This is a genomic window from Duganella callida (assembly GCF_004614165.1).
GTDB classification, from domain to species: domain Bacteria; phylum Pseudomonadota; class Gammaproteobacteria; order Burkholderiales; family Burkholderiaceae_D; genus Rugamonas; species Rugamonas callida.
Map to the genome: position 1 here is coordinate 1 of NZ_SPVG01000233.1, position 56,104 is coordinate 56,104.

Sequence of the window (56,104 nt, forward strand, 5' to 3'; positions counted from 1 at the left end):
ATTGCGTCACGGGCTCTACCGTAGCGACCGCTACGGTAGAGCCCGTGACGCAATGGAAGACCTGACCCCGGGTTTGCCCCCGGGTTAGTGGGCGGGGGCGACCAGTTCGGCGTATTCGTAGAGGTCGGCGAGGATTTGCTCGGCGCGCTCGTCGGCGTGCTGCTGCAGGTCGTCGATCCGGGCGAAGTAGTCGTCGATGGTGCGGGCGCCGCCGGCGCCTTCGTAGAAGCGCGCCGCGCGGTGCTGTTCCCAGTGTTCGTGCTCGGTTTCCGACAGCGTGTCCGGGAAGTTGCGCGCACGGTAGCGGAACAGCAATTCGTCCAGACGCGCGTCGGCAAACGCCGGCGAGGCCGCGGCCAGCCGCGCCGGCGATTCCTTGCGCAGCGTGTCCAGCAGGCGCCGGTCTTCCTTGCTGACGAAGCCGTTGTACAGGTCTTCGTCGACGTCCAGCGGTTCGCCCGGCGGACGGTAAAACACTTGCTGCCATAGGTCGCTCAGGTCACGGCCGGCGGCGGCGATCGCGGCGTGGGCCTTGCCCTGTTCCAGGTCCAGACCCCAGCGCTTCGCCATTCCGGGCGACAGGGTTTTCAGGTTGGCGACCAGCATCGGCGATTTGTTCAGGTGGATGCTTTTGATCGGCAGCCGCGTCATGCCTTCTGGCAGTGCGTCGCTGCGGGTGAAGATGCGGGTGCGGATGGTGTCGGCGTCCAGCGTGTACAGTTCGCTCGGGTCGTAACCGCAGTCCCAGACGATCACTTCGTTCTTGTTGGTCGGGTGCGTGCCCAGCGGATAGACCAGGGCGATGCAGCCGCGCTCGGCCGGGAACATGCCGGACACGTGCAGGAAGGGCGCGCGCAGGTTGGCGGCCAGGTGCATGCCGATCTCGTCGGCCACGCGGTCTTTCTTGTGCAGCGCGAAGCAGAAGTCGAACAGGCGCGGCTGTTTTTGTTTGATCAGCCGCGCCAGCGCGATGGTGGCACGCACGTCGGACAGCGCGTCGTGCGCCGCTTCGTGTACCAGGCCGTTGGCGCGCGCCAGGTCTTCCAGCTTGAACGAGGGCTTGCCGTCTTCCTTCACCGGCCACTGGATGCCTTCCGGCCGCAGCGCATAGGTCATGCGCACCACGTCCAGCAGATCCCAGCGGCCACACTGGTTTTGCCATTCGCGCGCGTACGGGTCGATCAGGTTGCGCCAGAACATGAAGCGGGTGATCTCGTCGTCGAAGCGGATGGTGTTGTAGCCCACGCCGATGGTGCCCGGCTGCGAAAACGCCTGTTCGATGGTGGCGGCAAACTGGTGCTCGGGCACGCCCCATTCCAGGCACTGCTGCGGCGTGATGCCGGTGATCAGGCAGGACTGCGGATCCGGCAGGAAATCATTTGCCGGTTTGCAGTAAATCATGATCGGCTCGCCGATTTCGTTCAGGTCGGCATCGGTGCGGATCGCGGCAAACTGCGCCGGGCGGTCGCGGCGCGCCACTGCGCCGAAGGTTTCGTAATCGTGCCAGAGAAAAGTCTGTGTGGTCATAGGGTGCTACAGTTATTTAAAAAACTGCCGATAATTCCAGAGTCTTCAATGAGGAGCACATATCATGGCTACTCCAGTATCGGTTACCTCAGGCAATACTAATTCGGCAGCGCAAGTTCAGTCTACGGACGGCAAGACCATGTCGCCGGTGGCCAAGGCCAAGGCGGAGTTTAACGCGTCCGTGGTGCAGGCTTCCCTGTCGGTGTCCATCAAGTCGTCGAACGAGCCGATGTCGATGGTGCTGAAAACGGCGCTGACCGGCATCAACGAGGCGCTCAAGGGCGATTTCGGCGACGACGCGATCCAGAACGCCACCTCGCAAGATAACACGCCGGAAGGTACCGCAGGCCGCATTGTATCGCTCTCGACCGCATTTTACGAAGCCTACAAGCAGCAGCATCCGGGCCAGGATGAATCCCAGACCTTGAACGATTTCGTCAATACGCTGAAAAAAGGCGTGGACCAGGGATTCAAGGAAGCGCGCGAGGTGCTGCAGGGCTTGAACGTGCTGAACGGCGATATCTCCAGCAACATCGACAAGACCTACGATCTGGTGCAGAAGGGCTTCGACGATTTCCTGGCCGCCCACCAGCCGCAGCAGACCACGCCGTCCACCGACGCCAGGAACGACAGCAACCGCGCCAAGGCGGCTTAAGCGGCCGCCACCCGGTCGCGGCCGCTTTCCTTGGCGCGGTACAGCGCCGCGTCGGCGGCGGCGATCAGGTCCTGCTCGTTCTGCTGCGGCTGCAGCACGGCCACGCCCAGCGAGGCGGTGATGTGCGGCAGCGGCTGGCGCATGTCGGCGAACACGCTGGCCTGGCGCATGCGTTCGCACAGCCGTTCGGCCACCGCCGCCGCCACCTTGTCGCTGGTCTGCGGCAGCAGCACCATCATTTCCTCGCCGCCGTAGCGCACCGCGAAATCGGTGGGCCGCAGCGCGCCGCTGAGCACCTGCGCCGCCGCGCGCAGCGCCTGGTCGCCGGCCAGGTGGCCGTGGGTGTCGTTGAATTTCTTGAAGTGGTCGAGGTCGATCATGATCAGCGCCAGCGGCGCGTTCGAGCTGTGCGCGGTGGTGACCATGGTCGGCAGCAGGTCATTCAGCCAGGCCCGGTTGTACAGGCCGGTCAGGCCATCGATCATCGACAGCTGGCGGTAGAACTCGCCCAGTTTCTGGCGCCGGCGCAGCTGCGCGTTGGCGGCGCGGATGCGGAACGACAGCAGTCGCAGCAGGTTGCGCGCGAGGATGTTCGATTCGTCGATCAGTTGCCATACCAGGTCGGCCTCGATCATCAGCACTTCGCTCTGTTCCAGCGCGGTGATGCTGGACAGGTTGGCTTCCTCGTCCAGCACCGATTGTTCGCCCACGCTTTCGCCCGGCAGTATCTTGCTGACGGTGCCGTCGGCCATGCCGGTGCGGGTGTCGGTGGCGACCGACAGTGCGCCGCGCAGCAGGATGTACAGGCGGGCGCGGCCGGCGTCGCCGAGTTCCTCGCCGGTTTCCAGCAGGACGATCGGGCAGTTGGCCAGCATCCTGGCGATGGCGCTGTCATCGTCGGCATTGCGCAGCAGCTGCAAATCGCCGACCTGGTAGCTCGATGAGCCGAATGTGCTGATCTGTTTCAAGGACTGGTTCTTTCTTGGATGCCATCTCTGTTATCTTATCCGAAACAAACTCGGGCCGTCACCTTTCGCAGACATGGCCGGCGTAAATTTTCCACAGCTTGTTGTTGCGCACTGTATCGGACGGTGCTTCAATACCGCCATCGATATTCCAACGGATTCCTTATGGCTTACACCGACGCGCTGGGCAGCGTGCATCAACCCGATCCGCAGGCGCGCATCGTTTCGCTGGTGCCGTCGATCACTGAACTGCTGTGCGACCTCGGTCTGGCGGCGCAGGTGGTGGGACGCACCGGTTTCTGCATCCATCCGTGGGAGGTGGTGCAGAACATTCCCAAGGTCGGCGGCACCAAGGACGTCAACCTGGACAAGATCCGCGCGCTGGCGCCGACCCACGTGGTGCTGAATATCGATGAAAACGAGAAGCCCACCGCCGATGCGCTGGCCGAATTCGTGCCGCATCTGGTGGTCACCCATCCCATGCGGCCGCGCGACAACCTCGAACTGGCGCGCCTGATGGGCGGCATCTTCTGCCGCGAACAGCAGGCCGCCGACTGGTGCGCGGCGTTCGAGGCGGAATATGCGCTGCTGCGGGCCGCGCCCAAGGGGCCGCCGCAGACCATGCTGTACTGCGTGTGGCAGGACCCGTGGATGACCGTCTCGCGCGCTACCTACATCGCCCGCATGCTGGCGGAGATCGGCTGGAGCGTGCCGGATCTGGGCGAGGAGCGCTACCCCGAATTCCGCTGGTCGCGCGAACTGATCGACAGTGTCGACGGGGTGCTGCTGTCGAGCGAACCTTACCGCTTCACCGAAGCGCATGCCGATGTGCTGGAGCGGCAGATCGGCAAGCCGGTGTTGCTGGTCGACGGCGAGATGATGTCCTGGTACGGCAGCCGCTCGCTGCAGGGGTTGCGGTATTTGCGGGAGCTGGCGCAAGGCTGACTCCCGCCGCCGGTCTTACTCTTCGGTGTCGGCCGCGATGGCCGCCGAGACCGAACCGCTGCCTTCGGCGTGACGCGAGGTATCGTTGCGGCGCCCCATCGCGCTGTCGACCGCGCGTTTCAGCTTGTCGCCGGCACCGGTGATGGCCTGGTGCAGCGTGGCGGCGTGGTCGCTGACGGCGATCGGCTGCAGGCCGGTCACGCGGGCTTCCATCAGGCAACGGTTATCGCCGTCGGCCGACTTCTGGCCCAGATTATCGCTCAGATGCACTTCGACGCGGGTGATCTGTTCGCCGAAGCGGTGGAGGGCATTGCTTACGACCGATTGCACGTGATCGTCCAGACCGGCGTGACGAGTGATGGTTTTGTCGGTATTCACTTGGATTTGCATAGCTTGCTCCTGTTGTTAGACTGCGTAGCCATCTTACTCCTTGCGGGCTTAAGCTGACGTTAATTGCCTAACTTGTCTGGAGAAAACCTGGTCTCAGGCGTTGATCAACGAAGCGGCGATATTGATCGATAAACCGAGGATGGCCAGATTGTAGAAGAAGCACAGCACCGACTGTCCGAGCACCACCTTGCGCAGCCCGCGGTTGCGGACGGCGACGTCGGAGGTCTGCACCGCCACCGAGATGGTGAAGGAAAAGTACAGGAAATCCCAGTAATTGGGCTGCAACGCCTGGTCGGGGAAGGCCAGCGGTTTTTCCTCGCCGTCGTTGCTGTAATACAGGTGGGCGTAGTGCGAGCAGAACATGACACCGACCATGAACCAGGAGCCGATCAGGGTCAGCACCACCAGCGCGTAACGCCACGCCAGTTCCGGTTCCTGCACTTCCTTGATGCTGGCCAGCTGCGAGACGATGGCAACCAGGCTCACCAGCACCGCCAGCGACAACGTGGCCAGGATCACCGGCCCCTTTTCATCCTGGCGGCAGGCGGCGCGCTTGATGTCGTGGTGGTCGGCCTGCACCATCATCCAGGCCATCGTCGCCAGATAGGTCCAGACCAGGATGTCCCAGCAGGTCAGCACCCGCGTCAGCCACGGCCAGCCGGCCGGCAGCAACGGCGCCGCCGCCACGCCCAGCGCGATCGCCAGGCTCAGATGCGGGCGGCTGTGGATGATGGCGGGCAGCGGCAGATGCTTCACTTTTTATCCTCGTGCGGGAATTTATCCATACGCGACAATACAGGGAACAGCACGCTCCAGGCGCCGGTTACCGCCAGCGTGGCGGCGCCGCCGAACAGCACCGCGCGCGTCAGGCCGAACCAGCCGGCGGTCAGGCCAGATTCGAATTCGCCCAGTTCGTTGGAGGCGCCGATGAATACCGAGTTGACGGCGCTGACGCGGCCGCGGATTTCGTCCGGCGTCTCGTACTGCACCAGCAGGTGGCGCACGTAGACGCTGATCATGTCGCCGGCGCCCATCAGGAACAGCGACACCAGCGCGATGACGAAACTGCTGGTGGCGCCCAGCACGATGGTGCCCGCGCCGAACACCGCCACGCCGCCCAGCATCCAGGCGCCGACGCGGCGCGTGATCGGGAAGAAGGCCAGCACGATGGAGCACAGCGCGGCGCCGACGCCGGGCATGGTGCGCAGCGCGCCCAGGCCGCTCGGGCCGATGTGCAGCACGTCGTGCGCCAGCGCCGGCAGCAGCGCGGTGGCGCCGCCGAACAGCACCGCGAACAGGTCGAGCGAAATCGCGCCCAGCACCACCTTCTTCTGCCAGACGAAGCGCAGTCCCTCCAGCACCGTGTGCCAGGAGGCCGGGCCGCTGGCGCTGGCCTGCTTGACCGACTTCACCATGCACATCATCACCACCGCCAGCACCAGCAAGGCGGAGGAAATCATATAAACGGTTTTCGGTCCGGCCAGGTAGAACAGGCCGCCCAGCGTCGGGCCGAGGATGACGGCCACGTGGAACGACGAGGAACTCAGCGCCACCGCCTTGCTGAAGCTTTCCTGCGGCACCAGGTTGACCAGGATGGCCTGGGTGGCCGGTCCCATGAAGGCGCGCGCGCTGCCGTACACGGCCAGCACGGCAAACACCGGCCAGACGGCCGGCAGCCCGGTGTAGGTAAAGGCCAGCAGCGCCAGGCCGCACAGCAGCTGCGCGCCCAGCGCCAGCGCGATCAGGTTGCGGCGGTCGTAGCGGTCGGCGGCGTGGCCGGCGATCAGGATCAGCAGCAGGAACGGCAGGAATTGCGCCAGACCGATCAGGCCCAGGTCGAACAGGTTGTGCGTCAGCGAATATACCTGCCAGCCGATGGCGACGTTTTGCATCTGGACCGCCAGGGTGGCGAAGGTGCGGGCGGTGAGGTAGAGGGTGAAGTTGCGGTGGCGGAGGACGCTGAAGCCGTTGGTTGAAGTGCTCATTCGTGCTTTCGGGGAGCGGAGCCTGAGGACTCTGCATCCCCGAATGCCCCGCCGTCGGGTTGGATGCCGTGGTTAGTTGTTGAGGTCCGCTTCCGTGGTGAAGGCGTCGGCGTAGAATTCGTCGTCCGGCAGGCCGCATTGGGCGACGAAATCGCGCTTGGCCGATTCCACCATGATCGGCGCGCCGCAGGCATATACCTGGTGGCCGGACAGGTCGGGCAGGTCGGCCATCACCGCCTGGTGGACGAAGCCGGTGCGGCCGGCCCAGTGGTCTGCCGGCTGCAGGTCGGACAGCACCGGCACGTAGCGGAAGTTCGGCAGGGTCTGCGCCCACGCGCGGCACAGCGCATCCATGTACAGGTCCTGCGGCCGGCGGCCGCCCCAGTACAGCACCATCTGGCGCGTCGAGCCCCGCGCGCGCAGGTGCTCGACGATGGCCTTGATCGGCGCGAAGCCGGTGCCGGAGGCCAGCAGCACCATCGGCTTGTCGCTGTCGTCGCGCACGAAGAAGGTGCCCATCGGCCCTTCGAAGCGCAGGATATCGCGCTCCTTCATGCTGCCGAACACCTGGTCGGTGAACAGGCCGCCGGGCAGGTGGCGGATGTGCAGCGTCAGCGGCTGGTCCTGTTCCGGCGCGGTGGCGATGCTGTAGCTGCGGCGCTTGCCGTCCTTCAGCATGAATTCGATGTACTGGCCGGCGCGGAATTTCAGCGTCTCGTTGGCCGGCAGCTGCAGCGTCATCACGATCACGTCGGACGCCACCTTTTCCAGCGTGGTCACGCGCGACGGCATCTTGCGGATCGGGTAATCGTCGCTGCCGGCCACCTCGCGCGCCTCGATCACCACGTCGCCGTGGGCGAGGGCGCAGCAGAACAGCGACATGCCGGCGGCTTCCTCTTCCTTGCTGAGTGCGCGCTCCTGGTGCGGCTTGTGGGTCACGCTGCCGGCCAGCACCTTGCCCTTGCACGAGCTGCAGGCGCCGTTCTTGCAGCCGTACGGCAGGCCGACGCCGGCGCGCATCGCCGCCGCCAGGATGGTTTCGTCCTCCTCGCAGCTGAATTGATGGCCGCTCGGCTGTACAGTAATTTGAAACGTCATACGAATTCTTCGGTAAAGAGGCGGAAACCCTCTATTTTACCTCAGTCGGCCACTCCCGCAGGCCGCCGCAGCGGTGCGCCCTGCGCGTACATGACGTTGATACGGGCCACGTATTTCGGCGTGCCGGCGCCGACCCGGCTGCCGGCATGGGATACCGAATCGAGCGAAAAACCGTGCCGGAAGAACAGCGCCGAGCCCTTGCGCGGCGGTACGTCGACCACGCTGCCGCCACGTCCGTACAAGCGGGTGCTGCCGCCTTTGACGCCGTCGCCGGCGTCGTTCAGGTAAAGCAGCATGGTCAGGCGCGAGCGCAGGCCGTCCCAGGCTTCCATGCGGCTGCCGTCGGGGCCGAGGCTGTAACCGGGCCAGTCGCCGTCCAGGTGACGGTTGAACACGTCGCCGGCGTCGTAGCGGTACATATTGATGCGGTGGCTGAGCGCCGGGTGCAAGGCGGCGCCCCCGATCTCGGCCGGCAGCAGGGCGGCGATGCGCTCGTAGATCGGTCCCAGCAGGGCGTGGTCCGCCACCCAGTGCACGGTCTTGTTCATGCGCATGCCGGGCGGGGTGGTAATGCCGGGCGCTTCGGCGCGGTAGCCCAGCTGCTCCGACCAGCGCACCAGGGCGTCGGCCTCGTCGGCCGTCAGCACGTTGGTGATTTCGAACGCGAGCTGACCGTCCAGGTCGAGGTCGCGGCGCTGCTGGCGCAATTCCGGCCGTTGCCGCAGTCGCAACTCCGGCGGCAGGTGCTGGAAGGCGTGCACCGGCGTGCGCGCCACCACGCCGCCCATCGGCAGCGAACCGTGCAGTTCCGCCACGGTGTGATGCGGATAGTCCATGGCCGCCCCCTTACCAGTTGCCGCTGTTGGGCATGGAGGCCCAGGGCTCGGCCGGGGGCAGCGGCCGGCCCTGCTGCAGCAGTTCGATCGAAATGCCGTCCGGCGAGCGCACGAAGGCCATGTGGCCGTCGCGCGGCGGCCGGTTGATGGTCACGCCATGGTCGGTCAGGCGCTGCACGGCGGCGTAGATGTCGGGCACGGCATAGGCGAGATGGCCGAAGTTGCGGCCGCCGGTGTAGGCATGTTCGTCCCAGTTGTGGGTCAGCTCCAGCTCGGCGCCGCGGTCGCCGGGCGCGGCCAGGTAGAGCAGGGTGTAGCGGCCGGCCGGGTTGTCCATCTTGCGGACCACTTCCAGGCCGAGCGCGTCGCGGTAGAACGTCAGCGACTGGTCCAGATCGGCGACCCGGACCATGGTGTGCAGATATTTCATGGTGTCCTCCAGCAATGGTTGATGGCTGGAGTGTGGCAGAAGGGCACCGGCTTGAGGACTGGCGGCGGGCGCTAACACTTTCAACGCCGCATTGATAATCGCCGTACAATTCATGGCATGAAACCATCACAACTTGACCGCCCGCGCCTGCTGATCGTCGGCTGCGGCGATGTCGGCATGCGTCTGCTGCCGCTGCTGAGCGCGCGTTTTCGCGTGTTTGCCACCACCAGCCAGCCCGAGCGCCGCGCGGAATTGCGCGCCGCCGGCGCCGTGCCGCTGTTGATCGACCTCGACCGTCCGGCCACGCTGCGCCGGCTGGACGGCATCGCACCCTGGGTGGTGCACCTGGCGCCGCCGCCGTCGGACGGGGCGCTGGACCGCCGCACGCGCAATCTGAGCGCGGTGCTGCCGGCCGGCGGGCGGGTGGTGTACGTCAGCACCACCGGCGTCTACGGCGACTGCGGCGGCGCACTGTTCGATGAAAGCCGGCCGGTGGCGCCGCGTAATGCGCGCGCGCAGCGCCGGGTCGACGCCGAGCGGGTGTTGCGCGGCTGGGCGCGCCGCAGCGGCGCCCGTGTGTCCATCCTGCGCGTGCCCGGCATTTATGCGGCGGACCGGCTGCCGCTCAAGCGCTTGCAGCAGGGCACGCCGGCATTGATCGCGGCGGATGACGTCTACACCAACCACATACACGCCGACGACCTGGCCCGCATCATCGTGCGTGCGCTGTTGCGTGCGTTACCGAACCGAATTTACCACGCGGTGGATGACAGCGATATGCACATGGCCCACTATTTCGATACGGTCGCCGACGCCTATGGGCTGCCCCGGCCGCCACGCTTGCCGCGTGCCGAGTTGCAACAGGTGGTGACCCCGTCGCTGTGGTCGTTCATGTCGGAGTCGCGCCGCCTGCGCAATCAACGCATCAAGCGTGAACTGGGTGTGCGCTTGCGATTCCCGACAGTCGAAGATTTTTTGGAAAAGCAAGCGTGCGATGTGTAAAGATCGGTAAAGAATGTCCAAACTGAAACTGGTTGAAGGTTGGATGCCGGATTGGTGTGTCAAAATTCTAACATCGTCTGTTTGATGCAGCGCAAGCGCGGTGTCGACAGCTACGATATCGTTAGCCATCTACAGGAGGGAGCGCACGCATGTCAGCCGCTTTGCAGCCGACCAAGGAGCAAGTCCGGGCTTACATGCAGCGCCGCCAGCATGAGTTTTGCCATCGCCCGCCGCCGATGCCCGAAGAAATCCGGCGGCAGCTGAACTGGCATTACACTCCCCTGCAGCAGACCGACCACCTCTCCACTTCCGCGCTGTTTCTTCCAGGAGCGATCGTCCGGCTGACCACGTTGTTGGCAGTCGAATGGTGCTTTCTTGCCGCCGGCCTCGGCCGTCCTCGCTGATCTTTACATGGATTGATACCTTTTTTTGCAACTAGGTGCTCGCTAGCATGAAAAATAGGGTTAGAATCTCTCTAAATCTCACCAAAATGTCTGACGAGTTAGCCTTTTCGTAACGAAAACGTGTATTATCTCGGTTAAGCACTAAAAACCGGCACAAATGTTGCGTTTTGTAGTGCTTCATTGGTAATTGAGCTAAAAATTTTTTTTACCCATGTGTCGTTTTTTTACAAAAGACGACCACGAACCTACTTAATCACTATGTCCGCTTTGAAAGAAATCACCGCGTCTCCCACCTACAATCCCAACCGTGTGCTGGACGCCATCATCGAGAAACTGCAACTGAAAAACGACGCAGCCCTGTCGCGTGCACTGGAAGTGGCCCCGCCAGTGATCAGCAAAATCCGCCACAACACCCTGCCGATCGGCGCCACCATCCTGATCCGCATGCACGAGATCAGCGATTTCAGCATTCGCGAGTTGCGCGAAATGATGGCGTCCTGATAGCGGGAACCACGAAAAAACCGGCGCGTACCTTGCGGTAACGCGCCGTTTTTTTTGGCCGGCCCGGTGCGGGCGCGGCGCCGTCCGTTTTGCCACCTCAGGCGGAGGTCAGGCGCGGGCGCTGGCTGTAGAAGCCGGCCTGCTGCGCGGCCACCACCTGCGGGTCCACCACGCCCGAGTGCGCGATCTGCGGATCGACCACGCCGGAATGGGCGAAACGCGCAGCGGCCATGCCCGAGTACGCCACCTGCGGGTCGACCACGCCCGAATGGGCAATCTGCGGATCGACCACGCCCGAGTGCGCGAAGCGGGCCGCGCTGCGCAGGTAATCTTCGCCGAACGTGGCTTCGTACAGCTCCTGCATGCGTTTGCCGACGCGGATGTGGGCCGCCTCGTCGTCCTCGCCGCGCAGGCCGATGTAGGGGAAGTGGTGCAGGAAATAGCCGAACACGGCGTCGCAATCGGCCGCGTACTTCAGCGTGTCGAGGATGTGGTAATGCCAGAAGGTGTCGACGTCATCCAGCGGTGCGGTCTGTTCGTTGGGAAACTTCTTCATCAGATACAGGAAGCGGCGATATTCGAATTCCACCGCGTTGGCGCGTTCCAGGGTCCAGCCTTCGCCGGAGGCTTCGTGCATCAGTTTGACTTTGATCGGTTCCAGATCCAGGGCAGCAATGACGTCCATGAGTTTTCCTTCCGTGTTGACGTGGGTTGAAGAGAACGGCTGACGGACTTGATTTTGCTCCAAGGCGATGACTGTTCCTTGAGGTTAATCAATAGTCGGAAGGAAAGTTCACGCGGCCAAACTGGGCTGGCGCGGCGCCTGCGCGGCGCCGACCGGCACCGTGATCGCCACCGTGGTGCCGCCGTTGGGGCTGCCCGCGATCGAACAGGTGCCGTTCAGCAGGTGGATGCGTTCCTCGATGCCGACCAGGCCGAACGAGCCCACCTTGTTGCGGCTGTTTTCGCGCAGGCCGACGCCATTGTCGGTGATCGTCAGGCTCAGCACGCCGTCGGCCTGGCGCAGTTCCACCCGCACCAGGCTGGCGTGCGCGTGTTGCAGGATATTGCTCAGCGACTCCTGCACCACGCGGAAGATCGCGGTGGCGCCGTGATCGCCGATGTTGATCTCGGTGTCGTGATCGATCAGCTCGCACATGATGCCGGAACGGTGGCGGAACTGGGCGATCTGCCATTCGACCGCCGCGTACAGGCCCAGGTCCAGCACCGTGGGCCGCAGGTCGTTGATGATGTTGCGCACGCTCTTGATGGTGGCGTCGATCTGGCGCAGCATCTGCTGGGCCCGCGCGTGCAGGCGCGGATGGCGCTGGCGCGTGCGGGTGGCCAGCAGGTCGACCTCGATGCGCAGCACCAGCAGGTTCTGGCCCAGGTCGTCGTGGATTTCGCGGGCGATGCGCTTGCGCTCCTCCTCCTTGATGTGATCGGCGTGCGCGGCCAGCCGCCGCAGCCGCTGGTGCGACTGCTGCAGCCGGGCCTGGCTGGTGCGCAGTTCGCGCGTCATTTCCTTGGCCATCTGCACCGCCCGCATGCGCGAGGACGACAGGGTGTGGAACAGCAGGTAGAACAGCAGCGAGCCGGTGAAGCCGCACAGCATGGCCAGCCACGGCAGCCACAGGTCGAAATGGCTGTACCAGCTGGTCTTGGGCGAGCTGAAATGCGCGCTCCACTGGCGGTTGTTGAAGGCCACCGGCAGCACCACCGAGAACAGCTGGGCCGGTCGCAGCGCCAGGCCGCCCGGCCGGCTGTCGAACAGCTGCACCGGCGCCTGCGGCGCGGCACCGGTGCGGCCGATGTCGTACAGCACCAGGCGGGTGTCGCGCACCTGCATCTGTTCCAGCGCCGCCTGCATCAGGCGCGGCACGCTGAAGCCGATCCCGACCGAGCCCATGTACGCAAGGTGGCGCTGTTCGACCGTATCGATCGGCAGGCCGGTGCGGTACACCGGCAGCCGCAGCGCCAGGCCGGCCCCGAGCGGCTGGTGCACGCTGTCGATCGGCATGCCGGAGGCGCTCATGGCACCGGTGTCGCGGCTTTCCTCCAGCGCCCGCGCCACCGGCGCGCGGGCGGCGATGTTGCGGCCGATTTTTTCGCGGAATTCGGGCAGCGGCTCGATCATCGTCAACACCCAGTAGGCCGGGCGCCGTTCGGGCGGCCAGATGCCGGCGAACGCGGGGTAGCCGGCGGCGCGGCCGTCGTTGCTGCCGCGCGACACCCGCTCGAACGCTTCGCGCTCGGCGTCGGTGAAGTATTCGGCGTAGTTGATGTTGTCCAGCGCCGGATACTGGCGCGCGATCTGCAGGCCTTCCACATAGGTGTGGAAACTGGCGCGGTCGACATGGTCGGAGGCGCGGAAGAAGGCGGCGGCGCTGCGCAGCACGTTGGTATAGGAATCGACGCGCGAATCGATGTTGTACTGCGCGTTCTGCGCCTGGTGCAGAAAGCGTTCGTTGGCGTCGTATTCGATCATGCGGTAGGCCGCCAGATAGAACAGCGTGCCGATCCCCAGGGACAGCAGCACGCCCGCCCACCAGACCGGCCGGGACGAGGAAAACAGCTGTTTTGGACCAGGAAAGAGCGTCACCGTCGACCTGTTGTTTTGCTATTGACTTTTTTACTATAGGAAATCTTGGTTTATCCAGTCAACTTATTTTTTGTTAGCGACGGCGGCGCCGGGCGCAAAAAAACGGCGCCGTCCTGCCGGAGGGCGCCGTTAGCGAGGGCCGCGAGACTTATTTGGCGACCCAGCTGTCCTTCAGCGTGACGATGCGGTTGAACACCGGTTTGCCCGGCTGCGAATCGACGCGGTCGGCGACGAAGTAGCCGTGGCGCTCGAACTGGAAGCGCTGATCGGCCTGGGCCGCGGCCATACCCGGCTCGAGATAGGCGGTCACCACTTCCTTGGCGTTCGGATTCAGCACCGACAGGAAATCCTTGCCGCCGGCGTCCGGGTGGGCGTCGCTGAACAGGCGGTCGTACAGGCGCACTTCCGCCTGCAGCGCGTGGCCGGCCGAGACCCAGTGGATGTTGCCCTTGACCTTGTAGTTGTCCGAGCCCGGCGTGCCCGATTTGGAATCCTCGAAGTATTTGACGTGCACGGCGGTGACCTTGCCATTCTCGTCCTTGTCGTAACCCACGCACTCGGTCACGTAGCCGTGGCGCAGGCGCACGCGGCTGCCCGGATTGTCGCCGATCGGCGGATAGTAGCGGAAATAACCCTTGCTCGGCACTTCCATGAAGTCTTCCTCTTCGATCCACAGCTCGCGCGAGATCGGGAAAGTGCGCACGCCCATTTCCGGATGGTGCGGGTGGACCGGCGAGGTGCATTCCTCGGTCCGGCCTTCCGGATAGTTGTCGATGATCAGCTTGAGCGGACGCAGCACGGCGGTGGCGCGCGGCGCCTTCGGATCGAGGTCTTCGCGCACGCAGCCCTCCAGCGTGCTCATGTCGATCCAGCCGTCGGCCTTGGTGACGCCGATGCGCTCGCAGAACAGGTGGATGGCTTCCGGGGTGTAGCCGCGGCGGCGCAGGCCGACGATGGTCGGCATGCGCGGATCGTCCCAGCCGTCGACGATGTTTTCCTCGACCAGCTGGCGCAGCTTGCGCTTGGAGGTCACCACGTAGGTCAGGTTGAGGCGCGAGAATTCGTACTGGCGCGGCACCGGCAGCTGGAAGAAGCCGCCTTTCGACAGGGTTTCCAGCAGCCAGTCGTAGAACGGCCGGTGGTCCTGGAATTCCAGCGTGCAGATCGAATGGGTGATGTTTTCCAGCGCGTCCGAGATCGGGTGCGTGTAGTCGTACATCGGGTAGATGCACCAGGCGTCGCCGGTGCGCACGTGATGCGCGTGGCGGATGCGGTAGATGGCCGGGTCGCGCATGTTCATGTTGGGCGAGGCCATGGCGTCTTCGCTGATCTTGGCGCGCAGGATGTGTTCGCCGTCGGCATACTTGCCGGCCTTCATGTCACGGAAGATCTGCAGCGATTCGGCTGCCGGCCGGTTGCGGAACGGCGAGTTGGTGCCGGGCGTGTTGAAATTGCCGCGGTTGGCCGCCATATCCTCAGCCGACTGGCTGTCGACGTAGGCGTAGCCCTGTTCGATCAGCCACTCGGCCATCTGGTACAGCTGCTCGAAATAGTCGGACGCATAGTGCAAATGATGTTCGACCGAACCGTCCGCCTTGGGATAGTCGTAATCGAAGCCCAGCCATTTGACGCTGTCGATGATGGTGTCGACGTATTCCTGCTCTTCCTTGGCCGGGTTGGTGTCGTCGAAACGCAGGTTGCAGCGGCCTTGGTAGTCGCGCGCCAGGCCGAAGTTGAGGCAGATCGACTTGGCATGGCCGACGTGCAGATAACCGTTCGGCTCCGGCGGGAAACGCGTGATCACGCTCGGCATGCCCTCGCGGACGTGGGTGCCGGCCGCCAGATCGTGCTCTACGATGGCGCGCAGGAAATTGGAGGGCAGGGCGGGCGCTGGGCTGTTTTTGTCGTTGCTCATCTGAAAGGTTGGCTATGCAAAAGTTCTATGATGGGGCATTTTACCGTATCCCCAGTAGCGATATGGCGGCGCGGTATAATGATCGATTAATTTAGGCCCGGAGTTTCCAAAATGGAAAATTATTACAACACACTGGGTATTGCTCCTAACGCCAGCGAAGACGAGATCAAAAAGGTGTACCGCTCGCTGGCCATGCGGTTCCATCCGGACCGCAACCAGGCGCCCGGCGCGGACGCGCGCTTCAAGGCCATCGCCAAGGCGTATGAAGTGCTGTCGGACCCGGTCAAGCGTGAAGAATACAACCAGAGCCTGAATCACCGCATCATCATCGATGCCGAGGCCGAGGCTTACCAGTTGTGGCGTTCCTTGTTCAGCCTGCACGGCACGACGCTGCCGGCCGCCTGAGTTGCCCCTCCAAGATTTAGACAGAAAGCAAGCAATGAGAAAAGTACACCCGGAGTTCGCCTATCAGTCGCGCGAACTGGAAGGCCAGATCGAAGGCATCCTCGGCGATCCGCCCGATAAAAAGAACTATCAGCGCATGGTCGATGCGCTGGTGGGCGAGTACGCCGACGGCGGCGGCATCGAGGACGTCAACATGCTGGCCTTCGCGCTGGTCGACCATATCGAGTTCAGCGATCCGAAGGGCCTGCTGGCGGCGGCCCAGGACTACGAGTTCGGCGACGCCTCGCGCGTGTTCGCCATGGCGTCCTGCAAGGGCGACCAGCCGGCGCGCATGTACGCGGCGATCGCCGAGAGCATGCCGGACCTGGCGCGCCAGGCCATCATCACCGCCTTCCTGCACAAGAACCCGCGCCGCTGGGATGACGACGACCAGTCGCTGGAGCAGTTGTCGGCCAACGACGACGGCGACGATATTGATGACGATGAAATGGGCTCGACCGACGATTTCGCCCAGATCTTCGATCAGGATGGAGAATAAGCCCATGTCTGAAAAATCCAATCTGCCCGCTCTCAGCAAGCAGGTGACGGAACTGGTGCTGGCCGGCTCGCTGAGCCATGCCGAGGAAGCCTTCGCCGAAGCGGCCGACCAGTACGGCGACCTGGCGGTGGTGGAGGTGCTCAACAACATCCCGCCGCAGGTGACGGCGCTGCACATGGCCGGCTTTGACGGCGGCAAGATGTCGCTGACCACCTTGCTGGTGCCGCCCAAGGCCTGGGCCGACAGCCTGGCCTTCATCGCCGCCACCTGGCCGGACGACATGATCGAGGACGATCCCGAGCGCATCGCCGAATCGCTGTTCGCCCACGTCCACGGCGTGGTGTTCGCCACCGACGACGAGGAACGCCGCAACGAGCTGCTGGCCGCCGCCTCGGCCAGCGACCATGGCGCCACCATCTTTGCCATCCTGTTCTCGCTGGCGCCGAAGGAAATCCTGGAAGTGGCCGGCGAGGTCATCTCCAAGGGCCCCTACCTGACCGGCCAGACCTCGTCCGACAGCGACATCGTGCCGGTGGCGATCGCGCTGGCGCAGGCGTCGGAGGACGGCTGGGACCGCGCGCTGTTCGAGCTGTTCCCCGAATTCCGCCACAGCGCCGACCTGGCCGACGCCGAGTTCAACGACGATCCCGACGAAGAGCCGAACTTCCTGCAGCGTTCGACCAAGGAACTGCTGTACCGTCTGCGCAAGCAGGTGCCGTCGACCCGTGTCGCGCGCGGTTCGCGCCGCACCGTCGGCACCAACATTTTCTCGTGATGGGTGGCGGATACATGCTGCCGGCAATCGTAGTAGAAACCCTGCCGCGCCTGACGCGCGCGATCCAGCAACTGGCGGCCCATCCCGACGATGACGCCGCCTACACCCTGGCCGATGAACTGACCGGCATCACCGCCATGGTGGCCGAGAAGTTCACCAACGACCGCACGGCGGAAGGCATCCAGAAAGCCTTGCAGCTGACCGCCGGCTGTGTCTCGCTGGGGCTGGAGGAGGCGCTGCCGGGCGAGGACGACCTGGCCGCGCTGGACCTGCTGATCGACGAGGGCGCCGAACACGCCTTCCAGATCGGCTTCCGCATGATCAAGGACCTGGTGGCCATGCCCGAAGATGCGCTGGTCGGCGAGTACGATACCGATCCGGTGTATGCGCAGCGGCGCCTGCGCGACAAGTTCTTCGACATCTGCCTGACCGATCCGAACCAGAACTGGAATGGCTTCGAACGCTACAAGGGCCAGCTCAAGCAGCGCAAGGAAGTGCAGGCGGTGGTGCGGCTGGCCAACTGGCTGCGCCGCCACAACACGGAAGGCGCGGTCAAGGACGCCGACCTCAACGCGGAAGGGGTGATCGCGCTGGCCATCATCTTCGCGGTCGAGGGCGGCGGCCGCATCGTCGCGCGCACCGGCCAGAAGGAATTCGAGCGCTTCGTCAAGGCGGTGCGCGCCAACAAGCCCGACTACGAGGCCGGCTGGGCCGAACTGGTGGCGCAGGTGCCGGCGCAGCATCACCCGGTGCTGCTGGAGCGCATCAACAGCTACCGCGAGCACTGCACGGTGCTGCAAAGCATCAAGACCCGCGCGGCAATGAAAACCCTGTTCGCCGAGCTGGAAAACTACGCCGGCTCCGAGCTGGACGCCGACTATTCCTGACTATTCCGGCGTCCGCGCGGCCTCGGTGGCGACCGCCACAAAGGCCGCCACCAGCGGCGAGGTCGCATCCTTGCGCCTGGCCAGGTAGAGCGCCGTGGTGGCCTGCGGGTCGGCCAGCGGGCGATAGCAGACGCCGCGCATCTGGATGATGTTGAACGAACTGGGCAGCACCGACACGCCCAGTCCGGCCGCCACCAGGCCGATGATGGTGGAGGCTTCCCCGGCCTCCATGGCGATGGTCGGCTGGAAGCCGGCTTCGCGGCACAGCCGGTTGATCTGCGGATGGATGCCGGTGCCGGCGCTTTCCGGATACATCACCAATGGCTCGCCTTTCAGATCGCTGATGGCGATGCTGTCTTGCGCCGCCAGCGGGTGGCCGTCCGGCAGCACCATCACCAGCGGATCGCGCCGCAGTATCGTCAGTGTCACCGCGTCGGGCAAGGTCAGCTCGGGCGGGCGCACCAGGCCCAGGTCCAGTTCGCGGCCGGCCAGCGCTTCGATCTGGCCCAGCGTCGACATTTCCTGCAAGGTCAGCCGGACGCCCGGATAGCGCTGGCGGTAGCGGTTGATCAGCGCCGCGAACAGCGGCGTCAGCGGCGTTGAAAACGTAAAGCCGACGCGCAGTTCGCCGGCCTCGCCCTGTTCGGCGCGGCGCGCGGTCTGCACCGCCTGTTCCGACAGGGCCAGCACCCGGCGCGCATCGTCGAGGAACAGCTTGCCCGCTTCCGTGAGGCGCACCCAGCGCTTGCTGCGTTCCAGCAGTTGCGCGCCCACTTCGGCTTCCAGTTGCTGGATCTGATGGCTCAGCGGCGGCTGGCCGATGTGCAGCCGCTCGGCCGCACGGGTGAAGCTGAGCTCCTCGGCGACGGCGACGAAATAACGTAGGTGGCGCAGTTCCATTATCTTTTTAAAGTATGACTGACGGTTTAAATATATATTGGACAGCTTACTGTGGCAATCCTAAGATGAGGTCATCGTACCTCTCCAGCAGGATCGCACCATGTCGCTGAGCGCCACTTCCGCCGCCACCACCATCGCCGCCGCGCCGGTCGCCGCCGGACGGATCACCGTCGGCAGTCCCGAATTCAAGCGCACCAACCGCGCGCTGTTTTTCGGTGGCTTCTCCACCTTTGCGCTGCTGTACTGCGTGCAGCCGCTGATGCCGCTGCTGTCGCACGAGTTCGTGCTGAGCGCGGCGCAGAGCAGCATGGTGCTGTCGATCTCGACCGGCGCGCTGGCGCTGTCGCTGATCGCCTCCAGCGCGGTGTCCGAACGGCTGGGCCGCAAGCCGCTGATGGTGGGCGCAATGGCGAGCGCCGCCATCCTCACCGTGCTGTGCGCATTTGCCGGCAATTACCCGCAACTGCTGGCGCTGCGCGCCTTGCTCGGCATCGCGCTGGGCGGCATGCCGGCCATCGCCATGGCTTACCTGAGCGAGGAAATCGAACCGGCGTCGCTGGGCCTGTCGATGGGGCTGTACATCAGCGGCAGTGCGTTCGGCGGCATGGCGGGACGCGTGATCACCTCGGTGCTGAGCGACCACCTGTCGTGGCGGCTGGCGCTGGCGATGGTGGGCGTGGCCGGCATTGGCGCGGCGGCCGAATTCTGGCGCAGCCTGCCGGCGTCGCGCCACTTCAATCCGGCCGGTGGCGGCTGGCGTGCGCTGACGGGCGGCTTCAGACAGCATCTGTCGGACGCCGGCCTGCCGTGGCTGTTCACGCTGGCGTTTCTGCTGATGGGCGCCTTCGTCAGCCTGTACAACTACATCGCCTACCGCCTGCTGGCGGCGCCGTTCGGCCTGAGCCAGAGCGTGGTGGGCGCGGTGTCGTTCTTCTACCTGCTGGGCATCTACAGCTCGGTGTGGGCGGGGCGGCTGGCCGACCGCTACGGCCGCCGCCACGTGCTGTGGATGATGGCCGTCATCATGCTGTCCGGGCTGCTGTTGACCTTGTCGGACTGGCTGCCGCTGACCCTGTTGGGCGTGGCCATCTTCACCTACGGGTTTTTCGCCACCCACTCGGTGGCCAGCAGCTGGGTCGGCCGGCGCGCGCGCAGCAACAAAGCCCTGGCATCGGCGCTGTACCTGTTCTTCTACTACCTGGGCTCCAGCGTGATCGGCTCGGCGACCGGCATCCTGTGGGGCCAGGCGGCGTGGCCGGGCGTGGTGGCCGTGCTGGCCGGCGCGCTGGCGCTGGCGCTGCTCATCGCCCTGCGCCTGCGCAAACTCGCGCCGCTGTAACTTTAGCGGCGAAGGCGTCGGGCGCGAGCGGGCGGCTGAAGTAGTAACCCTGCATTTCATCGCAGCGCTGTTCGCGCAAATAGGCTTGCTGTTCGGCCGTCTCGACGCCTTCGGCGATGATGCGGAAGCCCAGGCTGTGTCCCAGCGCAATGACGGAGCGTACGATCGCCGCCACTTTCGGTTCGGTCAGCATGTCGCGCACGAACGATTGATCGATCTTCAGGTAGTCCACCGGGAATTGTTTCAGGTACGCCAGGCTGGAGTAGCCCGTGCCGAAGTCGTCGATCGACAGCGCGATACCCAGCCGCTTCAGGCTTTCGATGGCGCCGACCGCGGCCTGGACGTTGTGCATCATCAGGCTTTCGGTCAGTTCCAGTTCCAGGTAGGGCGGCGCCAGGCCGCTGTCTTCCAGCGCCGCTTGCACTTCGTCGCTCAGGCGCTGGTCCTGGAACTGGCGCGCCGACAGGTTGACCGCCACCCGCAGCGGCGGCAGTCCGGCATCCTGCCACGCGCGCGCCTGCGCGCAGGCGGTGCGCAGCACCCAGCTGCCGATGCCGACGATCAGCCCGGTCTCTTCGGCCACACCGATGAAGCGCGCCGGCGACACCATGCCCAGCGTCGGATGGCGCCAGCGCAGCAGCGCTTCCATGCCGGTGATGGCGCCGCTGTGCAGGTCGACCTTGGGCTGGTACACCAGACTCAGCTGATCGCGCGCCAGCGCGTGGCGCAGCTCGGCTTCGATCAGGGCGCGTTCGGTGATGCGCTCGTTCATCGCCGCCTCGTAGAATTGCACCTGGTTGCGGCCGGCTTCCTTGGCGCGGTACAGCGCGATGTCGGCATGTTTCAGCAGTTGCCGCGCCTCGTCGCCATCGTCGGGATAGACGCTGACGCCGATGCTGCCGGTGACGGTCAGCGTCTGGCCGTAGACCTCCACCGGCGCGGCGATGGCATCCTGCACCTGCTGCATCACGGTCGGCAGCGGCCGCAGATCGGCTACCGGCAACAGCAGCACGAATTCGTCGCCGCCCAGGCGCGACACCGTGTCGCCTTCGCCGACGCAGGCCTGCAGGCGCGTGGCGATCGCGCACAGCAACTGGTCGCCGGCCTGGTGGCCCAGGTGGTCGTTGACCAGCTTGAAGTTGTCGAGGTCGATCACTACCAGCCACATGCTGTGCTGGAAGCGCTGCGAAAAGGTGACCGCCTGCGCCATGCGGTCGTTCAGCAGCGCGCGGTTGGGCAGGCCGGTGAGGGCGTCGTGGTTGGCCTGGTGTTCCAGCTGGGCCTGGTAATCGATGATGGCGGTCATGTCGGTCAGCACGCAGACGTGGTGGCTGATCTCGCCGCCGGGCGCCGGCACCGGCGCCACGTGCAGCTGGGTCCACAGCTGGGCGCCGTCGCGGTGGCGGATGCGCAGCATCAGCGTGACTTCCTGGCGCGTGCGCATGGCGGCGCGCAGCGCTTCCTGCTTGTCGCGGTCCTGCGGTCCCAGCAGCGTCTGCAGGTCGCTGCCGCGCACCGCCTCCGGCGCGTGGCCGAGCAGGCGCAGGAAGGCCGGATTGGCGTATTCGATCAGCTCGCCCTCGGGCGCGTGGGCGGTGATGACGATGGCGTTGACGCTGGCCTCGAGCGCGCGGCCGCGCAGCTGCAGGGTCAGTTCGGCCTGCTTGCGTTCGGTGATGTCCTCGATGGTGCCGACGATGCCGACGGTGTTGCCGTACTGGTCATGGAACGGCATCTTGTTGATCACGTACCAGTGGGCGCTGCCGTCGGCCAGCGTCATGTGGCCTTCCTCGTTGAGCCGCGCTTCGCCGCTGGCGATGATGGCGCGATCGTCGGCGCGGATGCTTTCGGCGCTGTGCGCCCACGGCAGATCCTGATCGCGCTTGCCGACCACGTCGCCGTTGTTGGCCAGGCCGGCAAAGCGCGCAAACACGGTGTTGCAGCCGAGGTAGGCGCCGTCCAGTCCCTTCCAGAAGATCTGGTGCGGGATGTGGTTGATCACCAGCTGCTTCAGTTCGCGCGAGGCGTGCAGCGCCGCTTCCAGGCCCAGGCGGTTGGTGATGTCGTGCGCGATCACCATGCGGCCCGGGCGGCCCGACAGCGTCACCGAGTGCGACGAGATTTCCACCTCGATGCGGGTGCCGTCGCGCTTGACGTGGGTCCACACGCCGGACTGCTGCGCGCCGCGCGCCGGCGCCGCCTGCAGGTTGTTGCTGAGCCGGTCCAGGTCCTCGCGCGGGCGGATGTCGCGGATGGTCAGCTGCAGGAATTCCTCTTCGGTGTAACCGTACTTGGCCACGGCGGCCGCGTTTACCACCAGGAAGCGCAGCGTCTCCAGATCGTAGACCCACATCGGCTGCGGGTGCGCCTCGAACAGGTGCTTGAAGCGCAGTCGCGATTCGTAGACGTCGTAATCGTTGAGCGGGTAGGCCAGGCACAGATACGACGGCGACTGATCGGCCGGGCGCCACTCGATGGTCTGGGTTACCGGATGATAGCTGCCGTCGGCGCCCACCAGCTCCAGTTCGCCGCGCCAGTAGCCGCGCATGCGCGCGGTGGGCAGCGCCTCGCTGTGCAGCATGGGCAGGGCCCAGGTGGCGTACAGCGCGGCGGCGCTGACGGTTTCTCCGAGCGGACCCAGCTGTCGGTGCAGGTGGGCGTTGGCGTACAGCAGCCGGCCCGCTTCGTCCAAGGCAAAGGCAAAGTAGGGACTGGCGCCAAACAGTTGGTCGAACGCAGCGCCTTTTAACTTTGAAGCCGCGCTGGAGGGGGCGGCGCGGGTGCGTCGCGGAGCGCGAGAGTGGGCTGGCTGCGGAAGATTGTCCATATCGTATTGCTCTATGACGATGTACTGATGCTAGCAGATGGATGGGGGCACAGTCGCACTGCTAGTGCACTTTCCGCGTCGTCCTGGACAGCAATTATTGATGTGTTGCAGCCACGCGACCATGTAGTTGAAGCGGCGCGCATGGCGCCCATTGCGCAGCTATCTGATTGCGGCCTGATCTGGATCAGTAGCGGGCGCGATTGCTGAAACCGCCGCGACGGCAAACGGTCGAACCCTGTCACGACAATTCGAGTGAAGGAGACGATCATGTTGCACGCCAATGATATCGGGCACCGGTTTTATTTTGTCGAGCGCGCGGTGCGGCTGGCCGCGCAAGCGGCCTCAGCAGAACCGAACCTGCCGCGCGAGTTGCGCGATTGCGTGGAAAAGCTGGACGCGCACGCCGACCAGGCGCGCGAGGTGCTGCAGTCGGCCGACGAGGCGCGCATCCGCAAGCTGGTGCGCGACATGGAGCTGCTGGCCGGGCGCGCCAAACGCATCTGTGAGTACATCGACAGCCTGTCCGGCCAGATGAAAGGCGCGGTCAGCCAGATGCACAGCCAGATTCAGGAACTCAAGCGGGATTTGCGCATCTAATAGGAAGCGGGCCGCTGGCGCGGAGCTGATGCGTCATGGACGACAAACAGACCCTGTGGAGTTTGATCATGCGATTTAGCTACAGTCTCATTGTTCTGGCAGTGTACGCGGCAGGCGCCGTGCTGGTCGAGCTCATGGCCCGCGGCATGCGTCCGCTCGGCGTCAGCGACTTCACGTATTACATGGTCTCGGGCACGGCCCATGTCATGCTGACCATCGACCTGGCCTTGTTGATATACCTGGTGTATCGTTCCGCCAAAAAGTGGATGCGCCTGGCCTGATCCGCCTGGCTACAGCACGCCTTTGGCGCGCAGGGCGGCGATGTCTTCGTCACTGCGGCCAAGCAGGTCGCGCAGTACCGTATCCGTATGCTGGCCCAGCAGCGGCGGCGCGATGGCGTTGTCGGTCGGCGTGGCGGACATGCGCATCGGGCTGCGCACGAGACGGGTGCTGCCGGCGGTCGGATGCGGCACCTCCATCACCACGCCGCGCGCCTGCACCTGCGGATTGGCATACACCTCTTCGAGGTTATTGATGGGGCCGCAGGGCACGCCGACCGCTTCCAGTTTTTCGAGCCAGAAGTCGCGCGGTTGTCGCAGCACCATTTCCGCCAGCAGCGGCACCAGTTCATCGCGGTTTTTCACGCGCAGCGGATTGGTGGCGTAGCGCTCGTGGAACGCCAGATCGGCGCGTCCGCCCGCCTCGACGAATTTCTGGTACTGGCCATCGTTGCCGGTGGCGACGATGATGTAGCCGTCGGCGCACTGGAAGGTCTGGTAGGGCACGATGTTGGGATGCGCATTGCCCCAGCGTTTGGGCACCTTGCCGCTGTTCAGGTAGTTGCTGCCGGCATTCGCCAGCATTGCCACCTGCACGTCGAGCAGGGCCATGTCGATGTACTGGCCTTCGCCGCTGCGGTCGCGGTGCGTCAGCGCGGCCAGGATGGCGATGGTGGCGTACATGCCGGTCATCAGATCGGTCAGCGCCACGCCGGCTTTTTGCGGACCGCCGCCGGGCAGGTCGTCGCGCTCGCCCGTCACCGACATCAGGCCGCCCATGCCCTGGATCAGGAAATCGTAGCCGGCGCGGTGCGCGTAGGGGCCGTCCTGGCCGAAGCCGGTCACCGAGCAGTAGACCAGATCGGGCTTGATAGTTTTCAAGGTCTCGTAGTCGAGACCGTAGCGCTTGAGCTGGCCGACCTTGTAATTTTCCAGCACCACATCGCAATGGCGCACCAGCTCGCGCAGCAGGGTCTGGCCTTCGGCGCTGGCGATGTCCATGGTGACCGAGCGCTTGCCGCGGTTGGCCGACAGATAGTAGGCCGCTTCGGTGGTGTCGTTGCCGTCGGCGTCGCGCGCGTAGGGCGGTCCCCAGGCGCGGGTGTCGTCGCCGCTGCCGGGGCGTTCGATCTTGATCACGTCGGCGCCGAGATCGGCCAGATTCTGCGAGCACCACGGTCCGGCCAGCACGCGGCTCAGGTCGAGGACGCGGAGATGACCCAGCGCTGTTGGAGCTGTCATGATGTGTTCAACCTTTTCAGTATGGCAATCAGGACCGCTAGTGTAGTGGTTCGGCCGGCGCGCTGCACGTGGTTTTTTTGCAAGTCCGAAAGCTGGCAGCCGGCCGCTCGTTCGTGATAACGTTGCTATCCTTACCATGACGACTGTCGAGCGAACCATGTGGCCTTATCCCCAAATTGTTGCACACCGCGGCGGCGGGACGCTGGCGCCGGAAAACACCCTGGCCGGCCTGCGCGCCGGCCTGGCGCACGGCTTTCACGCGGTCGAATTCGACGTGATGCTGTCGCGCGACGGCGTCGGCATGGTGGTGCATGATCCCGAGTTCGGGCGTACCATTGCCGGCCGCGGCAGCGTCGCCGGCACCGACGCCGCGGCGCTGGCAGCCATGGATGCCGGCAGCTGGTTCAGCCCGCAATTCCTTGGCGAGCCGGTGCCGTACTTCACCCAGTTCATCGATTACTGCAAGGCGCAAGGCATCTGGATGAACGTGGAAATCAAGCCGGCCGACGGGTTCGAGGCGGACACCGGCGCCTGGGTGGCAAACATCACGCGCGACAGTTACGCGGCCGAGATTGCCGCCGGCGATCCGGCCCGGGTGCCGCTGCTGTCCTCGTTCAGCTTTGCGGCGCTGGCCGCGGCGCGCGACGCCGCGCCGGAGGTGCCGCGCGGCTATCTGCTCGACACCATTCCGGCCGATTGGCAACAGCAGGCCAGGGCGCTGGGCGCGGTGGCCATCCACACCAACCACAAGCATCTGACGCCCGAACTGGCCCGCGACATCAAGGCGGCCGGCTATGGCCTGTTTTGCTATACCGTCAACGATCCGGCGCGTGGGCGGGAAATCCTGGCCTGGGGCGTGGATGGATTCTGTACGGACCGCATCGATTTGATCGGCCCTGGCTTCGCTCATATATAATCAACCCTTTGCATTTGCCAGTCACCACCAGCATACGACATGAAATCATCTGAAATTCGCGAAAAATTCCTCAAGTTCTTTGAATCCAAGGGTCATACGATTGTCCGTTCCAGCTCCCTGGTGCCTGGCAACGACCCGACCCTGCTGCTGACCAACAGCGGCATGGTGCAGTTCAAGGACGTGTTCACCGGTACCGACACCCGCCCGTACACCCGCGCCACCTCGGTGCAGCGCTGCGTGCGCGCCGGCGGCAAGCACAACGACCTGGAAAACGTCGGCTATACCGCGCGTCACCACACCTTCTTCGAAATGCTGGGCAACTTCAGCTTCGGCGACTATTTCAAGCGCGACGCCATCAGCTACGCCTGGGAACTGCTGACCAAGGTCTACGGTCTGCCGGTCGACAAGCTGACCGTGACGGTCTACCAGGAAGACGACGAAGCCTACGACATCTGGGCCAACGAAGTCGGCGTGCCGAAAGAGCGCATCATCCGCATCGGCGACAACAAGGGCGCGCGCTACGCCTCGGATAACTTCTGGCAGATGGCCGACACCGGCCCATGCGGTCCGTGCACCGAGATCTTCTACGACCACGGCCCGGACATCTGGGGCGGCCCTCCAGGCTCGCCGGAAGAAGACGGCGACCGTTTCATCGAAATCTGGAACCTGGTGTTCATGCAGTTCAACCGCGACGAGCAGGGCGTGCTGCACAAGCTGCCGAAGCAGTCGGTCGACACCGGCATGGGCATGGAACGTCTGGCCGCCGTGCTGCAGCACGTGCACTCGAACTACGAGATCGACCTGTTCCAGAACCTGATCAAGGCCGCCGCGCGCGAAACCGGCGCCACCGACCTGGAAAACAAATCGCTGCGCGTGATCGCCGACCACATCCGTTCGGCCGCGTTCATGATCGTCGACGGCGTGATTCCTGGCAGCGAAGGCCGCGCCTACGTCCTGCGCCGCATCATCCGCCGCGCGCTGCGCCACGGCCACAAGCTGGGCCAGACCAAGCCGTTCTTCTACAAGCTGGTCAATGACCTGGCGATCGAGATGGGCGCCGCCTATCCCGAGCTGGAAGATGCCAAGGACAACGTCGCCAAGATGCTCAAGGCCGAGGAAGAGCGCTTCGGCGAGACGCTGGAAACCGGCATGAAAGTGCTGGAGGCGCAGCTGGCCAAGGATGCCACCGGCATCGACGGCGCCACCGCCTTCACGCTGTACGAAACCTACGGCTTCCCGCCGGACCTGACCGCCGACATCTGCCGCGAGCGCAACATCCACTTCGACCAGGCCGGCTACGATGCGGCGCTGAAGGAAAGCCAGGAACTGTCGCGCAAGGGCGGCAAGTCGTTCAAGGACGCCAAGGTCGAGTACTCGGGCGAGAAAAACAAGTTCGTCGGCTACGATGAGCTGAGCTTCAGCAGCAAGGTCGTCGCGCTGTACGCGGCCGGCACGCCGGTGCAGGAACTGAAGGCGGGCGAGGCCGGCATCGTGGTGCTGGACACCACCCCGTTCTACGCCGAGTCGGGCGGCCAGGTCGGCGACCAGGGCGCGATCACCGCCGCCGGCGCGCAGTTCGACGTCAGCGACACGCTGAAGATCCAGGCCGATGTGTTCGGTCACCACGGCGTGCTGGCCTCCGGTTCGCTGAAGGTCGGCGACGCGGTCAGCGCCAACGTCGACCAGGCCAAGCGCGCGCGCACCATCCGCAACCACTCGGCCACCCACCTGATGCACAAGGCCCTGCGCGAAGTGCTGGGTTCGCACGTGCAGCAGAAGGGCTCGCTGGTCGATCCGGACAAGACCCGCTTCGACTTCAGCCACAACGCCCCGCTGAGCGCCGAGCAGATCGCCGAAGTGGAAGCCAAGGTCAACAAGGAGATCCTGGAAAACCACCCGACCAAGGCGCAGCACATGTCGTTCGACGACGCGGTCAAGCACGGCGCGATGGCGCTGTTCGGCGAGAAGTACGGCGATGAAGTGCGCGTGCTGGACATCGGCACCTCGAAAGAGCTGTGCGGCGGCGTGCACGTGCAGCGCACCGGCGACATCGGCCTGTTCAAGATCGTGTCGGAAGGCGGCGTCGCGGCCGGCATCCGCCGCGTGGAGGCCGTGACCGGCGAAGGCGCGCTGGCGCTGGTGCAGGGCATGGCGCGCAAGCTGAACGAGGCCGCCGCCGCGCTGAAGGCCAATCCGGAAGAGCTGACCGTCAAGATCGGCGCCGTGCAGGACCAGGTCAAGTCGCTGGAAAAGGAACTGGCCGCGCTGAAGTCGAAGCTGGCCGCCGGCCAGGGCGACGAGCTGGCCGGCAAGGCGGTCGACGTCAAGGGCATCAAGGTACTGGCCGCCACGCTGGACGGCGCCGACGTCACCGCGCTGCGCGAAACCATGGACAAGCTGAAGGACAAACTGAAGACCGCCGCCATCGTGCTGGCCTCGGTCAACGACGGCAAGGTCAGCCTGATCGCCGGCGTTACCGCCGACAGCACCGCCAAGGTCAAGGCGGGCGAGCTGGTCAACTTCGTCGCACAACAAGTGGGCGGCAAGGGCGGCGGACGCCCTGATATGGCGCAGGCCGGCGGTACCAATCCGGCCGGTCTGGCGGCCGCGCTGGACGGCGTTTCCGCCTGGGTAGGCGAGCGCATCTAAGGCAATAAAACCGCTATAAAGCAGTGTTTATGCGGCCCGCGCGTGGGATGGCTCCACGCGCGGGCCGTTGTCGTTCGGGGGGAGCTGTTGTATACTTTCCAGTTCCCGTTGCAAACTTGCAACGCACTACGAACTATTTTGGTGCAGCGCGTCATCCGGCCGGAAAAGGAGTAGTATGACGACACCCCCTCACGAAAAAGCAGGTTTCTTGATGAGCGAAACGATACTTGAAAACGAAATCATCGAATTCCATAAGGAACTGGATGCGCGCGGCTTGCATTGCCCATTGCCAATTTTGAAGGCCAAGAAGGCACTTACCGAACTGCAAAGTGGTGAAGTGCTGCGCATCATGGCCACCGACCCCGGTTCGGTGCGGGATTTCCAGGCTTTCGCCAAACAGACCGGCAACGCCCTGTTGTCGCACGTCCAGACCGGTCGTGAGTTTGTCTTTTTGATGCGGCGCAAATAATCCGCGCTGCATTTTTCCCTTTTCGAATCGTCTGACCGCTTGGTTTTTTTAGACGATTTCTACTAGCTAAAAATCGCACGATCGTGCTTTAATTTCTTGTGCGGGGCTGATTTCTCATATAATCTAGCCCACATTATTTAGTCCCGAATTCATCTTTTCCCAAAGGCACAGCTATGAAAGTCTTGGTACCTGTCAAACGTGTGGTTGACTACAACGTCAAAGTGCGTGTGAAGTCCGACGGCACCGGCGTCGATATCGCCAACGTCAAAATGTCGATGAACCCGTTCGACGAGATCGCGGTGGAAGAAGCCACCCGCCTGAAGGAAGCCGGCAAGGTCACCGAAGTGATCGCCGTATCGGCTGGTGTGACCCAGTGCCAGGAAACCCTGCGTACCGCGATGGCGATCGGCGCCGACCGCGGCATCCTGGTGGAAACCGCCACCGAACTGGAACCGCTGGCCGTGGCCAAGCTGCTGAAAGCGCTGGCCGACAAGGAGCAGCCGCAACTGATCATCCTGGGCAAGCAGGCGATCGACGACGATTCCAACCAGACCGGCCAGATGCTGGCCGCGCTGCTGGGCTGGCCGCAAGCGACCTTCGCCTCGAAAGTGGTGCTGGAAGACGGCAAAGCCACCGTCACCCGCGAAGTGGACGGCGGCCTGGAAACCCTGGCGCTGACCCTGCCGGCCATCGTCACCACCGACCTGCGCCTGAACGAGCCGCGCTACGTGACCCTGCCGAACATCATGAAGGCGAAGAAGAAAACCCTGGACGTGACCAAGCCGGAAGACCTGGGCGTGGACGTCACCCCGCGTCTGAAGACCGTCAAGGTTGCCGAGCCGGCGAAACGTTCCGCCGGCATCACCGTACCGGACGCCGCCACCCTGGTCGCAAAACTGCGCACCGAAGCTAAAGTCATCTAAAGGAAATCCAACATGGTCGCATTAGTTATCGCAGAACACGACAACGCCAGCCTGAAGGCCAGCACCCTGCACACCGTGACCGCGGCCGCCCAGTGCGGCGGCGACGTGCACGTGCTGGTGGCCGGCGCCAACGCCGCCGCCGTGGCTACCGCCGCCGCCGCCATCGCCGGCGTGTCGAAAGTGCTCCACGCCGACGCCGCCCACTTCGCCGACGGCCTGGCCGAAAACGTCGCCGAGCAGGTACTGGCCGTGGCCGCTTCGTACAGCCACATCCTGGCGCCCGCCACCGCGTACGGCAAGAACATCCTGCCGCGCGTGGCCGCCAAGCTGGACGTGGCGCAGATCTCGGAAATCACCAAGGTCGACTCGCCGGACACCTTCGAGCGTCCTATCTACGCCGGCAACGCCATCGCCACCGTGCAGTCGGGCGACAAGGTCAAGGTCATCACCGTGCGCGCCACCGGCTTCGACGCCGCCGCCGCCACCGGCGGTGCGGCCGCGGTGGACACCGTGGCGGCCGTGGCCGATTCGGGCAAATCGGCCTTCGTCGGCCGCGAAGTGGCCAAGTCGGACCGTCCTGAGCTGACCGCCGCCAAGATCATCGTTTCCGGTGGCCGCGGCATGGGTTCGGGCGAAGCGTTCAAGCTCCTGGAGCCGCTGGCCGACAAGCTGGGCGCCGCCATGGGCGCCTCGCGCGCCGCCGTGGACGCGGGCTTCGTGCCGAACGACTGGCAGGTGGGCCAGACCGGCAAGATCGTCGCGCCCAACCTGTACATCGCGGTCGGCATCTCCGGCGCGATCCAGCACCTGGCCGGCATGAAGGATTCGAAAACCATCGTCGCCATCAACAAGGATCCGGAAGCGCCGATCTTCTCCGTTGCCGACTACGGCATCGTAGGCGACCTGTTCGAAGTCGTGCCCCAACTGGTTGCCGAACTGGGTTAATACCGAATAAAAGCAAATCCAAGGCCACGCTGATCCGGACATGCCGGATTGCCGTGGCCTTTTTCTTGGAGACAGAGATGCCGTATCAAGCACCGATCAAAGACATGCTGTTCGTGATGAACGAATTGGCCGGCCTGCAAGCCATCAGCGAACTGCCGGGCTGCGAGGACGCCACCCCGGAAACCGCCGAGGCCGTGCTGGAAGAATGCGCGAAATTCGTCGCCGGCGAAATCGCCCCGCTGAACCATGCGGGCGACAAGGAGCCGAGCTACTGGACCAGGGAAGGCGTGGTCACCTCGAACGGATTTAAGGAAGCATTCCGCCAGTTCGCCGACGCCGGCTGGCAGGGCTTGCAGCATCCGACCGAATTCGGCGGCCAGGGTCTGCCCAAGCTGGTCGGCACGCCGTGCGTGGAGATGCTGCACGGCGCCAACCTGTCGTTCGCGCTGTGCCCGCTGCTGTCGGACGGCGCCATCGAAGCGCTGCTGACCGCCGGCAGCGACGCGCAGAAAGCCACCTTCCTGGAACCGCTGGTGACCGGCAAGTGGACCGGCACCATGAACCTGACCGAGCCGCAGGCCGGCTCCGACCTGGCCGCCGTACGCACCCGCGCCGAGCCGCAGGGCGACGGCACCTACAAGATTTTCGGCACCAAGATCTTCATCACCTATGGCGATCACGACATGACCGAAAACATCATCCACCTGGTGCTGGCGCGCACGCCGGACGCGCCAGCGGGCGTGAAGGGCATCTCGCTGTTCATCGTGCCGAAGTTCCTGGTCAACGCCGACGGCTCGCTGGGCGCGCGCAATGACGCGCACTGCGTCTCGATCGAGCACAAGCTCGGCATCAAGGCCAGCCCGACCGCGGTGCTGCAGTTCGGCGACAACGGCGGCGCCATCGGCACGCTGGTGGGCGAAGAGAACCGCGGCCTGGAGTACATGTTCATCATGATGAACGCGGCGCGCTTCGGCGTCGGCATGCAGGGCATCGGCGTATCCGAGCACGCCTACCAGCACGCGCTGGCGTACGCCAAGGAGCGCGTGCAATCGCGCGACCTGAACGGCTCGCCGGCCGGCGTGGCCATCATCCATCATCCGGACGTGCGCCGCATGCTGATGAACATGCGTGCCCAGACCGAGGCGGCGCGCGCGCTGGCCTACGTCGGCGCATCGCTGTACGACCAGGCGCACCACAGCGCCGACGCCGGCGAACGCGCGCGCAACCAGGCCGTGTACGAATACCTGGTGCCGGTGATCAAGGGCTGGTCGACCGAAATGTCGCAGGACGTCACCCGCGACGGCGTGCAGATCCACGGCGGCATGGGCTTCATCGAAGAAACCGGCGCGGCGCAGCACTACCGCGACGCCAAGATCCTGACCATCTACGAAGGCACGACCGCCATCCAGGCCAACGACCTGATCGGCCGCAAGACCGTACGCGACGGCGGCAAGGTGGCGAAAGACCTGATCGCGCAAGTGCGCGCCACCGAAGCCGAGCTGGCAGGTGTGGAAGGCGCCGACTTCGCCGCCATCCGCAAGCGCCTGGGGCAGGGCGCGGCGGATCTGGAAGCGGTGGTGGACTACGTGGTGGCCAACTTCAAGGGCGACATCAAGGGCGTGTTCGCGGGCAGCGTACCGTACCTGAAGCTGGCCGGCATCGTGCTGGGCGGCTGGCAGATGGCGCGCGCCGCGCTGATTTCGCAGCGGAAGCTGGCGGCCGGCGAAGGCGATGCCAGCTTCTACCAGGCCAAGATCGTCACCGCGCGCTTCTTTGCCGACCACTTCCTGGCGCAATCGGGCGGCATGCGCAGCGCCATCGTCGACGGCAGCGCCGGCGTCCTCGCGCTCGACGTCGAGCAGTTCTAAACTCCGGAGGCAAACTCCGGGGTCAGGTCTTCCATTGCGTCACGGGCTCTGCTGTAGCGGTCGCTACAGCAGAGCCCGTGACGCAATGGAAGACCTGACCCCGGATTGAATCCAATTCGCTGGGCGATACGTACAAGCTGGATACGTTATCGAGGCCAGCAATGAATTCCATCTTTATCCGCACCGCCATTTCGACCCATCGCAAAGCTTACGCGATCAAGCGTATGAATGCCGCGGCCCAGCGTCTGTTGCGCGCCGAATCGATGGCCGAGGAAATTCGGGCCGGGCGTTGGGTGCTTGCCTGGGCGCTGGCGGCCGGCGCCAGGCGCGCTTCACGCCCATTGCGGGCCGGCCTGATGTCGCGCGCTTCTACTGGTCTGCACTAAGGTCGATGATCGCCTGATACACGCGCACCGGTTCTTCGGCAATCCGGTTCAGCACGTAGAGGAAGTGCTCTTCGCCAAACACCGCGTATTCGCGTGTCGGAAAGCCGCGCGCCTGCAGGGCGTCGATCTGTTCGGTGCCGAGGCCGATCAGCGATTCGAACTCGAACCAGCGCGGGTCGATGCGTTCCTGCACGATGAGGTCGGCGATGCCGGCCTGGATGTTACTGTCGTGCGTGGCGATCGAGCATTTGTGGCCGCTCAGCAGCAGTTCCTGTGCGTAGCGGTGGTAGGTGGCCGCCAGCTCCGGGCTGTTGCGTTCGTGCGCCACGCCGGGCGGTTCGAGGAAGGCGCCTTTCACCAGGCGGATGCGCCCGGGCAGTTTCATCAGCTGCGGCAAATCCTGGGCGGTGCGGTGACGCTTGGCCGGCACGGTGATGCCGACGTTGCGCAAGTCGTCTTCGCGGTGCAGCCGGGTGTAGATGGCGTAGATGTCGTCGGCACGGTCCGCGCCTTCCATCGAGATCATCACTTCGCGGTTGATCTCGGCCGCCGCCAGGGCGATGCGCCGGGCGTTGCGGTAGCCCAGTTCCAGGTCCGCCAGCGAGCCGACGTGCGACACGTCGAAGGAGATCGAGCAGTTCAGGTTGCGCTGGCCGATGGCGCGCACCAGTTGCAGGAACACTTCGGTTTCGGCCATGGCAAACGCCTCCTCACGCACGCTCTCGCCCATGTATTCGGCCGACGCCGCATGGCCGCGCGCGATAATCTGTTCGACGCGTTGCAAGGCCTCGTCCACGCTGCGTCCGGCCACGTAGCGCTGCGACACCTTGTGCATGTATGGCTGCAGCAGCGGGTCATTGCAGAACTTTTCCTTGGCGTTTTCGTCCAGTGCCAGTGCGCGCAGCCTGGCTGCGGCCTGATCCACGAGTCCTTGCCATTCCAGCGGAAACGCAGCCATGGATCAGCGACGCACGATGGTGCCGTTGACGTGTTCGACGCGGTCGCCGCTGAGCATCTGCGGGTCGTGGTCGAACAGGAAACTGGCTTCGCGGCCGTTGTCGTAGCGGACGTTGACGGTCCACTGCTTGCTGGCCTTGGCTTTTTCCTCGATCTTCTTGCCGGCGTAGGCGCCGCCGGCGGCGCCGGCCAGCGTCGCCACCTGGCGGCCGTGACCGCTGCCGACCTGGTTGCCGAGCAGGGCGCCGGCGACGCCGCCGGCGATCAGGCCCAGCGAGCTGCTCTCGCCAGCCTTTTCGCCCAGCACCACCGAGGTTACCTTGCCGCACTCGCCATGGCAGGCGCCCGGCTTGCTCTGGTAGGCAGTCTTGGCTTGCGTCAGCGCTTTGTCGTATGCGGTCTTGGCGTCACGCAGGCATTGCATGCGCGCGCCGGAATTGTTTTCATCCGCGCACAGCTTTTTATCTTCGGCGTAGCGGGTGTTGATGCGCCGGGTTTCGGCGTTGTACTGGTCCTTCGACATCTGCGCCTGGGCGGCGCCGGTGGTCAGGCTGGCCAGCAGCATCGTCGCCAGCAGGGTGCGGTTATGCATGTTGTTCTCCTTCTTAGCCATAGGCTCCGCCAGTGTACAGTAAGTCAAACAGACGCGAGATGGTGGCAATCAGGCCGCCGGCGCCGATCATCATGCTGGCCACCAGTACCACCGCCACCGGCCAGTGAGTGTCCGATTGGCGGCCCGAGGCGGCGTTGTGGCGGGCGTCCCATTTTTCATCGGGCGTCAGGCCCATCACCAGCGCTTCGAGGAAGCCGGCCAGGCCGGACACAATGATCGGCAGCAGCTTGTAAAAACCGTCCGCCTGCGGCGCCAGCGCCGAGATCAGCAGCGAGGCCGGCAGGCAGGCCAGGTGCGCCCACAGCCAGCGGTCGCGCAGGCCGCCCAGGTACAGCCGCTGCAGCCCCAGTCCGCCGAGCAGGAAGGCCAGCAGGGCCGCCAGTGTCTTGTTTTTGTGACGGGCACGATGCAAAGCAGTCATGTTTATTCAGCAAAATGGTCGGTAAACCGCCAGTATCAGGCATAATACGGCCCCCGGCGACTCTTTTTTAATAGCACAGCTATTGCCCTGAACGCCGGAACGGGGGATAATCTTTGATTACCTCAATCTGCCCGATTATTTCATTAACGCTTGCTGCTTCGCGGCCAAGCGCGCTATAATTTGCGGCTTTTTCCGTCCTAGCACAATTTTTGGAAATATTATGGTCGTTATTCGTTTAGCTCGTGGTGGCGCAAAAAAGCGTCCTTTCTTCAACATCGTTGCAACCGATTCGCGTAACCGTCGCGATGGCCGTTTCATCGAGCGTATCGGCTTCTACAACCCGATGGCTTCCGGCGCTGAAGTTGGCCTGCGTATCACCGAAGACCGTCTGGCTCACTGGCAGTCCGTCGGCGCGCAACTGTCGCCAACCGTTGCCCGTCTGGTCGCCCAGAACAAGAAAGCAGCAGCTTAATTCGTCTGGTAGCCGGTTTGACCGAGAAGAATGCATCCGGGGTGAAAATCCCCGAAGACCTGGTGCAGGTGGGCTTCATCGCCGGTGCCTACGGTATCGCCGGCTGGGTCAGGATCCGTCCTTTCTCGGAAGAGGCGGATGCACTTCGCAAGGTCAAGACCTGGTGGCTGGATAAGCCGGCGTTGCGCGATGTCGATGTGCAGCAGGTCAAACTGCATAGCGGCGATGTCGTGGCGCGCCTGGTGGGTGTTGCCGACCGGGATCTGGCCGAGTCGCTCAAGGGCGCCGGTGTCTTCATCCCGCAAAGCCGTTTCCCGGCGCTGGCCGAAGACGAGTTTTACTGGACCGATCTGATCGGTCTGGAAGTAGAGAATTTACAAGGTGAGCACCTGGGCAAGGTGACTGACATGATGAGCAATGGACCGCAATCGATCCTGCGCATCACGCCGGCTCCCGCACCCGATGCCGACCCCGATGTGGCGGCGCAAGAGCGCCTGATCCCGTTTGTGGACGCGTTCATCAATAAGGTGGACAAGGAAGCGGGCAAGATCATCGTCGACTGGGGCCTTGACTATTAGCGCAATACATTGAGGGCGGTTCGCCATGCAATTCGATGTCGTAACCCTGTTCCCGGAAATGTTTGCCGCGATTACGCAGTCGGGCGTGACCCGGCGCGCGTTTGAACAGAATAAATGTGGCCTGACGTTGTGGAATCCGCGCGATTTCACCACCGACAATCACCGCACCGTGGATGACCGCCCATATGGCGGCGGCCCCGGCATGGTGATGCTGGCCAAGCCGCTGGAGCAGACCATCCACGCCGCGCGGCAGCGCCAGACCGACGCCGGTCTGCCGCCGCCGCGGGTGGTGTTCATGTCGCCCCAGGGCAAGCAGTTGACGCACGAGCGCGTGATGCAGCTGAAGCAGGAGCCCGGTCTGGTGGTCCTGTGCGGCCGCTACGAAGCGGTCGATCAGCGCCTGCTCGACCGTTGCGTCGACGAGGAAATCAGCCTCGGCGATTTCGTGCTGTCCGGCGGTGAATTGCCGGCGATGGCCTTGATGGACGCGGTGATCCGCCAGATTCCCGGCGTGCTGAACACCGACGCCTCGGCCATCGAAGACAGCTTCGTCAATGGCCTGCTGGATTCGCCGCACTACACGCGGCCGGTATCGTACGAAGGGGTGGAAGTGCCGCCGATCCTGATGGGCGGCAACCACGCCGAGATAGAAAAATGGCGCCGCCAGCGCATGCTGGAAGCGACCGCGCGCAAGCGACCGGATTTGCTGGTCAAGGCACGTGAGGCAGGTTTGCTCACCAAACATGACGAGCAATTTTTGGCGGGTTTGTAAAACCCCGCTTTGTTAAACCCCATCCTCTACTGGGCATCTAGAGCGCGCCAGCAAGATGGTTTTTGGAGTCTGAAATGAACCTGATTCAACAACTCGAGCAAGAAGAAATCGCTCGCCTGGGCAAAAACATCCCTGAATTTGCACCTGGCGATACCGTGGTAGTCAACGTGAACGTAGTCGAAGGCACCCGCAAGCGCGCCCAGGCTTACGAAGGCGTTGTTATCGCCCGTCGCAACCGTGGCCTGAACTCGAACTTCATCGTTCGCAAGATCTCGTCCGGCGAAGGCGTTGAGCGTACCTTCCAGCTGTACTCGCCGCTGATCGCTTCGATCGAAGTGAAACGCCGCGGTGACGTACGTCGCGCCAAGCTGTACTACCTGCGTGATCGTTCCGGCAAGTCGGCACGTATCAAGGAAAAACTGCCAAACCGCCGCCCAGCAGCAGCGAAAGCAGCCGCGTAATATCGGTTGTGTTTGGAGAGAAGGGCGCCCGTGGGCGCCCTTTTTCGTCTGAAGGAGGTGCCCCGTGGCCAAGCCCCTGTTCGATCCGCAACAACTTCCCGTCGAAGCCATCGCCGGCGAACCGGCCCTGGCCGCCGAGCGCCTGCAGGCGGACTGGTTGCGCACGCGCTTTGCCGCGCCGCCGCCGTGGACGCCGGAAGCCGGCGAGCGCGCGCTGCCGGGCCGCGAAGACCGCGCGCCGACGCCGGCCTCGGTGCTGGTGCCGCTGGTGCAGCGTGCGTCCGGCCTGACCATTCTGCTGACCCAGCGCACCGCGCACCTGACCGACCATCCGGGCCAGATCAGCTTCCCCGGCGGCCGCGCCGAGGACTACGACAGCGACGCCATCGACACCGCGCTGCGCGAGTCGGAAGAGGAGATCGGCCTGGCGCGGCGCCACGTGGAAATCCTCGGCAGCCTGCCGCGCTATCTGACCGGCACCGGATATTGCGTGACGCCGGTGGTGGGACTGGTGCAGCCGCCGTTCGAGGTCAGCGCCGATCCGGGCGAGGTGGCTGCCATCTTCGAAGTGCCGCTGGCCTTCCTGATGGATGGCAAGAACCACCAGCGCCTGTCGGTCGAACTGGCGGGCGGACGCCGCACGTTTTACGCCATGCCGTATGAGGCTTATTACATCTGGGGCGCCACCGCGGGCATGCTGCGCAATCTGTTCCATTTCTTGCGCGCATAGCGGTAACTAGGCTATCGTAGCGGGCATACTGAGGCCCACTACGGCTATGCCAACGCAAAGGACGTTTAATGACTTTTCTTTCCATTCTATGCGCGCTGCTGATCGAGCAGATGAAGCCGCTGCGCGCAGACAATCCGATTTACGCCGAGATCAAGAGTCTGGCGTTGCGGATGGAGACCTGGTTCAACGCCGGCCATTCGACCCACGGCCGCATCGGCTGGTTCCTGATGATGGCGATTCTGATGGTGCCGACCGCGCTGATCTACTGGGTGCTCAAGCATTACGACCTGTTCCTGGCCGCGTTCGCATGGAACGTGCTGATCGTGTATCTGACGCTGGGCTTCCGCCATTACAGCCACTATTTCACCTCGATCCAGCTGGCGCTGAACGCCGGCGATGACACCACCGCGCGCGCGCTGCTGGCCGAATGGACCCGCCAGGACACGGTCGGCATGGACGCCACCGAAATCACCCGCATCGCGGTGGAGAAATCGCTGATCACCACGCACCGCAATGTGTTCGGCGTGTTCTTCTGGTTCCTGATGCCGCTGGGGCCGGCCTGCGCGGTGATGTACCGTGTGGCCGAGCACCTGGCGCGCGCCTGGAACGAGCCCGAACACATGCGCAACGAAGCGTTCGGCCAGTTCGCCGCGCGCGCGTTTTACTGGATCGACTGGATCCCGGTGCGCCTGACCGCGGTCGCCTTCGCCGTGGTCGGCAACTTTGAGGATGCGATCTACGCCTGGCGCAACTTCGCCCACCGCTGGACCAATGAATCGATCGGCATCATCCTGTCGGCCGGCGGCGGCGCCATGGGCGTGCGTCTGGGCGCGCCGGCGGAAACCGCGGTGCGCGCGCAGATGGTCGACGCCACCACCGTCGATGTCGAGCTGGAACCGGACCTGATGCCCGGCGACGAGCCCAACATCCGCGCGCTGCAAAGCACGGTCGGCCTGGTCTGGCGCGCGCTGCTGTTGTGGATGATGTTGTTATTGCTGCTGTCCAGTGCCGTGTGGCTCGGATCATCGCCATAAAAAGGTACAATAGCGGGGTTGCCGTGGTGCAGGGTGATGTTCTTCCTGCACCAAAGTGGGAGTCTGGCGAAAAACTGTGCGGAAAATCAGCTACTTACGTATTCAGGTCTTCTATAAGATATAATACGTAAGAGCCAGCAAGTCCCACACCCTCTTGTCACCAACAAGTATCTACGCAGAAGCAGCCGCGCCTATGTCAGTCGAAAAACCGGCAGAACAGCAAGATTCGTTCTTCATCCTTGGCCAAACCAGCAATGGCAGACAGTTCCGTCCCAGCGACTGGGCTGAGCGCCTGTGCGGGGTGATGGCCTGCTTCAAGCCGGAGGGCGTGTCCACCGGCCGCGACGCCCACCTGCAGTATTCTCCTTACGTGACCCCGACCGTGATCAACGGCGTCAAGTCGGTGGTGGTCAACGGCAAGCTGCGCCAGCTCGAGCCGCTGGCCTATCACTTCGTGCAGTCCTTCGCCAAGGACAACGATCTGCAGATCGTCGACGCCTGCATCGTCCCCGATAAAAAGTAATTAATTTCCGCTTAAGCACTCTACCCATGCAGGCGGGGTAGGGCGTATGCTGTCCGTTCCTTTGTTTTTTTCCGAAAAAAAATGATGAACAACAGCCGTCTGAACACCATCGCCGCCGCCAGCATGCTGCTGTGCGGATTGTCCTTTGTCGCCACCGGCAGCGCCTGGGCCGCCAATGCCCAGGCGCTGCCGGCCGGCGTGGTCAAGGGACCGTCGGTCGAAGGCATCACCGAGTACCGGTTGCCGAATGGCCTCAAGGTGCTGTTGTTCCCGGACGCGTCCAAGCCCACCATCACCGTCAACGTCACCTACCTGGTCGGTTCGCGCCACGAGAACTACGGCGAGACCGGCATGGCCCACCTGCTCGAGCACATGATGTTCAAGGGCTCGCCGAAGAACCGCAGCATTCCGCAGGAGTTTTCCAACCGCGGCATGGAGTTCAACGGCACCACGTCGTTCGACCGCACCAACTACTACGAAGTGTTCCAGGCCAGCCAGGACAATCTGAAGTGGGCGCTGGACATGGAAGCGGACCGCATGGTGCATTCCTTCGTCGCCCGCAAGGATCTGGATTCCGAGATGACGGTGGTGCGCAACGAATACGAAAGCGGCGAGAACAGCCCGTTCTCGGTGCTGCTCAAGCGCATGCACAGCGTGGCCTATGACTGGCACAGCTACGGCCGCTCCACCATCGGCAACCGCAGCGACATCGAGAATGTCGGCATCAAGAATCTGCAGGACTTCTATCACACCTACTACCAGCCCGATAACGCGGTGCTGCTGGTGGCCGGCAAATTCGATCCGGCGCAGACGCTGGCCTGGATCGGCAAATCCTTCGGCAAGATCCCCAAGCCCAAGCGCAAGCTGCCGCCTTTCTGGACCGTCGAGCCGACCCAGGACGGCGAGCGCATGTTCACCGTGCGCCGCAAGGGCGATGTGCAGATCGTCATGCTGGGCTATAAGGTGCCCGGCGCGCTGCAGGCCGACAGCGATGCCTTGAGCTTCATGTCGGAGATCCTCGGCGATACGCCAACCGGCCGTCTGCACAAGGCGCTGGTGGAAAGCGGCAAGGCGGCGCAGGTGTTCAGCTTCGGCGAAACCGGTTATGCGCCCGGCCTGCAGCTGATCGGCGCGGTGGTGAAGGCGGGCCAGCCGCTGGAGCCGGTGCGCGACGCGCTGATCGACACCGTCGAGAGCTTCGCCAAAACGCCGCCGACCGAAGAAGAGATGGAACGCACGCGCCGCAACTTCGCCAACAGCATCGAGAAGTCGCTCAACGACCCGCAGCGGGTGGGCGTGGCGCTGTCGGAAGAGATCTCGCTGGGCGACTGGCGCCTGCTGTTCGAAGGCCGCGACAAACTGCCGACCATCACTTCGCGGCAGGTGGCCGACGTGGCGGCGCGCTATCTGAAACGCGACAACCGCGTGGTGGGCGAATTCATTCCCGAAGATAATCCGCAGCGCGCCGATATCCCGCCGGCGCCGGCGGTGGAAGAGGTGATGAAGGACTTCAAGGGCAAGGACACGGTACTGACTTCGGAAGTGTTCGATCCGAGCCAGGACAACGTCAACGCCCGCACTGAGATCAAGGACATCGGCGGTCTGAAAGTGGCGCTGCTGCCGAAGAAGAACCGCGGCGAGGCGGTGTCGGTGAGCCTGCAGCTGCACTGGGGCGACGAGAAAAATCTGTTCAACAGGTTCATCGAAATGAACGCGGCCAACGAGATGCTGATGCGCGGCACCAGCAAGTACACGCGCGAGCAGCTGGCCGATGCTTTCTCGCGGCTGAAGATCAGCGGCAATCTGTACAACTTCGAAACCACCGGGCCGAATCTGGATGAGGCGCTGCGCCTGGTCGCACATGTGCTGAGGGAGGCGAGCTTCCCCGCGGCGGAATTCGAGCAGCTGCGCCAGCAATGGATCGTTGGCCTGGAGGCGTCGCGCAGCGAGCCGCAGGTGCTGGCCAGCGAAGCGCTGGCGAAGCATTTCAACCACTATCCGAAGGGTGACATCCGCAACACCATGAGCCTGGACGATCAGCTGGCGGCGCTGAAGGCGCTCAAGCTGGAGGACGTCAAGGCCTTCCACGACCAGTACTACGGCGCCGATCACGGCGAGCTGGCCATCGTCGGCGATTTCGACAAGGCGGCGATCAGCAAGACCATCGCCGAAAGCTTCGGCGGCTGGAACAGCAAGGTGGCCTACGCCAAGGTGCTGCGCACCAACCAGGACAAGGCGCCGCTGCAGGTCAATCTGAATGCGCCCGACAAGGAGAACGGCTTCTACGCGGCGCAGATGGATCTGGACCTGAACGTCAACGACGCCGACTATCCGCTGCTGGACCTGGCCAACTACATCTTCGGCGACGGCGGCCTGAAATCGCGTCTGATGGACCGCATCCGCCAGAAGGATGGCCTGTCGTACGGCGGCGGCAGCAATCTGCAGCCGGGCGAGGAAGACCGTGCGGGCGGTTTTGCCATCAACGCCATCGCCGCGCCGCAGAACCTGAAGAAGCTGGAAGCGGCGGTGCGCGACGAGCTTGAGCGCGTGCGCAAGGATGGCTTCACCGAGGCGGAGCTGGCCGGCGCCAAATCGGGGCTGCTGCAGCAGCGGGTGCAAAACCGGACCAAGGACAACGTGCTGGCCGCCGGCTGGACGCGCAATCTGTACCTGGGCCGCACCTACAGCTGGAGCAAGGAATACGAGGCCAAGCTGAAGGCAGCCACGCTGGAGCAGGTCAACGCCGCCTTCCGCAAGTACATCGACCCGGCCAAACTGTCGGTGGCGATCGCGGGCGACCAGGCCAAGGCCGGCGCCGCGTCCCGCAAGCCTTGACGCGGTCCGCGGCGGTCTTCCGCGCAGTCATCTGTGCACGCTTCCCGATTATGTACTATCATTAGTTACATGAGACGGGACAGCAAACTATCATCCATTCTGCACGTGCTGCTGCACATGGCGCACGGCGACAGGCCCTATACCTCCGAGGAGCTGGCCGGCTTCCTCGGCACCAACCCGGTGCTGGTGCGGCGCGTGCTGGCCGGCCTGCGCGAGCGCGGCTACGTGGGCTCCGACAAGGGCCATGGCGGCGGCTGGAGCATCACCTGCGACCTGCGTCAGGTGACGCTGTGGGACGTGTATCAGGCGCTCGGCGCGCCCACCGTGTTCGCGATGGGGAACCGCGTCGAGCAGCCGCAGTGCCTGGTGGAGCGCGCCGTCAACGACGCGCTGGCCGACGCTTTTGACGAAGCCGAGGCCTTGCTGGTCTCCCGATTCAAGGATGTGACGCTGGCCCAGCTGTCGGCGCGCTTCAATCAGGAATACGCACACCACAAGGGAGCACACCATGAGCATCGCTGAATATGACGTCATCGTGGTCGGCGGCAGTTACGCCGGTCTGTCCGCCGCCACGCAACTGGCGCGGGCGCGGCGCCGCGTGCTGGTGATCGATGCGGGCCAGCGCCGCAACCGCTACGCACGGCATTCGCATGGCTTCCTCGGCCAGGATGGCCGCGAGGCAGCCGCCATCGCCGCTGATGGCCGTGCTCAGTTGCTCAGGTATCCGACAGTCCAATGGCAGCAAGGTCGCGCGGCGCAGGCGGTCGCGCAAGACGCAGGCTTCCGCGTGACGCTGAGCGATGGCCGGGCCTTCGACGCGCGACGGCTGGTGCTGGCCACCGGCATGGTCGATGAGCTGCCGGCGATCCCCGGCCTTGCCGAGCGCTGGGGCGGCAGCGTGTTTCATTGTCCCTACTGCCACGGTTACGAGCTGGATCAGGGGCGCATCGGTGTGCTGGCTACAAGTCCCATGTCCTTTCACCATGCGATGATGTTGCCGGACTGGGGGCAGGTGACGTTCTTCCTGAATGGCGCGTTCGAGCCCGATGAAGAGCAGGGTGCAAAACTGGCGGCGCGCGGCGTCGTCATCGAGCGCACGCCGGTGCGCGCCATCGGCGCGCTGGCGACGGTGGAGCTGCACGACGGCCGTGCGTTGGCCATGGACGGCCTGTTCGTGCTGACTCGCCTGCACAGCGCCAGTCCGCTGGCGGAAACGCTGGGCTGCGACATGGAGGACGGCGCCATGGGCCGTTATGTACGCACTGAGATGACCAAGGCCACCAGTATTCCCGGCGTCTTTGCCTGCGGCGACGCGGCGCGCGTGGCAGGCAGCGTGGCGTTCGCTGTCGCGGACGGTGCCATGGCCGGCGCGGCGGCGCACCAGTCGCTGATCTTCGGCCTGGCCAAAGCGGCTTGACTGCTGTTCTCAGAGGTCCGACAGGATGGCGGGCATGGCGGCGCGCATGCTGTCGATGAAGCTGCGCAGCCGCGCCGGATAGTGGCGCGCGTGCGGATACAGCAGATACAAGGGCAGCGCATGGCCTTTCCACTCCGGTAGCAGGTGCACCAGGCGACCATCGGCCAGTTCCTCGTGCAGCGCCCAGGCCGATGCCACCGACACGCCGAGTCCCAACGTGGTGGCGTTGCGTACGGCGTAGAGGTTATCGGTGCTGAGACGCGGCTTGATCGACAGCCGTACCTTCTCGCCGCTGACGGCGTGCGTGAGCGTGACCTCGTCGCGATAAAAAGTGCGCTGGGCCAGCCAGGGCAGGCGCAGCAGGTCGTCGGGATGCGCGGGCAGCGGTGCGCCCTGCAGCAGCGATGGCGCGGCGATGGCGATACAGCGGATTGCTCCCAGCTTGATGGCCACCAATGACGGCTCGCGCACCTCGCCGACGTGGATGGCGCAATCGATGTTCTCGGCGACGAAATCGGGCGTACGGTCATGCAGCATCCATTCGACCGAGACGCGCGGATGGCGCTGCATGAATTCCACCAGCGGCGCGATCAGCTGCCGCTGGCCGAACGCGTGTGGCGCCACCACGCGCAGCGTCCCTTCCGGCTCGTCGCGTGCGTTGCGCGCATCGGTGGTGAGGATGGTCCAATGCGACAGCAGCTCGCGCGCGTGCAGCAGACAGCATTCGCCATCCTCGGTCAGCTGCATGGCGTGGGTGGAGCGTTGCAGCAGGCGCACGCCCAGCATGCGTTCCAGCGTCTGCAGCCGGCGGCTGATGGTTGGCTGCGTCGTCCCCAGCTGCGCCGCCGCAGACGACAGACTGCCCGCCTCCACGATGCGAACGAAAGTCTGCATCAACTCGATACGGTCGGCGGAGGTGGGCGGCGATGTGGTCATACGCCGAGCGTATAACATTTGTACGCGCCGGTCCACTACCGTGCGCCCTGCGGCAGGCGCATACTGAGAAGCTGTTATCGAAAGGGAGGCATGCAATGAAAGTCGGTTTTATTGGTGTGGGTGCGATGGGGGCGGCGATCGTGCCGAATCTGGTGCGGGCTGGCCATCGCGTGAGTGTCTGGAACCGCAACCGCGCGGCGGCCGAGGCGATCGAAGGTGTCACCGTGCTCGATACGCCGCAGCAGGCGTTCGAGGCCGACGCGGTGCTGACCATGCTGGCCAATGACGATGCGGTGCGCAGCGTGATCCTCGACAGCGGCGCGCTGCAAGGCGCCAACCCGGCGTGTGTGCACGCGATGATGGCGACCATATCGCTGGCGCTGGTGGACGAGCTGGTGGCGCGCCACAAGACGGCCGGCGTGGCCTACGTGTCGGCGCCGGTGTTCGGTGTGCCGGCCGCCGCCGCCGCTGCGCAGCTGAATGTGATCGCCGCGGGCGATGCGCAGGCAATCGCCAAAGTGCAGCCGCTGTTCGACGCGGTGGGGCGCAAGACCTGGCCGCTGGGCGATGATCCGAAGCGCGCCAATGTGGTCAAGATCTCCGGCAATCTGATGATCGCCCAGGCCATCGCGGCGATGGGCGAAGCGGCACACCTGAGCGAGAGTTATGGCGTGTCCGCAAGGGAGTTGCTGGATGTGCTGACCAATACCTTGTTCGCGTGCCCGAGCTACCAGCGCTACGGCGGTTTCATCGCCAGCGATAGCTACGAGCCGGGCTTCAAGTTGCCGCTGGGCCTCAAGGATGTGAAGCTGGCCTTGTCGGCGGCCGAGGCCCAGGGTGCGGTGCTGCCGGTGGCGGAAGTGGTGCGCGGGAATATGGAAGAGGCGCTGGGCGCCGGTTTGCAGGACCGCGACTGGTCGGTGGCCGCGACCATACGCCGCAAGCGCTAATCGGGACGCGCCTTGCGCAGCACACCCTGTGCGTGCGCGGGCAGGTGCGCCGACGGGTCCTGCTCGGGATCGAACACGTAGTGCCGGAAGATCGCGCCCCAGGCGGCGCGTACTTCCGGCGGCTGGTGCTTCATGGCCTTGAGCGTGGCGACCAGCGCCTCGAAGGTGGTGCCGGCGTCGTCGGCCGGCTGTTCGTTCTTCCACCAGTAGTTGACCATCATGTTGAGGATGCCGCTGGACTGCACGTGATGCCACCACAGCGTGGGGATGTAGAGCGTGTCGCCAGGCGCCAGGTCGGCCACCAGCGCGTGCCGCAGCGCTTCGCGGAAGCGCGGATGGCGGTCGAAATCCGGTGTGCGGAAATCGACCATGCTGATCGGCGTCGGCGTGGGAGCGTAGTCCAGCGGGCCGATATACAGGTTGTCCACCTGCTCCGGCGGGAACAGCGTGAAGCGGCGCGCGCCGCTGACCACACAGGCCAGGTTGTACGATTCGTCGAAGTGCGCCGGCGTGGTGATGGTATTGCCCAGCCACAGGCGCGGACGCGCGGACGACGGCAGCGCCGGCGCCACGTTCTGTTCGGCGAAGCCGGGCAGGCAGTCGTCGATCAGCGCGCTCTGCACCGCCACTGACGGGGGCGCCTCAAACTGCGAGTAGCGCGCCAGCTGTTCGATCACGCGCGAGACCGGCACCTTGTTGCGGACAAAGTTGAATCCCTCCATGTCCGGCTTGTAGAACAGGCGTCCACGCTCGGCCGGCGGCGTCATCACCGCGTCGACCTCATATCCCCGGTCGAAGCCCATCACGTATTGGCACAGCGCCTCCGGCGACTGCAGTGCCTTTTGCACCACCGGCCAATGCCGCACAAAGCCGCGCAGGACAGCGGGCCGGTAGCTGCCGGCGACCTCGCTGAAGAAGCGCGCGGGATCAAGATCGCGATATTCGGTGAGCGTATTCATGCGACGTATGATGGCATAAAAATGCTGCACTGACGATGGCGGCAGCCAGCTCCACGGTTTTCTGCGATGGAATCGGGCCGGGCTTTGTATTACCTCAACGCGGCTGAATGGCGCACGGTCGTAGACTGGCGAGATGTCGAACGCCGCCCTGTTTGCCCGTTATGATCTGCCATGGAAAGCAGCGTTAACGCACGCCTTTCGCGCTTTCGTGCGTTTCTTCTTCCCGGAGCTGTACGCCCAGATCGATTGGTCTCAACGCCCGCGTTTCCGCGACAAGGAACTGGCCGGAATCAGCCTCGGCGCCACACCGGACAGCATGGTGGCGGACAAACTGGTCGAGGTGGCGCTGCGCGACGGTCGCCGACAGTGGGTGCTGGTCCACGTCGAAGTCCAGGCGCAACATGATGCAATGTTGGCGGAGCGTGTGCTCGACTATAACTACCGCATTTTTAAAGAACATCGACAGCAGGTCGCCAGCCTGGTGTTGCTTGCGGACGAAGATCCCAGCTGGCGTCCACATGCATTCCATAACGACGTGCTGGGCACCGTAATGGGTATTTCTTTTGTCACTGCCAAGCTGATCGACTACGCGACAAATACCGATGTGCTGCAGACGTCCGCCAATCCCTTCGCCTGGATTACGCTGGCCCACTTGCGAACGCAGCAGGCGCGACACGATCAGGATCAGTTGTATGCGGCCAAATGGCAGTTGACCAAGCTTCTGTACCGGCACGGGTGGCGCAAGGCGCGCATAATAACGTTGTTCAAAGTGATTAACTGGATGATGGCCTTGCCTGAATCCCATCAGCAGCGTTACTGGCGGGCCGTATTGAAGCTGGAAAAGGAGCTCAAGATGGAATGCGTCACCCCATTGGAACAGTCATTCATCGACAAAGGATGGAAGCGGGGCCTGAAGCAAGGCTTGGAGCGGGGCTTGCAGCAAGGAAGGGAGCAAGGTCTGAAGCAAGGTCTTGAGCAAGGCATCGAACACGGTCGTGAGCAGGGTATCGCACAGGGTCGTGAGCAGGGTATCGAGCAAGGCCGTGAGCAGGGTATCGAGCAAGGCCGTGAGCAGGGTATCGAGCAAGGGCTGGCGCAAGGTCGCAAGGAAGGCGCACTGGCACTGCTGGAACGGCAGCTCACCCGGCGCTTCGGTGCACTGCCTGCATCCATCCGGAACAAGCTGGCGAAAGCCAGTCTGCCGCAACTGGAGGCCTGGAGCGATGCGTTGCCAGAGGCACAATCGCTGAAACATATCTTCCGATAGAGCCCGAAAAAAACCCGCCAGGGCTGGGGAGACCGTGGCGGGCACACAGACTACACAATGAAACGGTTAGTACTTGATATGCAGACCGGCGTAGTATTGCGCGCCGTTGGCATAGAAGCGTGCCGGCTGATCCTTGTTGTAGATGTAGTTTTTCAGGATCGGGTTGTTCAGGTTCTGGCCGCTGATGGTCAGCACGATGTTTTTGTTGATGTTGTAGTTGAACGAAGCCGACACGGTGCCGGTGTCGTCCTGGTACAGCGGCGCGCCGCGGTCCTGGGCTGCCAGGAAGGCCGAACGCCACGAGTAGCTCACACGTGCATTCCACTTGTCGTTTTCGAAGAACAGGCCGGCGTTGGCGGTGGTCTTCGACGCGCCCAGCATGTCGCATGGATCGCCGGAAGTGGCGGTCTGCAGGGCCGGGCAGGCGCCGAAGTCCAGGTGCGAGTCGGCCAGGGTCACGTTACCGTCAAGACCGAAGCCCATCGGCAGCGGTACCTGCGCGGCCAGTTCCAGACCCTTGACCTTGGCGCCGACGTTGATCGGCGACGTGATCTGGTAGGTCGCGAACACCGCTTTGCCCTGTTCCTGCGAAGCGCGGGTGTCGATGAAGGTGCCGGTGCTGGTGCCATAGCCGACGTAGTCCTTCAGGTCCATGTAGAACAGACCCGCCGACAGCAGGGCGCGTGGCGCGTAGTACCACTGCACCGACACGTCCAGGTTGTTCGACTTGACCGGTTTCAGATTCGCGTTGCCGCCATTGCCGGTGTGGGTTTCGTCGGTCAGCAGCACGGCGCCGCCCAGTGCACCGTAATCGGGACGGGTCATGGTGCGCGACAGGCCCAGACGCGCCACCAGGTCGTTGCGCAGGTCGAACTTCAGGTTCAGGCTAGGCAGCGGGATGGTGGTGTTGTTGTCGATCGAGGTCTGCTGCACATAACCGCCCCACGGGTAGGCTGGCAGGTTTTGGCCGGCCGGCTGATTCGGCAGGATCTGGTAACCGTTCGAGGTGCCTTCGGTACGCACGACGCGCACGCCGACGTTGCCGCTCCAGCCTTCGCCTTCCAGCTCGCCCTGGACGTAGAAGGCCTTGGTGTTTTCCTTCAGGTTGAACATGTCCTGGTAGTAGGTGCGGCTGACGTCACGGTTGGAGTGCAGCGTGCCCCAGGCGTCCAGGATGGACGGGTCCAGCATCCAGACGTTTTTCGGGAAGTCGCCACCGAGGTCGCTGCCGAAGTTGCCGGGATAGGTGGTGCCGCTCCATGCCGGGTTGGTGCTGCTGCCGCCGACGTCGGTGTTGCTCCAGTTCGGACCCTGCGCCACTTCGAAGTTGCTGCGGGTGTGGTGGGTGCCGCGGATGCCGAATTTGATCTCGCGCAGCATGCCGGCGTCGAGCTGGAAGGCGGCGTCGATCTGGCCGTAGGTTTCCTTGTCGTCGGTGGTGGCAGGCGAGGTGCCGAAGATCCAGTCCAGATTGGTGCCGGTGAAGACGGCGGTATTGATGTTCGGGAACTTGACCGTGGCCGGCGAGCCCAGGCCGTTCAGCGTGTAGCTCATGCCCGAGTTGTTGATGTCGCCCTCGTACACGCCCTGTTGCGGCGTCACGCCCTTGCCCTTGGTGGTGCCGGCCATCGCGGTCAGGGACAGCTGACTGGTCGGACGCCATTTGGCGCTCAGGTCGAAGAATTCGCTCTGCGCGTATTCGCCGTTACGCACGATGTTGTCGACGATACCGTAGCGCAGCGGTGCGCCGGCGGTGCCCTTGTTGGTGAACGAGGCCGAGACCAGCGTGCCGTTGCGGATCACGTAGCCTGGATCGGGCGCCACGCCGGAACCCAGCGCGCCGGAGCCGTTCATGTCCGTCATGTAGTTGGTATTGTAGTTCGAGGCGTCCAGCTTGGAGCGGAAGTAGGTCGCCTCCAGGCTGAAGTCGCGGCTGGGCTTGAACTGCAGGTCGACCAGGCCGCCGGTACGCTTGCGCTCCTGCTGGAACAGCGAGGAACCGATCAGACGCGGGAACCAGACGTTGGCCAGATCCGGATTGGTCTTCACCGCGGGGTTGGACGGCAGCACCTGGGTCCATTGCAGCAGTTCCTGGCCGTCGCGGCGCAGCGAGCGTTTTTCCGAGAAGCCCTGCACCATCAGGCCCAGGGTGCCGGCGTCGTTCTTCCAGTTGAACAGTGCGCTGACCTGCGGATCGGTTTTTTCCGCCAGCGACGAGTACACGCCCTGCACGGTGGCTTCCATCGAGATGGCGTTCTTGAAGTCCAGCGGGTGGCGGGTCTTGATATCGATCGAGCCGCTCGAACCGCCTTCGACCTGGTCAGCGGTTGGCGCCTTGTAGACCACCACCTGGCCGACGATTTCCGACGGCAGCAGCGAGTACGAGGTCGAACGGCCAACGGCGCCGCCCACCTGGTCCAGCACGAACCAGTCGCCCGACGACACGGCGTGACCGTTGATCAGGGTCTGGGTCAGCGAAGGCGCGGTGCCGCGCAGCGAGACGCGGTCGTTTTCATCGAAGCCACCCGAGCCCGCGCCCGAAGTGGAGATGTTCACGCCGGGGATGCGCTGCAGCGAGTCCGCCACGTTCTTGTCCGGCATCTTGCCGACGTCTTCGGCAGTGATCACGTCGACGTTGCTCGACGCATTACGCTTCACCGACAGCGACTGCTGCAGCGCGCCGCGGATGCCCGTCACGATGACGGTTTCCGGCTCCTTGTCGGCATTCTGCTGCTGTGCCTGGGCATTGACCATGACGCTCAGCGCCAGGATCGCCGTGGCAGTCGCGATGGGCGTTAGTTTGGACATTTTGATGTTATTCGAATTGTGATACATGTTCCCTCCCGTTGATGAAGGCTCCGCCGAGCCAAACCGATTGTTGAAAACCAATCCAACGCCAATATACTCGCCTTTCAATACCAGATCACTACCACTTTAAAATTCTTTTTTGTTATGTTGTATGCGACATACAAAATGGCGTTTGAGCAACATACCAATACCGGATTGCTGGTGGTATGGAAATCGGTTGTGCGCGCTTGCAACACAAAGAAAGCCTTTGTCTAAAGGCTGTATGCAAAATGTCGGATATTTTTAGGTGATGCTGCAACGCCTGGTCATGGCGGCTGGTCTTTTTTTGGTATTATCGTCGAACAAACACACAGAGGAAGTCTTCATCGTCATGAAAAGCGATCAAACGTCCCCACTGGTACACATCCGACAGCACCTGAATGAGACCAGTAATCTGCCCCTGTACCAGCGTCTGCAGCGCGCGCTGCGCTCGGCCATCGAACAGCATCTGCTGAAGCCGGAGGACGCCTTGCCGGCCGAACGCCAGCTGGCCGCCGATCTCGAAATCTCCCGCATCACGGTGCGCAAGGCCATCGATGGTCTGGTGAGCGAGGGCGTACTGGTGCGCCGGCCGGGTTCCGGTAACTTCATCAACACCCGCATCGAAAAGAACTTCGCCAAGCTGACTTCCTTTTCCGAGGACATGCGCGCGCGCGGCCGCACGCCGCGCAGCGTGTGGCTGAAACGCTCGGAGGGCACGGTGACGCCGGACGAGGCGATGCGGCTGCGATTGAGTCCGGGCTCCAGGGTCTATCGCTTTCACCGCATGCGTTATGCGGACGATGTGCCCATGTGCCTGGAATACGCGACCATCGTGGCCTCCTGTCTGCCATCGCTGGAGGCAGTGGATGTGTCGATGTACGACGCGCTGGAGAAGTCCGGCAACCGGCCGGTGCGCGCCTTGCAGCGCCTGTCGGCCCTGCTGCTGAACGCGGAGCAGGCCACGCTGCTGCAGGCGCAGGAGGGCGACGCGGGACTGGCGGTGGAGCGTCTGGGTTTTTTGCGCGATGGGCGGGCGGTGGAATTCTGCCGTTCTTACTTCAGGAGTGATATGTATGACTTTGTGGCGGAACTGAATGCGAGCTAACCTACTAATGACCGCGGCCATGATGGCCGCGCTGCCGGCGATGGCGACCGAAGTCGTCGGCTACTATCCGGGCTGGAAGCACGAGGCCTATCCGGTCAGCGCGGCCAACATCGGCGCCGACAAGCTGACCATGGCGCTGTATGCCTTCGTCGATCTGTGCTGGGAGGGCAAGCATGGCAATGCCGAGCCTTCGGTGAACTTCGTGGCCGCCTGCCAGGAGCCGCTCAATGGCGCGCTGGCCTGGCGCGACGAGGCGGAAGACGGCGCCAATCTGCGTGCGCTGGTGGCGCTGAAGAAGACCAATCCCCAATTCAAGGTGGTGATCTCGGTCGGCGGGTGGGACTGGTCGAACCGTTTCTCCAACGTGGCAGACTCGCCGCGGGCGCGCGCGAACTTCATCGCGTCGACGCTGAAGGCGATACGCAAATACGGGCTGGATGGCGTGGACCTCGACTGGGAATTTCCGGGCGAGGTCGGCGTGCCCTGCATCGTGGGCGAGGTATGCGCACGGCCGCAGGACCGGCAAAACTTCGTCACCTGGGCGCGCGAGATTCGCGCGGCCTTCGACCAGGCCGGCAAGGAGGATGGCAGGCATTATCTGGTCACCATCGCGGCCGGCGCCAATGCCAGTTATACAGGCGATGGCGCGTGGGTGAAAGACATGTCGCAGAGCCTGGACTGGATCAATCTGATGGCTTACGACTTCCACGCGCCATGGGACAAATTGAGCGGCCACCATGCGGCCCTGTACGCCGACGCGAAGGATCCGGCGACCGCCGCCGGCGCCTACGACTCGGCGGCGGTGCAGCGTTACCTGGCGGCCGGCGTCAGCAAGGATAAGCTGGTGCTGGGCGTGCCGTTCTACGGGCATGGCTGGAAGGGCTGTGCGCCCGGCCCGCAGGGCGATGGACAGTACCAGCCGTGCAACGGCGGCACCACCAGCGGCTTCAATGGCGGCAGCTTCTACGGTTTCAGCCTGCTGCGCAAGCTGGGCATGCTGACGCCATCGTTCGAAGGCGGCAATGGCTACAAGCGATACTGGAACGAGGCGGCGCGCGTGCCGTATCTGTACAGCGCCAAAGAGCAGGTGTGGATCACGTACGAGGATCCGGCTTCGCTAAAGGAAAAGGCCCGCTACATCAAGCAGCAGGGCCTGCGTGGGGCAATGTTCTGGGAGTTGAGCGCCGACGGCGAACATCAGCTTTTGAACACGCTGTCGGAAGCGATGAAGTAAAAAAAAGCCAGCTTGTATTTAAGCTGGCTTTTTCAGATTACTTGGCTTCAGCGGCTGCCGGCGCGACTTTCGGGCCGGTCTGGTACATGATCCAGTAGCGGGCCAGATCGCCGCGACCGTCGTTGCCGGTCACGGTCTTCAGCAGCTCAACCGATTCGTCCTTTTTGCCGGCCATGGCCAGCGCATAGCCCAGACGCAGCTTGGCGTCTTCAGGATTCTTCGACACGCCTTTGGCGATACCTTGCTTCATCAGGTCGATGCCCTTGTCGAACTGGCCCAGGGTCACGTAGTTGTAGCCCAGGTTGACCAGGCCGACGCCGTCTTTCGACTTCTGCGCGGCGGCGATGCCGCTGTCGATGTTTTTCGCATCGTCAGCCGCGCCCTTGTTGGCGCTGGCGCGAATCTTTTCCAGTGCGGCCTTGTCCTTACCGGCCGGGATGCCGTTCGGGTAGCCCTTGTCCATGGCGATCTTCGCTTCGGTGAAGAAGCCGCCCAGCACGGCCAGTTCGGCCTGTTCGGCGTAATCTTCAGGCTCCATCTTCGACGGCACGATCACCGCCTTGATACGTACCAGGTCCAGGTCGAAGCGGTTGGAATAGGTCTTCTTGCCGCGGGTGCGGTTCAGCAGATCGTTCCAGTAGTCTTCGGTCGGGTAGTAGCGCGCCAGTTCTTCCACAGCCTGCAGATACAGTTCGGTATCCTTGGTCTTGATGCCGACGTTGCCCAGCAGGTTCAGTTCATCCTTGGACGGCGCGGTGCCCGCAGCCTTGGCGGCTTCGATATCCTTCAGCACTTCGGTCTTGGTGGCGGCGAAGTCGTTTTTCAGGAAGTAGGAGCGCACGATGTACTGGCGCTGCTTGTTCTTGTCGCCCGATTCGGTGCCATAACGCTCGAACCAGGTGATGGCCTTGTCGTAGTCTTTCAGGTTGCTGTAGTAGATGCCGGCCACCGCGTCGATGAAGCGCAGTTTGTCTTCAGGCTTCAGACGGCCCGAATCGATCATCGCCTGCAGGCCTTTCAGGGTCAGTTCCTGGTTGCCCGACGCCTGGCCCAGTTGCACGCGCATCTGGTTCAGGATGAAGTCTTCGTACGGCGTCAGGTTCGGCATCGCCGCTGCCTGGTCGATGCGGCTCTGGAATTCGGTGTAATTCTTGGCGTCCAGCAGTGGCTTGGTCTGCGCGGGGTCGATCAGTTTGTAGATTTCAGGACGTACGGTGTCTTTTGGCGGTTCGGCCGCCTTCTTCTCTTCCGCCGCTTGAACAGGGGCCATGCCCAGCATGGCTGGCGCGGCGTTCAGGCCGATCGCGGCCAGGAGCAGGGTGATACGGGCAAGACGATTATGGGACATGGCTATCCTTCTCAGACAGGTAAGAATGTAAACCCGCGTATTGTTACACAAAATCGGCGGAAACTCCGAATTCAAATGTGCTGCGGTGCAGTGTACTCAGACCACCTGTTCGGCCCGTGCGCTCTCCGGCGTTTTCGCTTGCGCCTGCGGGCGCGCGGTCATCGGAATGATCTGCGACAGCACCGCCACCGGGATCGCCGACAGCATCACCCAGATGAAGAAATGCTGGTAGCCCAGCGCGATCTGGATATCGCCGCTGAACAATTTGAACAGCACGAAGCCCAGCTGCATGATGCCGGTGGCGAAGGCGTAGTGCGCGGTCTGGTATTTGCCCGGCGCGACCACCTGCATCATGTACAGGATCAGGCCCACGAAGCCGAAGCCGTAGCCGAACATTTCCACGCTCAGGGCGGTGGCGATCACCGACAGGTCGGTGGGCTGGAAGGCGGACAGCAGATAGAAGGCGATGTTCGGCAGGTTCACCGCCAGGATCAGCCACAGGATGGCGCGCTTGAGGCTCAGCCACGAGGTGAAGTAGCCGCCGGCGATGGAGCCGACCAGGAAGGCCACGGTGCCGACGGTGCCGTACACCGCGCCCACTTCGGCCGTGGTCAGACCGAGGCCGCCGAGGTTGCGCGCCTCGCGCAGGAACAGCGGGCCGATCGACTGCACCTGCGCCTCGCCGGCGCGGAACAGGATGATGAACACGATCGAAACCCAGATGCCGGGCTTGCGGAAGAATTCGACGATCACTTCCGCAAGCGTGCGGGCGATGGCGGCGGCATTGGTGTCGGCACTGACGGTGTTCTTTGCCAGCGGCAGGGACCAGCTGTTATAAAGGCCCAGGCCCACCATCAGCGCGCCCAGGATGCAGAAGCAAATGGTCCATGCCGGCACCACGCCCATGGTCTTCTCGAAGTGCCCGGCCAGCAGCAGCAGCGCGCCGGTGGTGAAGAATTTGGCGGCGTTGAAGAAGGTGCCGGTCCAGCCGGCATATTTCGCCTGTCCCTTTTCATCGAGACTGGTGATGTACAAGCCATCGCAGGCGATATCGTGGGTGGCGGCGGAGATGCCGACCAGCGCCAGCATCGCCATCGCCGCCGCGAACCAGAACGGCGCCTGCAAAGCCAGCGCCACCCCGCCCAGGCACAAGCCGCCGAAGATCTGGAAGAACACCACCACCAGCTTTTTGCTGCTGGCCAGTTCCAGGAAGGGGCTCCACAGCGGTTTGAACACCCAGGCGAAGCCGATCAGGCCAGTCCAGTGATTCAGTTCGTCGTTGGGGACGCCCATGCTCTTCAACATCTGGTTGGCGACGATGGCCACCGCGAAGAATGGCAGGCCTTGCGCCAGGTACAGGCTGGGCACCCAGAGTTTCGGATTGCGGATGTGCTCTTTCATTTTTATCTGTCTCCCGCGCGTGCTTTTATTCGAAACCGGGTACCGGTGCTTTGCCGCTGGCTT

General features: G+C 63.9%; 56 protein-coding genes (1 of these 56 cut by a window edge). 33 read left to right on the plus strand and 23 right to left on the minus strand.

Going from position 1 to position 56,104, the window contains the following annotated elements:
- Positions 1-84: 84 nt before the first annotated feature.
- A complete protein-coding gene (gene sbcB / locus E4L98_RS23215) occupies positions 85-1,527 on the minus strand; it encodes an exodeoxyribonuclease I (protein ID WP_135203910.1) in 1,443 nt (480 codons plus the stop codon).
- A 139-nt stretch (positions 1,528-1,666) separates the two neighbouring features.
- Between sbcB and E4L98_RS23220 the strand changes: the two genes are divergently transcribed.
- Complete coding sequence (locus tag E4L98_RS23220) at positions 1,667-2,182, plus strand: DUF5610 domain-containing protein (protein ID WP_229257529.1); 516 nt, start codon at positions 1,667-1,669, stop codon at positions 2,180-2,182.
- Here E4L98_RS23220 and E4L98_RS23225 read toward each other — a convergent pair.
- Positions 2,179-3,150: a GGDEF domain-containing protein gene (locus E4L98_RS23225; protein WP_135203912.1), complete on the minus strand. Its 972-nt coding sequence runs from the start codon at positions 3,148-3,150 to the stop codon at positions 2,179-2,181. The two genes, E4L98_RS23220 and E4L98_RS23225, sit on opposite strands and share 4 nt — an antisense overlap.
- Before the next feature lie 162 nt (positions 3,151-3,312).
- Here E4L98_RS23225 and E4L98_RS23230 point away from each other — a divergent pair, with 162 nt between their 5' ends.
- Positions 3,313-4,092: a helical backbone metal receptor gene (locus tag E4L98_RS23230; protein ID WP_135203913.1), complete on the plus strand. Its 780-nt coding sequence runs from the start codon at positions 3,313-3,315 to the stop codon at positions 4,090-4,092.
- A gap of 15 nt (positions 4,093-4,107) precedes the next feature.
- Here E4L98_RS23230 and E4L98_RS23235 read toward each other — a convergent pair whose 3' ends face one another.
- The 6 genes from E4L98_RS23235 to E4L98_RS23260 all read right to left on the minus strand — a co-directional run bounded on the left by E4L98_RS23235 (position 4,108) and on the right by E4L98_RS23260 (position 8,831).
- On the minus strand, positions 4,108-4,482 hold the full coding sequence (locus E4L98_RS23235) for an HPF/RaiA family ribosome-associated protein (RefSeq protein ID WP_135203914.1): 375 nt from the start codon (positions 4,480-4,482) through the stop codon (positions 4,108-4,110).
- Positions 4,483-4,575: 93 nt separating this feature from the next.
- Positions 4,576-5,238, minus strand: coding sequence for a DUF1345 domain-containing protein (locus E4L98_RS23240; RefSeq protein ID WP_135203915.1), 663 nt, complete (start codon positions 5,236-5,238; stop codon positions 4,576-4,578).
- A complete protein-coding gene (locus E4L98_RS23245) occupies positions 5,235-6,467 on the minus strand; it encodes an MFS transporter (RefSeq protein WP_135203916.1) in 1,233 nt (410 codons plus the stop codon). The genes E4L98_RS23240 and E4L98_RS23245 overlap by 4 nt, the downstream gene beginning before the upstream one ends.
- A gap of 72 nt (positions 6,468-6,539) precedes the next feature.
- Complete coding sequence (locus tag E4L98_RS23250) at positions 6,540-7,565, minus strand: CDP-6-deoxy-delta-3,4-glucoseen reductase (protein ID WP_135203917.1); 1,026 nt, start codon at positions 7,563-7,565, stop codon at positions 6,540-6,542.
- 41 nt (positions 7,566-7,606) lie between these two features.
- Positions 7,607-8,401, minus strand: coding sequence for a 2OG-Fe(II) oxygenase (locus E4L98_RS23255; protein WP_135203918.1), 795 nt, complete (start codon positions 8,399-8,401; stop codon positions 7,607-7,609).
- Positions 8,402-8,411: 10 nt separating this feature from the next.
- A complete protein-coding gene (locus E4L98_RS23260; protein ID WP_135203919.1) occupies positions 8,412-8,831 on the minus strand; it encodes a VOC family protein in 420 nt (139 codons plus the stop codon).
- A gap of 117 nt (positions 8,832-8,948) precedes the next feature.
- On the opposite strand from E4L98_RS23260, the gene E4L98_RS23265 reads away from it, so the two are divergent.
- The 3 genes from E4L98_RS23265 (at position 8,949) to E4L98_RS23275 (ending at position 10,738) form a co-directional block, all read left to right on the plus strand.
- A complete protein-coding gene (locus tag E4L98_RS23265; RefSeq protein WP_135203920.1) occupies positions 8,949-9,833 on the plus strand; it encodes an SDR family oxidoreductase in 885 nt (294 codons plus the stop codon).
- A 149-nt stretch (positions 9,834-9,982) separates the two neighbouring features.
- Positions 9,983-10,237, plus strand: coding sequence for a hypothetical protein (locus tag E4L98_RS23270; RefSeq protein ID WP_135203921.1), 255 nt, complete (start codon positions 9,983-9,985; stop codon positions 10,235-10,237).
- A 258-nt stretch (positions 10,238-10,495) separates the two neighbouring features.
- A complete protein-coding gene (locus tag E4L98_RS23275; RefSeq protein WP_135203922.1) occupies positions 10,496-10,738 on the plus strand; it encodes a hypothetical protein in 243 nt (80 codons plus the stop codon).
- A gap of 97 nt (positions 10,739-10,835) precedes the next feature.
- Here E4L98_RS23275 and E4L98_RS30865 read toward each other — a convergent pair whose 3' ends face one another.
- From E4L98_RS30865 to E4L98_RS23290, 3 genes are all read right to left on the minus strand, one after another.
- Entirely contained in the window at positions 10,836-11,423 is a 588-nt protein-coding gene (locus E4L98_RS30865; protein WP_229257530.1) for a glycine-rich domain-containing protein, read from the minus strand.
- 108 nt (positions 11,424-11,531) lie between these two features.
- A complete protein-coding gene (locus tag E4L98_RS23285) occupies positions 11,532-13,340 on the minus strand; it encodes a CHASE domain-containing protein (RefSeq protein ID WP_229257531.1) in 1,809 nt (602 codons plus the stop codon).
- 148 nt (positions 13,341-13,488) lie between these two features.
- Positions 13,489-15,255 (minus strand): glutamine--tRNA ligase/YqeY domain fusion protein, encoded by a 1,767-nt coding sequence (locus E4L98_RS23290; RefSeq protein ID WP_135203923.1) that lies wholly within the window; start codon positions 15,253-15,255, stop codon positions 13,489-13,491.
- A 111-nt stretch (positions 15,256-15,366) separates the two neighbouring features.
- Here E4L98_RS23290 and E4L98_RS23295 point away from each other — a divergent pair, with 111 nt between their 5' ends.
- Genes E4L98_RS23295 through E4L98_RS23310 form a run of 4 tightly spaced genes read left to right on the plus strand, consistent with a single transcriptional unit; the run spans position 15,367 to position 17,860 of the window.
- Positions 15,367-15,660, plus strand: coding sequence for a DnaJ domain-containing protein (locus tag E4L98_RS23295; RefSeq protein WP_135203924.1), 294 nt, complete (start codon positions 15,367-15,369; stop codon positions 15,658-15,660).
- Between the two features lie 34 nt (positions 15,661-15,694).
- On the plus strand, positions 15,695-16,198 hold the full coding sequence (locus tag E4L98_RS23300) for a hypothetical protein (RefSeq protein WP_135203925.1): 504 nt from the start codon (positions 15,695-15,697) through the stop codon (positions 16,196-16,198).
- A 4-nt stretch (positions 16,199-16,202) separates the two neighbouring features.
- Entirely contained in the window at positions 16,203-16,973 is a 771-nt protein-coding gene (locus tag E4L98_RS23305) for a hypothetical protein (RefSeq protein WP_135203926.1), read from the plus strand.
- A 14-nt stretch (positions 16,974-16,987) separates the two neighbouring features.
- Entirely contained in the window at positions 16,988-17,860 is an 873-nt protein-coding gene (locus E4L98_RS23310) for a hypothetical protein (RefSeq protein WP_135203927.1), read from the plus strand.
- On the opposite strand, the gene E4L98_RS23315 is transcribed toward E4L98_RS23310, so the two are convergent.
- Positions 17,861-18,760 (minus strand): LysR family transcriptional regulator, encoded by a 900-nt coding sequence (locus tag E4L98_RS23315; protein WP_135203928.1) that lies wholly within the window; start codon positions 18,758-18,760, stop codon positions 17,861-17,863.
- Positions 18,761-18,860: 100 nt separating this feature from the next.
- Between E4L98_RS23315 and E4L98_RS23320 the strand changes: the two genes are divergently transcribed.
- Positions 18,861-20,099, plus strand: a complete 1,239-nt coding sequence (locus E4L98_RS23320; protein ID WP_135203929.1) for an MFS transporter — start codon at positions 18,861-18,863, stop codon at positions 20,097-20,099.
- On the opposite strand, the gene E4L98_RS23325 is transcribed toward E4L98_RS23320, so the two are convergent.
- Complete coding sequence (locus tag E4L98_RS23325; protein ID WP_229257532.1) at positions 20,062-22,791, minus strand: sensor domain-containing protein; 2,730 nt, start codon at positions 22,789-22,791, stop codon at positions 20,062-20,064. The genes E4L98_RS23320 and E4L98_RS23325 overlap by 38 nt on opposite strands.
- Positions 22,792-23,193: 402 nt before the next feature.
- Between E4L98_RS23325 and E4L98_RS23330 the strand changes: the two genes are divergently transcribed.
- Complete coding sequence (locus E4L98_RS23330) at positions 23,194-23,523, plus strand: hypothetical protein (protein WP_135203931.1); 330 nt, start codon at positions 23,194-23,196, stop codon at positions 23,521-23,523.
- Positions 23,524-23,558: 35 nt separating this feature from the next.
- Positions 23,559-23,804: a hypothetical protein gene (locus E4L98_RS23335; RefSeq protein ID WP_135203932.1), complete on the plus strand. Its 246-nt coding sequence runs from the start codon at positions 23,559-23,561 to the stop codon at positions 23,802-23,804.
- 9 nt (positions 23,805-23,813) lie between these two features.
- Here E4L98_RS23335 and E4L98_RS23340 read toward each other — a convergent pair whose 3' ends face one another.
- On the minus strand, positions 23,814-25,043 hold the full coding sequence (locus E4L98_RS23340) for a CaiB/BaiF CoA transferase family protein (RefSeq protein WP_135203933.1): 1,230 nt from the start codon (positions 25,041-25,043) through the stop codon (positions 23,814-23,816).
- 157 nt (positions 25,044-25,200) lie between these two features.
- Between E4L98_RS23340 and ugpQ the strand changes: the two genes are divergently transcribed.
- From ugpQ to E4L98_RS23375, 7 genes are all read left to right on the plus strand, one after another.
- Complete coding sequence (gene ugpQ, locus E4L98_RS23345; protein ID WP_135203934.1) at positions 25,201-25,959, plus strand: glycerophosphodiester phosphodiesterase; 759 nt, start codon at positions 25,201-25,203, stop codon at positions 25,957-25,959.
- A gap of 39 nt (positions 25,960-25,998) precedes the next feature.
- Complete coding sequence (gene alaS, locus E4L98_RS23350; protein WP_135203935.1) at positions 25,999-28,608, plus strand: alanine--tRNA ligase; 2,610 nt, start codon at positions 25,999-26,001, stop codon at positions 28,606-28,608.
- Between the two features lie 241 nt (positions 28,609-28,849).
- Positions 28,850-29,077 (plus strand): sulfurtransferase TusA family protein, encoded by a 228-nt coding sequence (locus E4L98_RS23355; protein WP_135203975.1) that lies wholly within the window; start codon positions 28,850-28,852, stop codon positions 29,075-29,077.
- A 173-nt stretch (positions 29,078-29,250) separates the two neighbouring features.
- On the plus strand, positions 29,251-30,000 hold the full coding sequence (locus tag E4L98_RS23360; protein WP_135203936.1) for an electron transfer flavoprotein subunit beta/FixA family protein: 750 nt from the start codon (positions 29,251-29,253) through the stop codon (positions 29,998-30,000).
- Positions 30,001-30,012: 12 nt separating this feature from the next.
- The gene (locus tag E4L98_RS23365) at positions 30,013-30,945 is read left to right on the plus strand and encodes an electron transfer flavoprotein subunit alpha/FixB family protein (RefSeq protein ID WP_135203937.1); all 933 of its coding nucleotides are present in this window, start codon (positions 30,013-30,015) and stop codon (positions 30,943-30,945) included.
- A 77-nt stretch (positions 30,946-31,022) separates the two neighbouring features.
- Entirely contained in the window at positions 31,023-32,813 is a 1,791-nt protein-coding gene (locus E4L98_RS23370) for an acyl-CoA dehydrogenase (protein WP_135203938.1), read from the plus strand.
- A gap of 161 nt (positions 32,814-32,974) precedes the next feature.
- Complete coding sequence (locus E4L98_RS23375; protein WP_135203939.1) at positions 32,975-33,199, plus strand: hypothetical protein; 225 nt, start codon at positions 32,975-32,977, stop codon at positions 33,197-33,199.
- Here the strand turns inward: E4L98_RS23375 and E4L98_RS23380 are convergent.
- Genes E4L98_RS23380 through E4L98_RS23390 form a run of 3 tightly spaced genes read right to left on the minus strand, consistent with a single transcriptional unit; the run spans position 33,183 to position 35,190 of the window.
- Positions 33,183-34,124 carry a proline dehydrogenase family protein gene (locus tag E4L98_RS23380; protein WP_229257533.1) on the minus strand — a complete coding sequence of 314 codons (942 nt, stop codon included), beginning with the start codon at positions 34,122-34,124 and terminating at the stop codon, positions 33,183-33,185. The genes E4L98_RS23375 and E4L98_RS23380 overlap by 17 nt on opposite strands.
- A 36-nt stretch (positions 34,125-34,160) precedes the next feature.
- Positions 34,161-34,748, minus strand: a complete 588-nt coding sequence (locus E4L98_RS23385) for a glycine zipper 2TM domain-containing protein (protein WP_135203941.1) — start codon at positions 34,746-34,748, stop codon at positions 34,161-34,163.
- 13 nt (positions 34,749-34,761) lie between these two features.
- Positions 34,762-35,190 carry an NINE protein gene (locus E4L98_RS23390; protein WP_135203942.1) on the minus strand — a complete coding sequence of 143 codons (429 nt, stop codon included), beginning with the start codon at positions 35,188-35,190 and terminating at the stop codon, positions 34,762-34,764.
- 220 nt (positions 35,191-35,410) lie between these two features.
- Between E4L98_RS23390 and rpsP the strand changes: the two genes are divergently transcribed.
- The 10 genes from rpsP to E4L98_RS23440 all read left to right on the plus strand — a co-directional run bounded on the left by rpsP (position 35,411) and on the right by E4L98_RS23440 (position 44,012).
- Positions 35,411-35,662: a 30S ribosomal protein S16 gene (gene rpsP / locus E4L98_RS23395; RefSeq protein WP_135203943.1), complete on the plus strand. Its 252-nt coding sequence runs from the start codon at positions 35,411-35,413 to the stop codon at positions 35,660-35,662.
- Positions 35,663-35,679: 17 nt separating this feature from the next.
- On the plus strand, positions 35,680-36,240 hold the full coding sequence (gene rimM / locus E4L98_RS23400) for a ribosome maturation factor RimM (RefSeq protein WP_135203944.1): 561 nt from the start codon (positions 35,680-35,682) through the stop codon (positions 36,238-36,240).
- 25 nt (positions 36,241-36,265) lie between these two features.
- Positions 36,266-37,012: a tRNA (guanosine(37)-N1)-methyltransferase TrmD gene (trmD, locus tag E4L98_RS23405; protein WP_135203945.1), complete on the plus strand. Its 747-nt coding sequence runs from the start codon at positions 36,266-36,268 to the stop codon at positions 37,010-37,012.
- A gap of 74 nt (positions 37,013-37,086) precedes the next feature.
- Positions 37,087-37,473, plus strand: coding sequence for a 50S ribosomal protein L19 (gene rplS, locus E4L98_RS23410; RefSeq protein WP_135203946.1), 387 nt, complete (start codon positions 37,087-37,089; stop codon positions 37,471-37,473).
- A 64-nt stretch (positions 37,474-37,537) separates the two neighbouring features.
- Positions 37,538-38,203, plus strand: coding sequence for a CoA pyrophosphatase (locus E4L98_RS23415; protein WP_135203947.1), 666 nt, complete (start codon positions 37,538-37,540; stop codon positions 38,201-38,203).
- A 68-nt stretch (positions 38,204-38,271) separates the two neighbouring features.
- Positions 38,272-39,237, plus strand: a complete 966-nt coding sequence (locus E4L98_RS23420; RefSeq protein WP_135203948.1) for a CobD/CbiB family protein — start codon at positions 38,272-38,274, stop codon at positions 39,235-39,237.
- Positions 39,238-39,430: 193 nt separating this feature from the next.
- A complete protein-coding gene (locus E4L98_RS23425) occupies positions 39,431-39,760 on the plus strand; it encodes a DUF3579 domain-containing protein (protein ID WP_135203949.1) in 330 nt (109 codons plus the stop codon).
- An 84-nt stretch (positions 39,761-39,844) separates the two neighbouring features.
- Entirely contained in the window at positions 39,845-42,595 is a 2,751-nt protein-coding gene (locus tag E4L98_RS23430) for a M16 family metallopeptidase (RefSeq protein ID WP_135203976.1), read from the plus strand.
- 69 nt (positions 42,596-42,664) lie between these two features.
- Positions 42,665-43,117, plus strand: a complete 453-nt coding sequence (locus tag E4L98_RS23435) for an Rrf2 family transcriptional regulator (protein ID WP_135203950.1) — start codon at positions 42,665-42,667, stop codon at positions 43,115-43,117.
- Complete coding sequence (locus E4L98_RS23440; protein WP_135203951.1) at positions 43,104-44,012, plus strand: NAD(P)/FAD-dependent oxidoreductase; 909 nt, start codon at positions 43,104-43,106, stop codon at positions 44,010-44,012. Before E4L98_RS23435 ends, E4L98_RS23440 begins: the two co-directional genes overlap by 14 nt.
- A gap of 9 nt (positions 44,013-44,021) precedes the next feature.
- On the opposite strand, the gene E4L98_RS23445 is transcribed toward E4L98_RS23440, so the two are convergent.
- On the minus strand, positions 44,022-44,948 hold the full coding sequence (locus E4L98_RS23445) for a LysR family transcriptional regulator (protein WP_205746818.1): 927 nt from the start codon (positions 44,946-44,948) through the stop codon (positions 44,022-44,024).
- Positions 44,949-45,043: 95 nt separating this feature from the next.
- On the opposite strand from E4L98_RS23445, the gene E4L98_RS23450 reads away from it, so the two are divergent.
- On the plus strand, positions 45,044-45,898 hold the full coding sequence (locus E4L98_RS23450; protein WP_135203952.1) for an NAD(P)-dependent oxidoreductase: 855 nt from the start codon (positions 45,044-45,046) through the stop codon (positions 45,896-45,898).
- On the opposite strand, the gene E4L98_RS23455 is transcribed toward E4L98_RS23450, so the two are convergent.
- Positions 45,895-46,857 (minus strand): cupin-like domain-containing protein, encoded by a 963-nt coding sequence (locus E4L98_RS23455; protein ID WP_135203953.1) that lies wholly within the window; start codon positions 46,855-46,857, stop codon positions 45,895-45,897. The two genes, E4L98_RS23450 and E4L98_RS23455, sit on opposite strands and share 4 nt — an antisense overlap.
- 133 nt (positions 46,858-46,990) lie before the next feature.
- Between E4L98_RS23455 and E4L98_RS23460 the strand changes: the two genes are divergently transcribed.
- Positions 46,991-48,124, plus strand: a complete 1,134-nt coding sequence (locus E4L98_RS23460) for a DUF4351 domain-containing protein (RefSeq protein ID WP_135203954.1) — start codon at positions 46,991-46,993, stop codon at positions 48,122-48,124.
- A 66-nt stretch (positions 48,125-48,190) separates the two neighbouring features.
- Here E4L98_RS23460 and E4L98_RS23465 read toward each other — a convergent pair whose 3' ends face one another.
- Positions 48,191-50,932 carry a TonB-dependent receptor gene (locus tag E4L98_RS23465; RefSeq protein ID WP_167761427.1) on the minus strand — a complete coding sequence of 914 codons (2,742 nt, stop codon included), beginning with the start codon at positions 50,930-50,932 and terminating at the stop codon, positions 48,191-48,193.
- Between the two features lie 370 nt (positions 50,933-51,302).
- On the opposite strand from E4L98_RS23465, the gene E4L98_RS23470 reads away from it, so the two are divergent.
- Both E4L98_RS23470 and E4L98_RS23475 read left to right on the plus strand, forming a co-directional pair.
- Positions 51,303-52,058, plus strand: a complete 756-nt coding sequence (locus tag E4L98_RS23470; RefSeq protein WP_135203956.1) for a GntR family transcriptional regulator — start codon at positions 51,303-51,305, stop codon at positions 52,056-52,058.
- A gap of 19 nt (positions 52,059-52,077) precedes the next feature.
- Positions 52,078-53,292, plus strand: coding sequence for a glycoside hydrolase family 18 protein (locus E4L98_RS23475; RefSeq protein ID WP_229257534.1), 1,215 nt, complete (start codon positions 52,078-52,080; stop codon positions 53,290-53,292).
- A 37-nt stretch (positions 53,293-53,329) separates the two neighbouring features.
- Here E4L98_RS23475 and E4L98_RS23480 read toward each other — a convergent pair whose 3' ends face one another.
- The 3 genes from E4L98_RS23480 to nagZ all read right to left on the minus strand — a co-directional run.
- On the minus strand, positions 53,330-54,640 hold the full coding sequence (locus tag E4L98_RS23480) for a tetratricopeptide repeat protein (RefSeq protein ID WP_135203958.1): 1,311 nt from the start codon (positions 54,638-54,640) through the stop codon (positions 53,330-53,332).
- Between the two features lie 96 nt (positions 54,641-54,736).
- Entirely contained in the window at positions 54,737-56,041 is a 1,305-nt protein-coding gene (locus E4L98_RS23485; RefSeq protein ID WP_135203959.1) for an MFS transporter, read from the minus strand.
- A 25-nt stretch (positions 56,042-56,066) separates the two neighbouring features.
- Positions 56,067-56,104: the final stretch of a beta-N-acetylhexosaminidase gene (gene nagZ, locus E4L98_RS23490; RefSeq protein WP_229257535.1), read on the minus strand. It continues 1,453 nt past the right edge of the window; the window shows 38 of its 1,491 coding nt (coding positions 1,454-1,491); the start codon falls outside the window, past its right edge; it ends in the stop codon at positions 56,067-56,069.

Bases quoted from the DNA above. Each gene is read 5' to 3' on its own strand.
- E4L98_RS23385 (WP_135203941.1), bottom strand. From the start codon at position 34,748: ATGCATAACCGCACCCTGCTGGCGACGATGCTGCTGGCCAGCCTGACC.
- E4L98_RS23340 (WP_135203933.1), bottom strand. From the start codon at position 25,043: ATGACAGCTCCAACAGCGCTGGGTCATCTCCGCGTCCTCGACCTGAGC.
- E4L98_RS23450 (WP_135203952.1), top strand. From the start codon at position 45,044: ATGAAAGTCGGTTTTATTGGTGTGGGTGCGATGGGGGCGGCGATCGTG.
- E4L98_RS23330 (WP_135203931.1), top strand. From the start codon at position 23,194: ATGTTGCACGCCAATGATATCGGGCACCGGTTTTATTTTGTCGAGCGC.
- E4L98_RS23315 (WP_135203928.1), bottom strand. From the start codon at position 18,760: ATGGAACTGCGCCACCTACGTTATTTCGTCGCCGTCGCCGAGGAGCTC.
- E4L98_RS23470 (WP_135203956.1), top strand. From the start codon at position 51,303: ATGAAAAGCGATCAAACGTCCCCACTGGTACACATCCGACAGCACCTG.
- E4L98_RS23435 (WP_135203950.1), top strand. From the start codon at position 42,665: ATGAGACGGGACAGCAAACTATCATCCATTCTGCACGTGCTGCTGCAC.
- E4L98_RS23430 (WP_135203976.1), top strand. From the start codon at position 39,845: ATGAACAACAGCCGTCTGAACACCATCGCCGCCGCCAGCATGCTGCTG.
- E4L98_RS23370 (WP_135203938.1), top strand. From the start codon at position 31,023: ATGCCGTATCAAGCACCGATCAAAGACATGCTGTTCGTGATGAACGAA.
- E4L98_RS23425 (WP_135203949.1), top strand. From the start codon at position 39,431: ATGTCAGTCGAAAAACCGGCAGAACAGCAAGATTCGTTCTTCATCCTT.
- E4L98_RS23390 (WP_135203942.1), bottom strand. From the start codon at position 35,190: ATGACTGCTTTGCATCGTGCCCGTCACAAAAACAAGACACTGGCGGCC.
- trmD (WP_135203945.1), top strand. From the start codon at position 36,266: ATGCAATTCGATGTCGTAACCCTGTTCCCGGAAATGTTTGCCGCGATT.
- E4L98_RS23265 (WP_135203920.1), top strand. From the start codon at position 8,949: ATGAAACCATCACAACTTGACCGCCCGCGCCTGCTGATCGTCGGCTGC.
- E4L98_RS23295 (WP_135203924.1), top strand. From the start codon at position 15,367: ATGGAAAATTATTACAACACACTGGGTATTGCTCCTAACGCCAGCGAA.
- sbcB (WP_135203910.1), bottom strand. From the start codon at position 1,527: ATGACCACACAGACTTTTCTCTGGCACGATTACGAAACCTTCGGCGCA.
- E4L98_RS23300 (WP_135203925.1), top strand. From the start codon at position 15,695: ATGAGAAAAGTACACCCGGAGTTCGCCTATCAGTCGCGCGAACTGGAA.
- E4L98_RS23465 (WP_167761427.1), bottom strand. From the start codon at position 50,932: ATGTCCAAACTAACGCCCATCGCGACTGCCACGGCGATCCTGGCGCTG.
- E4L98_RS23420 (WP_135203948.1), top strand. From the start codon at position 38,272: ATGACTTTTCTTTCCATTCTATGCGCGCTGCTGATCGAGCAGATGAAG.
- E4L98_RS23440 (WP_135203951.1), top strand. From the start codon at position 43,104: ATGAGCATCGCTGAATATGACGTCATCGTGGTCGGCGGCAGTTACGCC.
- E4L98_RS23460 (WP_135203954.1), top strand. From the start codon at position 46,991: ATGTCGAACGCCGCCCTGTTTGCCCGTTATGATCTGCCATGGAAAGCA.
- E4L98_RS23485 (WP_135203959.1), bottom strand. From the start codon at position 56,041: ATGAAAGAGCACATCCGCAATCCGAAACTCTGGGTGCCCAGCCTGTAC.
- E4L98_RS23320 (WP_135203929.1), top strand. From the start codon at position 18,861: ATGTCGCTGAGCGCCACTTCCGCCGCCACCACCATCGCCGCCGCGCCG.
- E4L98_RS23245 (WP_135203916.1), bottom strand. From the start codon at position 6,467: ATGAGCACTTCAACCAACGGCTTCAGCGTCCTCCGCCACCGCAACTTC.
- E4L98_RS23270 (WP_135203921.1), top strand. From the start codon at position 9,983: ATGTCAGCCGCTTTGCAGCCGACCAAGGAGCAAGTCCGGGCTTACATG.
- E4L98_RS23310 (WP_135203927.1), top strand. From the start codon at position 16,988: ATGCTGCCGGCAATCGTAGTAGAAACCCTGCCGCGCCTGACGCGCGCG.
- E4L98_RS23365 (WP_135203937.1), top strand. From the start codon at position 30,013: ATGGTCGCATTAGTTATCGCAGAACACGACAACGCCAGCCTGAAGGCC.
- E4L98_RS23230 (WP_135203913.1), top strand. From the start codon at position 3,313: ATGGCTTACACCGACGCGCTGGGCAGCGTGCATCAACCCGATCCGCAG.
- E4L98_RS23375 (WP_135203939.1), top strand. From the start codon at position 32,975: ATGAATTCCATCTTTATCCGCACCGCCATTTCGACCCATCGCAAAGCT.
- E4L98_RS23255 (WP_135203918.1), bottom strand. From the start codon at position 8,401: ATGGACTATCCGCATCACACCGTGGCGGAACTGCACGGTTCGCTGCCG.
- E4L98_RS30865 (WP_229257530.1), bottom strand. From the start codon at position 11,423: ATGGACGTCATTGCTGCCCTGGATCTGGAACCGATCAAAGTCAAACTG.
- E4L98_RS23475 (WP_229257534.1), top strand. From the start codon at position 52,078: ATGATGGCCGCGCTGCCGGCGATGGCGACCGAAGTCGTCGGCTACTAT.
- E4L98_RS23480 (WP_135203958.1), bottom strand. From the start codon at position 54,640: ATGTCCCATAATCGTCTTGCCCGTATCACCCTGCTCCTGGCCGCGATC.
- alaS (WP_135203935.1), top strand. From the start codon at position 25,999: ATGAAATCATCTGAAATTCGCGAAAAATTCCTCAAGTTCTTTGAATCC.
- E4L98_RS23360 (WP_135203936.1), top strand. From the start codon at position 29,251: ATGAAAGTCTTGGTACCTGTCAAACGTGTGGTTGACTACAACGTCAAA.
- E4L98_RS23335 (WP_135203932.1), top strand. From the start codon at position 23,559: ATGGACGACAAACAGACCCTGTGGAGTTTGATCATGCGATTTAGCTAC.
- rpsP (WP_135203943.1), top strand. From the start codon at position 35,411: ATGGTCGTTATTCGTTTAGCTCGTGGTGGCGCAAAAAAGCGTCCTTTC.
- ugpQ (WP_135203934.1), top strand. From the start codon at position 25,201: ATGTGGCCTTATCCCCAAATTGTTGCACACCGCGGCGGCGGGACGCTG.
- E4L98_RS23290 (WP_135203923.1), bottom strand. From the start codon at position 15,255: ATGAGCAACGACAAAAACAGCCCAGCGCCCGCCCTGCCCTCCAATTTC.
- E4L98_RS23445 (WP_205746818.1), bottom strand. From the start codon at position 44,948: ATGACCACATCGCCGCCCACCTCCGCCGACCGTATCGAGTTGATGCAG.
- E4L98_RS23235 (WP_135203914.1), bottom strand. From the start codon at position 4,482: ATGCAAATCCAAGTGAATACCGACAAAACCATCACTCGTCACGCCGGT.
- E4L98_RS23260 (WP_135203919.1), bottom strand. From the start codon at position 8,831: ATGAAATATCTGCACACCATGGTCCGGGTCGCCGATCTGGACCAGTCG.
- E4L98_RS23220 (WP_229257529.1), top strand. From the start codon at position 1,667: ATGTCGCCGGTGGCCAAGGCCAAGGCGGAGTTTAACGCGTCCGTGGTG.
- E4L98_RS23275 (WP_135203922.1), top strand. From the start codon at position 10,496: ATGTCCGCTTTGAAAGAAATCACCGCGTCTCCCACCTACAATCCCAAC.
- E4L98_RS23455 (WP_135203953.1), bottom strand. From the start codon at position 46,857: ATGAATACGCTCACCGAATATCGCGATCTTGATCCCGCGCGCTTCTTC.
- E4L98_RS23305 (WP_135203926.1), top strand. From the start codon at position 16,203: ATGTCTGAAAAATCCAATCTGCCCGCTCTCAGCAAGCAGGTGACGGAA.
- E4L98_RS23250 (WP_135203917.1), bottom strand. From the start codon at position 7,565: ATGACGTTTCAAATTACTGTACAGCCGAGCGGCCATCAATTCAGCTGC.
- rplS (WP_135203946.1), top strand. From the start codon at position 37,087: ATGAACCTGATTCAACAACTCGAGCAAGAAGAAATCGCTCGCCTGGGC.